The sequence below is a fragment of the Bacillus sp. PK6-025 genome (assembly GCF_056530265.1).
In genome coordinates, this window is the sequence record NZ_CP096509.1 from 274,180 (window position 1) to 331,850 (window position 57,671).

Consider the following 57,671-nt stretch of genomic DNA (forward strand, 5'->3'; position numbering starts at 1 on the left):
GGTCTTTTTCTGGGAATGGATGATAGTCAATACAAAGCAACTAAGGAATTTACCATCGAAACAAAGAAAAAAACGCAAGATGTAAAAAGTCTAAACACTTATGCAATGGGACATTCTCTTGCAAATAATAACCAAGTGCTAGTTCAGTTGATTGATGGTGAATTTGATGAAGTTTATGGAGTGAATGGAGCGCAAATCAGTGTTGACCATATTTTAAAAGCAGACTATAAACTTACTAATTATCTTAAAAGAAAATTCAGCACAATAAAAATCAGTGAAATTCCTAAAAATGATCTAAAAAAAGCCATCATCAAATACTACAACGACAAAGGCGTCACAGCCAACATCACCCAGCGCATTTCCAGTGACGATCCGCTCTACGGTGTCAGCGGGAAGGCTGATTTTATTACGTTCGGCGATGTGAAGATGACGAACACACACCCGGATATAAAAGGATTCCGAAGTGTCATTGATCATATTCCTGATGAAGATGTGAGCAAACTGAAAGGGTACTTTCAAAAATATGCTGCTGATTATCGAAAGGGCGGCATTCAGGGTTTTGCTATGGAAGCAATCGGCGTAGATATGGATTTTTTAAACGGAATAATGAATGAAGAGGGTACAGCTCAGCAAATAGCATATTGCTTGAAACATCCGGCCCGCCTCTTGAATATGGTGGGTGCACTTGATAAAAAGCTGCCAGAGTTTAAAGCATTTTTTGCGAAAGTCAAGGCCTACAGTGGCCCTGTTCTCAATCAGCTTGAAGCAAACGGTTATATTGATGAAGCGAAAAAAAAGACCATTCAAAAAGACGTTGCCGAAGTAGAGCGACTGACAGGAAGGCTTGACGTTTTATATGAAAAGATCAAATTTCTTGTCGACTGGAAGACTGTCATATTTACTCTAAATAATAGACAACTCTCTCAATCACTAATGAAAAATTTAATCGAATTTTATTCAACTTATAAAGCATTGGAAGAAGCCTTAGGCAAACTGGATCAAGACACAAAAGACCTTCTCAATCTTATTGGCGAAGGCCACAGCATCACCCCGCTTCTAAACGCCCTATCCAAAAAGAAAGGCATCAGCTACAAAGGAGGAGACATCTATTTTTCTAAGAAAGGCAAGGACGGAAAAGAGATAAAGGTCAATCTGTCATCTGCCATCAGGATTTACCAGGCGGGGATGGCTGCCATTTCAAAGATTGAGGCTGAAATTGAACGCTACCAACGTGTTTTCCACCATGAAATCCACGATCATTTCGCAATTAAAAAATCTGAGTTGACAAAAGCCATTCATGACATGGAAGCCAATCCTTCCCGCTACCAATTCGACATTCAGTTCAAGCTCGCCTCAGGCTTCGCCGGATCAAACGGAAAGCTGAATAAAATCGTCGTCCACGACTCGTACCACACGGCCCCGCTTCCTCAGTGCGACGGCGTCGTCAGCGAATTAAAAAAACAAACCTCCAGCAAAAAGAAATTTGTAAAAAGCATTCGCGCCAGCATTGAAAAATTGTTCGATGAAGATGAGCAAATTTCGGCGCTGTTTGATTTTAAGGCATAGGGGAGGGGGATTAAGATGGTAAAACCGTTATTGGAGGAAACTGAAACAGTTTCAGCGACATATATGTTTTTAAGCAGTATTTCAGCAAAGGATAAAGCGGCCCGGCTGAACGCGCCGCTGAAAAGCGTTTTAAAAGAACTGAAAGAATTTGATAAAGTGCTAAAAAGCGAAATCGAAGGGCAAAAAGGTATGATGATCACGAAAATTAAAGAAGAATTAGATCACAAAAGTGAAAACCGCAAAACCGTCATCACCCGGATGAAATCAGACAACGAGCAGTTTGCAAACAGTTATCATGACATGATTGAAACTTTGCGGAAGCAAAACGTAACACTTTACTATAAAAAGAATAAGCCCCTTGATCAATAAAAGATGACCCCTGACATCAGAGGTCATTTTTTTGTTCCAATGACTTGTGTTTGTACAACCCCGCGCCTGTGACTTGATCCGTGTTAGTGGGAAAGTAGATTGGTATCCGTCAATAGATCCGGAAGCTACAAGAGGATTCAACTAGAAATATAAATAATTTTTGTAAAAAACACACGTTTTTCAATTACAATGAGTGTAATTGCACGTGTGTTTTTATGTTGAAAAGGATAGGTGAACAAGATGCAGCGCATATTGCTTATTGAAGATGATCATTCGATCAGTGAAATGGTCGATCATTATTTAACAAAAGAAGGGTTTGAGGTCGTGCTTGCTTTTGACGGAGAAGAGGGCGTTCGCTTGTTTCAGCAGGGCAATTATGATGTGATTCTGCTCGACATCATGCTTCCTAAACTGAACGGGATGGATTTTCTGAAATTGATCCGTGAACAGAGCAAGGTCCCGGTTTTAATGATTTCTGCAAAAGACGGGGATGTCGATAAAGCGCTGGGGCTGGGTTTTGGTGCGGATGATTATATTGCCAAGCCGTTTTCGATGATCGAACTGACCGCAAGAATAAAAGCCGCCATTCGGCGCGCAACGCAGTATTCCGCCAGTGAGCCGGCAAATCAAAAACTAGTACGTATTCACGAGCTTACGATTGATATAGAAAATGTATCCGTACAAAAAAATGGTGAACCGCTTCAGCTGACATCAACGGAATGGAAGATGCTGACCTTGTTTGTGACAAACCCTAAAAAAGTATTCACAAAAGAACAAATCTATCGTTCGGTTTGGAATGAGGATTATTTTGGCGATCAAAATATTATTAACGTCCATATGAGGCGCTTGAGGGAAAAGATAGAGGATGATCCTTCCTCTCCGCAATATATTAAAACACTTTGGGGCATCGGTTATAAATTAGGAGAGTTTTAGCATGACAATGTTATGGATTGGCATGCTGATGATTTTGGCGTCTCTCAATATCGTTCAATATAAAATGAAAAAACAGCGGGACCAAAACTTGAAGTACATCACGGAAAAGCTCAGTATGATGCTAAATGAGCAGGCGGCTGATCAAATTTTATTAGGAACGGATGATAAAGTACTGCGGGATCTGCTCGTGCAAATGAACCTGTTTGTTGAGGAGCGTCAACGCATAACAGCCCGCTTTGCAAAAACGGAGCAGTCAATGAAACGAATGCTGACCAATATGTCCCATGATCTGAAAACCCCGCTGACTGTTGTGCTCGGATATATCGAGGCGATTCAAAATGACTCGGATATGGCGGAAGAAGAGCGTGAAAGGCTGCTGGAAAAACTTTATCAAAAAACAGGAGAAATCATTCAGCTGATGAATTCTTTCTTCGACTTGGCCAAACTCGAATCAGAAGATAAGCAAATACTGCTCACGAAAATACATATCAACGAAATATGCAGAAAAAACATTCTCCAACACTATGATGCCGTTCAGGCAAAAGGTTTTAAAGCTGTCATCGACATCCCGGATACCCCGGTTTATGCACACGGAAATGAAGAAGCGCTTGACCGGGTTCTGCAAAACCTTTTATCAAATGCGATTCAATATGGTGCAGATGGAAAGCTGATCGGATTGTCCCTTACATATGATGACACGCAGATTGTTATTACGGTTTGGGACCGTGGGAAAGGGATTGGCGAGTATGATCAGCAGCGGGTGTTCGAAAGGCTGTACACCCTTGAGGAATCGAGAAATAAAGCGTTCCAGGGAAGCGGGCTCGGCTTAACAATTACAAAAAGGCTCATTGAGAAAATGGGAGGGGGCATCTCTCTCCAAAGCAAGCCGTATGAACGGACAGCGTTTTCCATCACGCTAAAACGAATGACCTATTAGCAAACGTAAGAATTTCTTAAGAAACAAGAAATAAAAAAGACAGCGTCCATCGCTACAATAGACACATAGCAAAGACAGGAAAGGGGAAACAGAGTTGACTTACATCGTACAAACAAGCGGGCTTACCAAGACATTCAAAGGTCAAGAAGTTGTGTCAAATGTAAGCATGCATATACGAAAGGGAGAAATATACGGTTTTCTCGGCCCGAACGGAGCCGGGAAAACGACCGTCATGAAGATGCTGACGAGCCTCGTAAAACCGACAAGCGGGGAAATCAATATTCTCGGGCATAAGCTGACAAATCAATCATACGAGATTCTCGGCAAAATAGGCAGCATGATCGAATACCCGATTTTTTATGAAAATCTGACAGCCAATGAAAATTTAAATCTGCACTGTGAGTATATGGGATATCACAATAAAGCCAAGATTCAGGAAGTGCTGGACATGGTGAATTTAAAAAATATCGACAGCAAACCTGTCAAAACATTCTCGCTTGGTATGAAGCAGCGTCTTGGAATCGCGCGTGCCATTCTTACCAAACCCGACTTGCTCATCTTAGATGAACCGATTAATGGCCTTGATCCCATCGGGATTAAAGAAATCAGAAACTTATTTCAAGTATTGAGCAAAGAATATGGAATGACATTGCTCATCTCAAGCCATATCCTGAACGAAGTAGAGCAGATTGCAGATACAATCGGAGTGATTCGGGACGGCAGGCTTGTTGAAGAAGTATCGATGGAAAGCGTAAGAGGCCGGAACACAGAGTACATTGAACTCGTGACGCCGAATCCATTGCGGGCTTGCTTTGTGCTTGAACATGAGCTTCAGATTGCTAATTTTAAAATACTAAATGATAAAACGATCCGAATTTATGATGCCGAAGATTCTCAAACAGCCATTTCTAAAGCTCTGATTTTGAATGATATAGAAATTGAGTCCATGAATAAAAAGCATACTTCGCTTGAGGACTACTTCCTCAGTTTAATCAACGGCAATGCGGCCAGCGCACAAGGAGGCGGAGATGCTTGCTGAATTTATTGAAAATCGAAATGAAAAAGATGAAGCTTGGCTGGTATGTACGCGGAGCCGTCTTTGCCAATTTCATCATCCTCGGTTTTCTGTGGATGGTGACCTTCACAGAAGGCAAGGATACGTTCCAAACGATTGATGAAACATTTCTTGTGATCGGCACTTTCGTCAGAGCGGTTTTTATCATTTTCGGAGCCGTGCTGATTTCAAAATTAATCATTTCAGAGTTTAAAAACAAGACAATACTTGTGATGTTTACGTACCCGATCAACCGAAAAAAACTGCTGGCTGCTAAACTGCTGATCGCAGCCGGGCTGACTTTCATTACGATATTGATATCAAATGCATGCGTTGCCGCTGCTTTTTTTCTGCTGAATTCAATCTATGGGGTCATCCCCGGCGAATTAACAGCTTCTATGGTTTCTCAGCAGGCTCTGAAAATGATCGTTTTTGCTTTTGGCGCCGCAGGAACGAGTTTAGTGCCCATCTTTTTCGGAATGCGGAAGCACTCCGCTGCGGCAACGATCATTTCGTCTGTCGTGATCAGCATGTTGATCAGTTCCACAAGCCCGGACTTTTCCATTTCTTCAATTGTTTATATTCCTTTATCTCTGGCCGCTGTCGGTCTGATTTTTTCCTTTTTGGCAGTAAGGCGGATCGAAAAAATAGATGTATTTTAACGGAGTTGAAGTTCAATGCTGAATTTAATTAAATTGGAGTTTAAAAAAACGAAACTAGGGTGGTATTACAAAGGTGCAGTGATTGCAAATCTATGTATACTCGGTTTTTTGTGCCTGATCGGATCGGAGGAAAAAAATCTTACTCAAGACCAAATGGCGATGGCTGACGCGGGATCCACGCTGCTGCTTCTCGGAACTTTTGTAAGGTCTGTGTTTATTGTCTTTGCAGGCGTGCTAATTGCCAAACTGATCATCGGAGAGTATAAAAACAGAACCATCACGGTCATGTTTACATATCCGGTCAGCCGAAAAAAACTGATCGCCGCAAAACTGCTGCTCACCGGCGGATTGACCTTCTTGACAATGATCGTGTCCGAACTGATTCTTGCGTTTATTTTCTCGCAGCTCAATGATATCTATCAATTCAGCCCGGAAAAACTGACGCTGCAAGCCATTGGAAATGAGATTGGCAGTATGCTCATTTACGCTGCTTCTTCGACAGGGTTGAGTTTTATTCCACTATACTTTGGGATGCGCAAACAATCCGTTCCTGCCACTATTGTGACATCCTGCATTTTGATTGCGCTGATCGGTCAGCAAAGTCCTGGATTTTCAATTGCTTCTATTATTTATATTCCTGTTTCATTGGCTGTAATCGGGATTGTTATTGCGTTTTGGTCGATCCGAAAAATTGACCGGGAAGATGTATTATAATGGATCAATTATATAGTGAAGGTGCAAATTGACGGATTCCAGGCATTTACCTATACTTGAAGAACTGAAACAACAAGGAAAACGGGTGAACATGTCATGGAATTTGAAATTCGCTATATTTCTTTTTACGTCATTCAGGTCGACGGCAAGGATGAGCAGGCCAACAAGCAATATAAACATTTTCAGACGCTGGATACAGAGGAATTTGAAACCAGCGAACTGAAGGATTTCTTAGACGGGGAATTGAAAAAAATCGTGAAGCGGAAAGCCGAACGCCATCCGAAATCAGAGCAGGTGCCGACGAAAATCGGCCGCTTCATCACAGAGCCGGGGCATGAGCTTGATTCTAATCCGAACTACAATCTGTTTCACAAAACAAAACTGGCGGAGACAAAGGAAGAATTCAATGAGCTGAGCGAACAGTTCGTCCGCACATACCTCGACACGAGCGCCGTCAGGGGAGGCGTTTTTTTGGTGGCGACAGCCGTACCGCGCAAATACTTCGATGATACATTTGTCTTTGTCATGAAGTGCGACTTTGAACCGAAGGTCGCTTCGATCGCCGATGAATCATCGCTGATCCGCAAGGTCGAAATGGCGATCACGACGAAAAACATGAAATCGATCCAGTATCCGCACATGCCTGAAGAGGGCATGACAGAGGAAAGCGAAGTGAAAATCCACCAGGCCTCGCACGCCCGCTACTTTGAAGACTTCTTAAAATTCGTCGAGTACGGCGAGTCGATGCCGGAAATCATGAAGTCCCAAGTGATGAACATGGTGCAGGAGCATGTGTACGAAGCATTTGAAGACAAAAGCGAAGAACTCCAGCAGTTTGAACATGATCTCGAAATCTGGGAAGCGAGCGAAAAGCGGGAGATTCAGGAACGCCTCGACACCCATCAAGTCATCGAAGCCTCCGCCCAGATCGTTGAGCATATGCCTGAGGCAGAGCTGAAAATGAAGCTGGGAGCAACCGAGATTAAAGGACTGCTGGCTGAATTCGGAGATTCGATCCACCTTGCCAAGGTAAACGGGCGCTATGTCGCGCTGATAGAAGCCGAGACGATTTCCTTTGAAAAGGGCAGTTCTCCGGTGGAATTTTATAAACCTGAGGGACTGCATGAGGTGATTGAGCGGATACGGAATAAAAGTGACAGGGAAGATTAGAAATAAGGAATGGCATCCGTTTTTTCGGATGCCTTTTGATTTTTCATCCAAATTGATGAGGGTGCTATGTAAATTACTGTTTAATAAGGTTAATATAAACATAATCAAGCCGATATAGGGATTATAGAAAGAATTGAGGAGAGGTACCCAATGCGTCTCAATAGTCAATACATCCGTACACAGCTGATGATTCAGAATATGTTGAAAAGGAATGCGGCTGATACAACTGTAAAAAATGTCTCTTCCGATATCACTGCCTTTGCGAAGAAGGCCAGCAGTCAAGCGGGAAGACCATCGAAGGAAAGTTTGAGTAAGCTGAACTACTCAAAGGACAGTATTGTGAATCATGCCGAAGCTTTCAGGCGGGCATACGAAGCAGCAAATGATCAAACTGTGGAAGAAACGAAGATCAATGCCCAAAACCCCTATGAGTCAGAAAGTGATATCAGGAAAAAAATCTTAGATGAAAAATACAGCAAAATCAATGCAATGAACAAAACGAAACCTGATCCTTTAGGCTATATTAAGGATAAATACAAAAATTCCAATTCCCCTTATTTCAGAAATGACCTGTCGGCAGCAGAAAGACAAGCTGCATATGACAATGAAACTGAGTGGCTGTTCAAAGGAAAAGCGCAAAACTATAATATGCAGGATGCCGCGTTTCGAAATGTGAATTTTAATGGGGAAGTAGAGGCGGAGAATGAGAAAATATATCAGCGCAGCCAAGTCAACAAACAGCTTCAAGCGCTGCTGGATCAATATCATATTGCCATTCCTGCGGATACGGCGCTCACCTTTACAATTTCACCGATTGATTATCAAGTAAAAGTGAGCGGAACTGATGATGAGCAGCTCATCCATCAACTTGAACATATATTGCAATCAGGAGAAAACAGCAAACAGTTATTTCTGCATATCATGAAAAGCTTGAGCAGCGATTCAGCCCAATATTCCAAAGAAGCGCAGCAAAAATATCACACGGTTCGCGAGATATATGAGGTGACAGGCTATCACCTGAAGGACTTGGAAGTGGTTGATGGCCGATATGTAACACCTGACGGCCGTGATTTGTTAGATGTGTATAAAGAAGAGCTGGAGAAGGACCCTGTCCAAAAGAAAACGGCTCATTTCGCAATCGCTCATTATGGAGCAGAGCTGAACAGACTTGCAGAAGCCGGATATGATTCTGTTCCGGATTTTATCTTATCTATTGACTACAGCAACGGATCTTTGCGGGATACAGGGCAAAAGAAAAGCTATGGAACCGGGGATACGGCTTGGCTAAGAGAATTAAAGCGCCGAACGGGTGTTAATTATTAGTTAGGCAGGAACATATGGGTTTCCTCTATCAGGTTGATTTTCTTAATAATTGAATTTTGCGTTGCGGGTCACCCTGCCACCTGTTAAAATAAGGATAACTTTAAAGAACGGAGGGATTTCCCAAATGGCATACATCAGATTCCGATTGAACTTTGTCCTCGCTAACTAAATCGTGAACAAAGTCTCTGCCTGTGTGCAGGGTAATCGGGATCAGTCTGCCTGTTTTTAGAGGACCCTTTATGCAATAACAGAGGGAGAGGCGCGGATTCCAGCGCCTCTTTTTTTGCCTTTAAAAATAGCTTATCTGAAGCTTGCCTTCAGTTTATTTGTCATATTATCTTTTTCCGTTTACTTTCCAGCGCAGGCAGACGACCTGTGCTTTTTTTTATTAAAAACCTTCAGTAAAGGGGAAAATCGTATATGACAATTGTAAATGAACAAATTGAACAAATATTAAAACTTGCGGAAAAACACGGCCTTCGGCTGAAACGAAAGCATGCGGAAATCAACGAGTCCGGCATGGATTTTCAAGTCGTCTTTGCCGAAGATGAAGCAGGCAAGAGATGGGTCTTGAGAAAACCGCGGCGCGACGATGTGATTGAAAGAGCAGTGTATGAAGGGAAAGTGCTGAAGCTGCTGCAAAACCATCTTCCCGCCGCTGTGCCGGATTGGCGCATTCATACTCCCGAACTGATTGCATATCCGGAGCTTCCGGGGGTTCCTGCCGCGGTCATTGACATGGAGGTGAAGAATTACGTATGGAACATGGATCATGAGCCTCCGGCTGAAGCCTTTGTCAAGTCATTGGCGAAAACGCTCGCGCTATTGCACAGCATTGATCATAAAGCCGCAGAAGAAGCGGGCATGCATGTGATGAATCCGGATGGCGTCAGGCGGTCAAAAGCAGAGCAGATGGAACAGATCAAAAGAGAGCTCGGGGTTAGCGGCGAGCTCTGGGAAAGATGGCAAAAGTGGCTGTCCGACGACTCGTATTGGCCTGAACATACTGCGTTTATCCACGGCGACTTGCATCCCCCGCATATTTTAATTGACCAGCATCAGAGCATAACTGGGCTGTTGGATTGGACGGAAGCGAAAATCGCCGACCCGGCAAAAGATTTTCTATTATACGAGACGATTTTAGGAGAAGCCGAAACCGCCCGGCTCATCTCTTATTATGAAAAAGAAGGGGGCCGGGTCTGGCCGCGGATGAAAGAGCATATTACGGAATTGCAGGCCGCCTACGGCATCGAAATCGGCATGTTCGCCCTGCAGACAAAACAAGAAGAGCACTTGAAGATGGCGCTGGACGCGCTTGGGGTCAGACAATAAAAAAAGGGCTGTCGATTTCGATCGACGGCCCGTTTCACATCATAATTTTTTCAATTATAGCAAAAAAAACCTTTTTTTCTTCCTCTGACAATTTGCCGAAGAGCTTGTCGATCAAGGCCTGGCGGTTTTCCACCATTTGTGCGGCGATCCTCGTGCCTTCTTGCGACAGTTCGATCCAGACGGTGCGCCGGTCATCGTTATTTCTCGATCTGATCACAAAGCCCTCTTTCTCCAAATGGTTCAGAGCTGTTGTCGTTGCTGATGGAGACAGGGCGACCTCCTGTAAAATCTCCTTTATCGTACATGTTCCGTGTCTGTAAATGATACGCAAAATAAACCCTTTGCCGCTCGTGATACTTTTCGGAATCGTTTCTTCGTCCAATTTCTTTGAAGACCGCAAATATTTCGTGAAAGCATGATCCAATAGATTCGCTTCAATCCGATGGTGATTCATGAAGGTTTCCTCATTTCCGACATCGTGTAGTAGATCAGCAATTTTATGCTGGTCAAACAAACATAGGTCTATTTTATCATAAGCGAATGCTCCGCAAAAAACGATTTTATGAATTTTAACATGAGTCATTTAATTTCTTTTGTTATCAATTCATAAAGATAATAATTCTATTATGAAATAGTTTTACAATGGATATATTTTGTTTTAGAATGAATTTGTGCGTCACATAATCTCACCAGGTTTTGTGAGAAACAATGAAAATTTGGAGATGAAAATTTTGAGTACACTTCAGCAATTAATCAATCATCATATGGAAACGTCAGATGGGTTGGAAGCATTGTCCGGAGGAGATCGAACGTTTACGTTCAAAGCGTATCATCAACGGGTGAACCAGCTGGCTCATTATCTGCTGGAGGAGGGTGTTCAAAAAGGAGACCACATCGCGGTTTTATGTAAAAATAATCATCATTTTCCCGTCATTTTGCTGGCGTCTCTTAAAATCGGGGCGACAGTCGTGCCGTTAAGCTGGCAGCTGACATCGTATGAATTAAAAGGAATCTTGAACAACTGCCGGCCGAAGGTGATGTTTTATGACTTGGAATTTGCCGATATACTAACGCCGCTCCGCGAACAGCTTCAGTTCTGCCTGATGATTGAAGCGGGTGCGGGAATGAACACGACTGAACAGTTTGAGAGCCTATTTAAAAACAGGCCGCTGGAGGTGGAGGCCGACCAGGTGACCGAGCATGATTTGGCTTTAATGCTGTTCACCTCGGGCACGACCGGAAATCCGAAAGGCTGTATGGTCAACCACGGCAGTCTGGCCGCATACTTGACAGAGGTGAACGTGAAATCGAAACAGCTGAAAGGCATGCGCTTTTTAGCGAGCCATCCGCTTTATCATATGAGCTCGCTCAACCATGTTTTTCAGGCGGCTTTTGAAGGAATTGGGCTTCATTTCTTATGGGACCCCGAACCGTTTGAAATCCTGCAGGAGATCGAGAAGAAACGCATTCATATGATGATGGCGTTTCCTTCCGTCTACACTTACATGCTGGAGGAAATGAAAAGACATCCATTCGACCTGTCGTCTGTGAAAATGCTTGTCTCCGGCGGCACCAAGGTGCCGGCGCGGCTGATTAAGGAGTACAATGACATGGGAATCCTGATGGTGCAGGGGTATGGCAGCACAGAAGCATGGACGGTCAGCGTATGGCGGCCTGACATGGGCTGGGATAAAGTCAATTCAGCCGGCAAGCCGATTCCGCAAGTCAGCATAAAAATCGAAGACCCTGATACACATGAAGAGCTGCCAAGGGGCGAAGTCGGAGAAGTCGTCGTCAAAAGCCCGTATGTTTTTGAAGGGTATTACCAAAATCCTTCCGCCACGCAAAAGGTGCTGAAAGACGGCTGGTTTTATATGGGGGACTCCGGCAAACTTGATGAAGACGGATTTTTATATATTACCGGCCGGTATAAAGACGTCATTGTCTACGGAGGCGACAACATTTATCCTGACCAGGTGGAGGAGATCATCGATCAAGTGCCCGGAGTCGTCGAATCGGCCGTCATCGGCGTCCCGGATGAAATGTACGGGGAAGTTCCGAGGGCGTATGTGGTGAAAAACGAAAGCTCCGGCCTTAAGAAGGAGGACATTATCGCGTATTGCAAAGAGCGCCTGTCCGACTATAAAATTCCTGAAATCGTTTTTACCGACAGCCTTCCGAAAAACAGGCTCGGCAAAATCGTCAAAAAAGATTTGCGCGAACTGGCTGTTAAAGGACAGTGAGCGCAGTAACAGAAAGCTTATCCAGCATTGGATAAGCTTTTTTTGCTGCCGTTTTTTGTAACGTTTTCCAATGCTAAACCCACTACAACAGTAGGAGGTGTTGACAATTGAAATCGAAATGGAGTGCGATGGTGATATGGACCGGTCTTTTATTGTTGGCCGGATGCGGAGTGCACAAGGAGGCCGATCCCCCGCCCGTCAGATCCGCGCAAAAAACGGACGCCTCGTTATCTGAAGCTGAACAGCGGTTTGCGCTCGCATTGTTTCAAGACATGATAAAAGAGGAAGGAAGCCGGAAAAACATCTTCCTCTCGCCTTACAGTATTCACCAGGCACTTGTGATGACGGCAAACGGTGCCGCGGGAGACAGCAGAAAGGAACTACTCGGCACTTTAAACCTCAACCAGACGGATATGACATCGATCAACAGGATGTCACAATCTGTGAATCGTTCGCTAGAAACGCTGCCTCACGGCGAATTTTCATCGGCCAATTCGATATGGTCCAAAAGGGAGCTGAAAGAAAGCTTTCAAGACGCGATCAAAGGCCTTGGCGACGCCTATCAGCTTCATGATGATCCAAATCGGGCAGCAGAAGAAATCAACGGCTGGGTCAAAAAGAAAACGAAAGACCGCATTGATCAGATCGTTGACAAGGTCTCGTCGAATACGATTGCCTACATCATCAATGCCGTTTATTTTAGAGAAAGCTGGAAGCATCCATTTGATCCTCACATGACAGCGGAACAGCCATTTTATTCTGCGGACGGCTCCGCAAAAAAACACCCCATGATGACGCAGACAAACCGCTTTCCTTATCTGGAAAACAAACATTTTCAAGCCGTCAAGCTTCCTTTTCAAGACGAAGGTCTGTCATTGGCTGTTTTTCTGCCGAAAAAAGCGGCAAATCTTGAACAGCTTCTAGCTGGCATGACGTATGATCAATGGCGCGCCTTGCATAAGGGCTGGACGATGAAACAGGTGGAGCTCAAGCTGCCGCGCTTCTCATTTCAAACAGACTACATGTTAAATGAACCGCTTAAACGGCTTGGAATGAAAACCGTGTTTAGCAGCGCGGATTTTTCAAATATGTTTGCCGGAGAAGGCGCCGCTCAAATTGATAAAGTCAGACATAAAACATTTATCAAAGTAGATGAAGCGGGTACCGAAGCATCCGCGGCAACGGCGGTTGAGATCATCGAATCAGCTCCTGTCCCTGAAGTGACGATGACTGCAGACCACCCGTTTTATTTCGCGATTGTTGATGAAACATCCGGAATGAACCTTTTTGTGGGCAGTGTGGCAGAGCCGTCGGATGAGTAAACTTGGAAAAATTCTATTATTTTATAAAATATTCATTAAACTTCCAATTCAATTACCGATATAAGGAAGGGAGTTCCTTTATGGTGATGAATAAACGGGAGGCAATGACAAATGAAAAAAAGTTTGTTTCTTTTCGTGTTCAGTGTGTTTTTGATGGCGATTCCAGCATTTTCGGCTTCGGCAAATGTTTACGAAGATGAGTATGAACCCAACAATTCTTTCGCTGAGGCTTACGATTTAGGATTGTGGAAATACAAGACGATTTCGGCGACGATTCACAGCGAAAGCGATAAAGATTATTACAAATTTTACGCGACAAAGGGAGAACAGCTTGCCATTCACCTAAAGAACATCCCAGCAAATACAGACTATGATCTTTACTTATTTAAAGATTCTTACGGCTATCCTGCAGTAGGATCTTCTGAAAGAACGGGAAACCAAAATGAAATCATCCGCTTGGATGTTCCGGAGACAGGCCGGTACATTGCGGTCGTCACGTCTAAAGACGGTTCATATGACGGTTGGGGATTTTACAGACTTGAATTTATCGACAGAATGAAGAGCGGTGCTTATACGGCGAATTTGTCTCCATCATCCATCTCAAGCCCGGGACAGGGAGTCGTTTCTCCGGTTGCCGCCGTCAATCTTGCCAATGTCTCGGCCATTCCCGAAGGAGCGACTGTGAAAAGCGTTTCCGCCGAGGGAACCATTTCTCCGAGCCTCGGACACACCTACAGGGAAGTTCTGAACAAGGAAGAAGGCGTTTGGCACACATCGGTTTCCGGCGGCACACTGTTTCCGGATCTAAAGCCTGAACTTGCGCTTCCGGTCAAAACGACATGGAATGTGAGATACTATTCGCTCGCTTGGAGCAGTTCAACATGGAGATCGCCTCAGCTGAAGATCAATTATCAATATGATTCAACATACGGCTGGTAAACAGATCCAAATTCCGTCCGATATAAAAAGTAATCGAATGTAATTGGCATGAAAGGAGCTCCCATGAATATTAGAGACAGGGTAAAACTTTCGCTTTATTCCGAGCAGCTGATGAAGCCTGCCGCCGCGGAGATGCCGGCTAAGACTACAGGTTCCAAGAGAATGGCCGGCAGCCAAACAGACACCCTCTCCATCAGCAAACAGGCTGAAGCGGCTCAAAAAAATGCACCGTCATTACGATCACAAATGAACGGCGTTCAATTTGAGATCTATAATCTTTATGTGGACAGGCAGCGTTTGAACAGCCAGATCGATGAGACGCTGCGCGAGAGCGGAATTTCTCTTTCCGAGAGTGAACATCTGACATTGCATGTAGACGGAAATAACCGGATTATAGTTGAAGGCATCGAAGATGAACAAAAAAGAACCCGGATCGAAGCCGTTTTAAATAACAGTGATAAACGGTTTGGCGCCCGTCTGTTGAGCCATGCGGAATTGATCGGTGAACAAAATGGAACGCCGCTGGATAAAGAAGCTTATGAAAAATGGCATGTGAATGAGTTTTTGAAAACGATTGCCGGTCTGTCTTTGGCTGATGTCAGTTTGGATGAAAAAGGAGAGCTTGAAGGCGGAAATGAGAGGCTCATCAGAGTGATTGACTCTGCCAAAGACCCGAAAAGCGACTTGGAGAAGAGCTTTCAAAACATGCTGAAGAAGCTGAAGAATGTTCTGGCGAAAGGGCCGGACACCATTGCGGACAGATCGGCTTCTTTCGGATATGCCGGCGGAACGCTCATCGATCTCAATGTATCAAAAGGATTCTCCGCGGGCCAGCTGAACGAGTGGCTGGATGATCCGTTTCTTAAAGAAGTCTTGCTGAACAATTCTTAAAAGACCTGGCGAAGCAATTTTGCCGGGTTTTTTGTTTGTATAAAAAAAATTTCAAATTTCGCATTGACCCTCACGTTGCGGGATACTTTATAGTCGATATTGAAGGGAGGTCAGATAAATGAAAATGAAAGTAAAGGAAGTGGCCGACTTAGTCGGCATCAGTGTGCGCACACTGCATCATTATGATGAAATCGGATTATTAGCTCCGTCGGAGACGACCGAAGCCGGGTATCGGCTGTATTCAGATGACGATCTGGAAAAGCTGCAGCAAATCCTGTTTTTCAGAGAGCTTGACTTCCCTTTAAAAAAGATTAAAAGCATTCTTGAGAACCCTTCATTTGACAGGAATGAGGCGCTTCAGCTCCATCGCAAAGCGCTGCTGGAGAAAAGAAGCCGGCTTGACCAAATGATTGCGACAATCGATAAAACGATCCAATTCGCGAAAGGAGAAATCAACATGACAAACGAGGAAAAATTCGCGGGATTTGATTTCAGTCAAAACCCGTATGAGGAAGAAGCGCGGGAACGCTGGGGCGATGAAGCCGTCGACAGATCGAAGGCCTATATCGAATCCATGCCCGAAGGTGAACGGAAAAAGATGGAACAGCAATATGATGCCATTTACAGAAAAATCGCCGCCCTCAGAAAAGGCGCCTCAGACTCAGAGGAAGCACAGGCGGCTATAAAGGAATGGTACGACTTTCTGAACAATAACACCGGCCACAGCTATTCGCTCGAAGCTTTCAAAGGTCTGGGACAAATGTATGTCGCTGACGAGCGCTTTACGAAAAACATTGATCAATACGGCGCCGGCTTGGCAAAGTTCATGTGCGACGCCATGACGGTGTTTGCTGACAGGAATAAGGAATAATCGCTGGAAACCGCCTGATAAGGTCGTGAAATGACCTTTTAGGCGGTTTTTTTAATTTTAATGTGAGCTATTCCTTTTGGGCAATAGCCTGTGCTCACTTATTTGATTTGCAGGGTAAATGCTGTGTTTGATTTGTGTCGAATCTTCTAATATGTTATTATATCGTCAGTCGATATATCGTAAGGCGATGTAAAATAAGGAGGCGAATGATTTGAATACACACTTTACCGGGATGTTATTTGTTTTGAGCGGAATTTTTTTATTAAATTTAGCGATTTTATCAGGAATAAACGGTGTATGGTGGGGACTAGCTCTTGGCGGCAGCATCATTTTCAATCTAATAGGTGTTGTACTGCTCATGAGATATATAAATGAAAAACGCCATACTTAAAATGAGGTGCGAAAAGTGAAGAAAAAAACGGCGGAAAGCTATTTACCGCTTACGCAGGCTACGTATTACATATTATTGTCATTAACTCAACCATTACATGGCTACGGCATTATGCAAAGGGTTGAGAGCATGAGTGAGGGTGAGGTCAAACTAGGGCCTGGCACTCTTTATGGTGCATTAAGCAAACTCGAAAAGCAGGGGCTGATTAGAAAGGAAGGCGAATCCGGCGATAATCGGCGAAAGCAGTATATTTTAACGAATGAAGGATGGCAGGTGATTGAACTCGAATTTAAACGCCTATCCAAATTGGTGGCGATCAGTCAATCTATTTTTCAAAAAGAGGGAGATACAAGTCATGAGTAAAAAAAGAAAGCGTAAATTCCGTTTTTTTCTTGCTTGGCAAGACCGGAAGGAAGAGAACTGGCTGAATGAAATGGCAAAACAGGGGTGGATGTTAAAGTCCTTCTTTTTATTTATCTATATATTTGAAAAGACAAAACCAAGCAATACAGTATATCGGCTCGACTATAAGACAACATCAAACCTGGATCAGGAAGAATATATTCATATATACGAGGATGCAGGCTGGAAGCATGTGACACAGTTTTTAAATTGGCATTACTTTGCGGCTGATCCCAGTCAAGTTCAAACAAATGCGATTTATACAGACCGCGAATCTGAAGCAGAAAAATATAATGGCTTACTAAAAGTGCTGTATGCTGCATTTGCCAGTGTATTTCTCAGCTTGGGACTACCGCTTCTCGTCATAGTGTATATTAAAGGTTCGTAAAAAAACAAGAATTTAATGCTGATTGACACTTGCTAATTTTCAGAGTAATATATTTTTTACAAATCATGTACGGTTAAACGATATTGAGGAAGAGCAAGTACGTGTCAGAGCATGGGTTTAAGAGAGTCGGTGGCTGGTGTGAACCGATGCCCTTCTGACGCCGAATGGGCTTCTGAATCGCTTCGCTGAAACGGACAGTAGGCGAAGCCGGGATAGTTCTCTCCGTTATCAAGAGAAGCGTATCGAAAGGGCTGACTGTTCCCTTTCCGTATGTTCCAAGCGAATCGTTGATGCGATTAATAAAGGTGGTACCGCGAGACCCTCGTCCTTTTGTGACGGGGGTTTTTTGTATTTTTAAGGAGGTGGTGGCCATGGAGGAAGGCTGGCCGGAGTGGCCGCATCATATTAAACGGAAACGGAGGTGTGATGGTAAATGGTGATTGCAACGGACGATTTGGAAACGACATGTCCAAATTGCAATGGAAGCGGAAGAGAAGAGCCGGAGCCTTGTCCAAAATGTTCGGGAAAAGGTGTGATTTTGACGGCCCAGGGAAGCACATTGCTCCATTTTATAAAAAAACATATCCACGAATAAAAAGGACGGGTGTTGAAAGTTGAGTCGAGAAGAGAAGAGTACAGCTGAGCAGAGCGGCCATATTCAAAGCGGCGTTCGAAAAGCGGCCGGGGTCGTTTTTATGGTCTTTGGGACGATGTGTTTTGCTTCAAAATCCATTTTTGTCAAATGGGCTTATGAACAAGGTGCACAGCCGGAAGCGGTGCTGTTGTACCGGCAATTATTTGCGGCGCCGCTGTTTTGGCTGATTTTTGTTGTGTATCGTTCAAAGCTTCCGGCTAAACCAGAAAAAGCGGAGATTTTTAAAGCTTATGCGGCCGGATTGCTTTGTTTTTTTCTGTCGCCATTGCTTGATTTTATCGGCCTTCATGATGTTTCGGCAATCGTTGAACGGATGATTGTGATGAGCTATCCCATGTTCGTATTGATCATCACTGCCTTTGTAAATAAAAAAATGATCTCGGGTCAAACGTTTGCTGCCATCTTGCTTGTGAATGCCGGGCTGTTCTTGGCTGTCGGCGGATGGGATGTGCAAGCATTTGAAGCGAACCTGTCAGGAGCTTTTTTGATCTTATTGTCCGCTGTCGCCTATGCGGTTTATCTTGTTGTGGCGGGAGGCCTTGTCCGTCAAATCGGCGGGATTCGGATGAATGCCTATGGAATGTCGGCGGCAAGTCTTGCGATGGCCGGTTATGCGCTGTTTCGCGCAACAGGAAAACAGCCGGGAATCCTGCTTTCTTATCCTCCCGCAATGTATGTTTTTTTTATGATCATTGCAGCGGTGACGACGGTCATTCCTTTTTTATTCATGCTGGAAGGCATGAAGCGGATAGGAGCGGAGCGGGGAGCCGTCATTTCTATGATCGGCCCCGTTCTTACCATCTTCGGAGGTGTTTTGTTTTTAAACGAACGTTTAACATCCATTCAGTGGCTGGGGTGCTTCCTTGTGCTCCTGACCATCAGTCTGCTGGAATACCGGAAATAGAAAAAGGGATTCATATCCCTTTTTCTGTATGCACTTAAATACATAAAGATCGTTTACTCAGTGTCGCCTGTTTTCATGACCCATGAGACGAAGTAGTGCACGAAAGCCTGCCATAGCTTCATCTGTGCATCGGAGCGGCATCAAAAGCGGATACAAAACGTATACCAGCAGTGCTGTTGCACCGACCTCAGGAGATCCGTCTCCAAATCAATGCGGATGAAAAGTGTAATCCGACCGCCAATACGCAATCGATCAACAATGCACCCGCTCTAACCCAAAAACCAGCGTATTGCAAAATGTATAACACCCTCTGTCATAAATGGATGATAAAAACACAGAACTAACCATTTTATAGTCTTTTTTTCTATTTGTCCTCTTTTATAAAATTTTACTTTTCAGCTAAATCATACTGATTTTCATTATCGGATTTCCCCCTCCTGAAAGTTTTGATAAAATAAATAAGTTGTAGTATAAGATACGGAGGTTTAAACGTGGGAAAAGTAAAGAGAAATATGCCTTGCCCATGCGGCAGCGGGCTGAAATATAAAAAATGCTGCGGCAAAGCGGAGGGAGCGTTTCCGGCTGTCGCGGTGCAGGAATTGAAACAAATCCAGAAAGACGTCATGGAATTCGCTTTTACGGAACATAAAGACACAATCGATCAATTTCTTAATCAGTATTCTTTTCTGTCAGACTTGGAACAGTCTGCACAAAAGATATGTGTTTTTAATCTGGGCGTGTGGGGAGTATTTTCCCGGCCGTTGGCAGACGGAGGATTGACGATTTTCGAAGACTTTTTACAGAAAAAGGGTTCTTCGATTCTCAGATCGCAGACTAAGGAAGCCGTTCAATCGTGGAAAGACCTCTCCCCTGCGCTGCTGCGTGTGAAACATATAACAGATGGCGGCATTCGCTTTGAGGATGCTGTAACAAATGAAGAGCTCACTATAAGGATGAATGTGAAGCGGGAAGGGCCTTTTGTAGGCGAGTACGTGCTCGGCTTTCCGATCAAGATCGGAAGCCATACCGAGTTCTTCTTACAATTCACCATCTATCCTGCAAAAATGGCGGATGCTCTCAAAGACAGGTTAAACGATGCTTTAAGCCGTTTCACAAAAGAAGGCGGAACAAAAGAACAGCTGATGAGAGATGATTTTCATCATGTGTTAATGCAGCTTTGCCGTCAGGAAGAGAGTGCACCGTCTGAACAAGGGTCGGAAGACATCGAATGGGCCAATGAGATGGAAAAAGAAACAGCGCTTGTCTTTGAGAAAGGTATGCTTGACGAAGGACATTCTGAATCATTTGTCTCCTGGGCGGTCGGCCTTTGGAAATCGTATTGTGTTAAAAAAGCGCCGGTCATCAAGAAAACAGAAGCCTTTGCAGCTGCTTTGGAGTATTTTATCAATACGATCTCCAAATCGGAAAAATCGTTATCCCAGGCGAAGCTTGCAAAAAAATACGGTGTCAGCGCTTCGACCGTATCGAATCGTTTTAAAGATATTGAAGCCGTCCTGCAGGACGAACTGGATCATCATCTTGAGCTTATGCCTTCTTAAGGCAAAGGCCGCTAAACCTTTCGGGGAACCGGAAGGTTTTTTGTGTTTGATTCTGATTAAATCTTGAGAAAGGTATTTTAAGATATCGGTACCGATCAGATCAAACAAGGAGAGATTAAGATGAGTACAATTCTATTGGAAACAAGGCATCTTCAAAAAAAGTTTGGAAGGTCGCAAGCGGTCTCAGACGTCTCATTGTCAGTTAAAAAGAACAGTATTTACGGATTGCTTGGACCGAATGGAGCAGGAAAATCAACGACTTTAAAACTTTTAACCGGAATCTTAAACCCGACTGCCGGGGACATTTTGGTTGAGGGGCGGAAATGGAAAAGGTCTGTATTAAAAGACATCGGTTCTTTAATAGAATCCCCGCCTCTGTATGATAATTTAACAGCCTACGAGAATGCCAAGGTGCATGCCACATTATTGGGTCTTCCTGATGCGAGAATAACAGAGGTGCTTAAAACTGTTGATATGCATCATGCCAGAAAGAAAAAAGCGGGGCAGTTTTCTATGGGAATGAGGCAGAGGCTGGGGATCGCCATCGCTCTTTTAAATCGCCCTAAATTACTCATACTTGATGAGCCTACGAACGGTCTCGACCCGATCGGTATACAAGAGTTAAGGGAACTCATCAGGTCATTTCCAAAGCAAGGGATGACGGTCATCTTATCAAGCCACATTCTGTCGGAAGTCGAGCAGATCGCAGACCATATCGGGATTATCAGCGGAGGATACCTCGGATATCAGGGGAAAATCAATAAGGGGGACGATCTCGAGCGGCTTTTTATGGATGTTGTCAAATCAACGCGGGGGAAAGAAGGCGGAGAACAATGATCGGATATTATGCAAAAGCGGAAAACCTGAAGTTTAAAAGAACATTTTCGAGAAAGATGATCTTCATTGTGCCTTTGATTAATATTTGCTTCGCCTTTTTAATGAATCCGGGATTCTTTGTAGCAGGTACGTATAATTGGTGGTCTGTCATCTTGATGCCGGTCATGATCGCCTTGCTTTGTGCATTATCACACCAGAAAGAAATGAAAGCGTCGAATTATAACGGCATTTTTTCTTCTCCCGTACATTTACATATGATCTGGTCTGCAAAAATAAGCGTCATTGCGCTCTATTCTTTAGCGTCTCAAGCTGTTTTTTTAGGGTTCATGGTTGTGATGCAGTTTGTCATTCCTCAATTTTCGAGCATTCATTTGACAGTCATTGCCGCGAATCTGCTGCTTTGGCTTACGACACTGTGGGAGATCCCCATCTGTTTATGGATAGCGCGAAAATTTGGGTTTATATCTGCCGTTTTGTTCAATATGCTGGGCAGTATCGTGTTGGGCATCATGTCGGCATCAAGTCCTTTTTGGTGGCTGAATCCGTGGAGCTGGCCGATCAGGGTCATGTGTCCGACAATTGGCATCCATCCCAACGGTGTGCCTCTTGAAAATGGCGATCCTTTAACAAGCTGGGCAGTCGTTCCTCCGGCTGTTGTTCTATCTATTGTTTTATTTGCTATTTTGGCTCGTCTGACCAGGCGGTCTTTTTCCCCTGCCGTTGATCGCAAATCGATAAAACGGGAGGCGGTTTGATTTGTTGCTATTTTTCAGATGCCTTGCGGCTGATTTTCAAAAAACAAAGCGCACATCTTTTATTTGGCTTCACTTGACCATTCCGGTTATCTGTGCGGGTGTTTTTCTGCTTTATTTCTATAATAGAGATCATGATCCATATCAATTATACCGCACGTATTTTGAGGCAATTGCGATTGCCCTGCCGCTTCTGATTGGAATAGTGTGCGGAATGACGGCTTCATTAGAGGAGCGGGCAGGCCGTTTTCAAGTGCTGTTGGGCGGCACGGCGCCCAAATTAACGGCTTATTTAAGCAAAGTCACACTGCTTCTGTTCATGAACTTGTGTGCGGTATTCTTGGCTATTGGACTCTATGTATTGGGGCTCAAAGTTCTATTTCATGTGCCGAACCTGACAATCGCCCTTTTTTTAGAGGCTGGGGCATGGCTGGCAGCCGGAAGTGTCACACTTTATTTCATTTATTTTCTGATCAGCTGCATATTTGGAATGGGGGCTTCGATTTTAATAGGCGGGGCAGGTCTTTTGATGACAGCACTGATGAATACGGGATTGGGCGATGTCATTTGGAAATATAATCCCTGGGCATGGGGTATCAGGCTGACAGGGTATAAGGGGATTGACCGATTTGTCCAAATTGATCCGTCTCTGCGTTCTGTTCTAGACGGGGAAATCAAGCAGGGGGCTTTCATCATGGTGTTTGCTATAATAGCTGTATTCGCTCTAAGCATCGTTTGGTTTATCCGCTGGGAAGGAAGAAAAGCTTATGAATAATGAAAAAGGGTGGTCAGCAAGTGGCGAACATTTTGGCAGTAGATGATGAGAAAGATATTCTTGTACTCATACAAAATATTTTGCGCCGCGATCAGCATCAAGTTCATACATTGAGTCAAGTTAACGCCGAATCTCTCGACGTGTTTTCAGGGTATGATTTAATTTTGCTTGATGTGATGATGCCGGGGATGGACGGATTTGAATTATGCGAGAAAATCCGGCCGCTGGTAGATTGTCCGATCCTGTTTCTCACCGCTAAGACGGAGGAAGAGGCCATCGTTAAGGGCCTCCTGACTGGAGGAGACGACTATATTTCAAAACCCTTCGGCGTTCTTGAGCTCAGTGCGAGAGTAAATGCACACTTGAGAAGGGAAAAAAGAGAGAAACACGAAACTAAACGTGTGATTTCCGGTTTTTTATTTCACTTTGACAGCAAAGAAGTATTTATTCATGATCAAAAGCTGAATTTAACAAAAAATGAATTTAAAATATGTGAGCTGTTGGCTCAGCATAAAGGACGAACTTTTACACGAGAAGAAATTTATGATTATGTATACGGGCTGGAAGGCAATGCATTATACTCCACGATAACCGAATTTATCCGCACGATCCGAAAAAAATGCAAAGAACACGAAAGAGATCCGATCAAAACGGTATGGGGCGTAGGGTACAGATGGGAATAATCCGTAAAAAAAAGACGCTGCGCAGAGAACTGATCAAATATATGCTCACTTTGAGTTTCAGCCTGATCGCGATCACGGCTGTATATGTTTTGATCAATATGATCGGAATGAATGCAGGGCTGTTTTATCCTGCCAATTACAATGAAATCGAAGCTGAAAAGCTTAAGCCCAAGCTTCAATCGGCTGAACGGATAACGGAAGACATGATACCTGATACGATGCTGTATGCCATATTGGATAAAAAGTCGAAACAAAAGACAGCGGGAAACATGAAAGAAACGAATCTTTCCATTGTACGGAAAAAAATTGAGAGCAGGCCGTATGTCACCTTAAGTCAAAAAGGCTATATGATCATCGAACGCAAAGACGAGTATTGTGTGTTGGAGTATCCTTTGCGCGCTGAGTTTCGGTCTCCCCTGCTGAGACGGTTTCTCCCGAACTATGAGCTGACAAGCTTATGCATCATCATTCTGCTTCTAATTACGGTCGTTTTTGCGGTAACAACCCGATTTGCAAACAGGTTAAAAGATCATTTTCAAACATTAAACACCATCGCTGAGCAAATTAAAAAACAAAATTTAAATTTCACTCCGGAGTTTTCGAATATTAAGGAATTTGATCATGTGATCAGTTCCCTGATAGACATGAGGAATGCCCTTCAAGCCTCCCTCCGCGCGCAGTGGCACTTAGAGAAAACGAAAAAAGAACAGATCGGCGCATTGGCTCATGACATTAAAATTCCAATGACCATTATTAAAGGTAATGCGGAATTGCTGAGCTTATCACCGCAAAATCAAGAGCAGTCGGAATATATCAGATACATACTTGATGCGGGACAAAAAATCGGCCAGTACATTGACCAATTAATCCATTTGTCAAAAACGGAGGAAGCATTAAATATCGATTATAGAGAAAGTGCTGTGAAACCGTTAGTCGAAAGTGTTCTCAATGACACTGAAGCATACATAGGGAACAAATCGGTTGACATTGTGCTGAAGGAACAGAACCTTGAAGATAAAAAAGCACTGTTGGACAAACAGCTGCTTCATCGAGCGTTGATGAACATCATGACGAACGCTGCAGATCATACACCAGAAGGCGGGAGAATCGATTTTGAAGCTGTGTGTACGGATGATCAATTGATTTTCACAATCACTGACAGCGGAAAAGGATTTTCTCAAGAAGGCCTGCAGAAAGCTGCCGAGCTTTTCTATATGGAAGATAAAAGCCGGACATCGAATGGGCATTACGGTATGGGACTTACCTTTGCGCTTCGTGTTGTCAAGCTTCATCAAGGCGATTTATCGATTAAAAACGGTGAAGCGGGGGGCGGACAGGTGCAAGTAACCATCCCCCTCTGAGACCAGATCATCATCATTCAATGTCCCATTATGTCATCATCCCAAACCTTCCGACATCAGCCGGAAGGTTTTTTCGGTTCTCCCAGTTCCTGTTTCAAATATTGGTAAAGCTTTGCGTCCGCTTGTTTCAGCGGGAAAGACGCGGTTTTGCAAAGGATGCCGAAGGTTACGCTGATCGGGTCATCGCCGATAAACCGGACAATCGTTCCGGGAGGAGGAGGGGAGACGATGCTTTTCGGAATCAGGGCAACGCCGAGGCCAGCGGCAACATAATTTTTCAAAGCGGTCATGCTTCCAATCTCCATCGTGTTCATTTGGCTTCCCGGCAGCTCTTGAAACGCGATTTCGACTTTCTTCCGGTAGGTGCAATTGTTGGCTGTGATCAGTAGACGGTGCTCCCTAAGATCTTTCAGATGGATGTGTTCATTGTTTCCGGCGGGGTGTCCTTCAGGAAGCAGCACTACGAGCTCTTCAGCATATAGCGGTTCAAAATAAAGATCAGTTCCCATTGCCGGAGTCGAACAGACGGCAAGGTCCAGGCTGCCTTGAACCAGCCTTTCCCCCAATGTCGATGAGTTGGCGATATCTACGGAAACCCGGATCTTCGGATAATCCGCTAAAAACCTCCCCAACATCCGCGGCAAATCACAGCTCGCGATTGGTTCGACCGCTCCCAGACGGATATTTCCCGCTTCGCCAAGCAATAAGTCGGCCATATGATGTTGAAGGTGATCCATATTTTTGACAATATGGCTGCTTTCTTCAAAAAAAAGCCTGCCGGCTTCAGTCAGTCGGAATGTTTTCCCCCGCTCGAGCAATCGGATGCCGAGGTCTTCTTCGAGTTTTTTGATTTGCATTGTGACTGTGGACTGCGCATAATTCAGTTCTTCAGCCGCGCGGTTAAAGCTTCCGCAAGCCACGATTTTATGAAACGTCTTTAACGTTTTGAAATCCATCCCATCACCTCAAGTTCAATAAAATTGAATGAATCCTTCAAATGATTCAATTATACAAAATGATATAACCGTTATACACTATTAAACAATACAAAGGAGGAATAAATATATGCCATTTGTCAGGATGGATCTTTTAAAAGGAAGATCAAAAGAAGAGCTTCGCCGGATCAGCAGAACGGTTCACAAGGCGATGACGGAGACGATCGATGTTCCGGAAGATGATTATTTTCAGGTCATCACCCAGCACGATGAGGAAGAATTCTTTTTCGATCCCGGCTATATGAATATCGAACGGACGAAGGATTTGATCTATATTCACATCACAATGAAAGAGAGACCGGTCGAAAAAAAGCTGGCGCTGTATCAACGCATTGCAGAATGTTTACAAAAAAACGCCGGCATCCGCCAAGAGGACGTCATGATCATTGCGGCCGAAAACGTGAAAGAGAACTGGTCGTTTGGGAATGGAACAGCACAGCTTGCATCAGTTGAAAAGGGAGTGATGAAAAATGGAAATGAAAAATAAAACAGCCCTTGTCACAGGAGGCGGCACTGGGATCGGCAGAGCGGCATCGCTCGCTTTGGCAAACCGCGGCGCAGCGGTTATTGTCAACTATTCGCGTTCCGAAGCGGAGGCTGAAGAGACGGTTGGGATGATTGAAAATCAAGGCGGCCGCGCGCTCGCGATTAAAGCCGATGTTTCTAAGGTCAATGAAGTTCAAGGCATGTTTGATCGGGCGGCCCGTGAGTTCGGCACCGTCGATCTGCTCGTCAACAATGCAAGCATCACCAGGCATATCGAGCTTGATGACTTGGATGGAGCTTCTGAAGAAGTCTGGGATGAACTGTATGCGGTAAATGTCAAAGGGATGTTTTATTGCGCGAGAGCGGCGGCATCTTTAATGAAGCAAAATAAGCAAGGCGCCATCGTAAATGTTGGCAGCATCGCCGGACTGACGGGCTCAGGTTCTTCGCTCCCCTATGCCGTATCAAAAGCGGCGGTCCACGGACTGACGAAATCATTGGCGCATGCGCTCGCTCCGGATATCAGGGTCAGCTGTGTGGCACCTGGCGCTGTATCGACGAGATGGTGGGAGGGGAATGAAGAGAAAATGAAGCGGCTCAGCCAAAAGCTCCCGCTTGAACGGATCGCAAAGCCGGAAGATATCGCCTTGCTCATTTGCGCGCTGCTCGAACAAGAAACGGTTACTGGTCAAATCTTAACGGCGGACTGCGGCCAAACATTATAGCGGTTATAAGTCTATTATCCTATTTCTATATGAAACCATTTACCTTATGATTAGTCATATCGAAATAGAAAAAAGAGGGAAGAACGTATGAGGCGTTTACAATCGTTAGAAGCCATTGAAAAAGTGAAAAGCGGGGATTATCATGTTTTGCGTGATGCCGAATGGCTCAAGTATCTTGTTTTAACTGAAGAACAAAATGTCAATCTGGAGCGGATATCTTCGCTGGAGAACATGCCTCAGAATCCCGTGTTTCTTTATGTGGAACAGACGCTCTCCATCTTGGAGAAAGCGGACATTCCTGAGCGGGAAAAAGAAATCATTGAAGAGGTTCTCATATGGAGTGAAACGGCTAAGTGCGGCCAGCCTCATAAAAGAAAGGAATGGCGTGAGAAAGGCTTTCAGCTTGCGATCCATAATATCGGGTCGGCGCAGATTTATGCTGATCGAAGACAGGCGTATATGCCGGAGCGGCAGGATATTGACGAACTCATCTATATTTTGATTTTGACGCATGGACTCATCGGGCAGTATATCCGCGGGGAATCAAGGTATCGCCAATTCACTCCTCTTATCGATTGGATTGAAGCATCGGAACTTCAGCACATCGACATCAGGCGGGTTCTGTACGTTCTGAACAAATGTATCATTGAAGGGGTTTCGCCGGCACTTTGGGAATCGATTGAACAAGACGTGAACCGGATAATCGGCCAAATCTGCACAGGAGAAAGAAACAAAGATTGGCCGTTCTCGGAAAGGATCAGAAAACTGCGGGGACAGGCGCTCGATTCCGGCGAAGACAGCAGCCGGTACGAGCGGTTTCTGAGGGAACTTGCCGCGGAAGATGTGCTGAGACGCTTCTTTCAGCGGGTCGATTTATGGTATGTGGAATCCGCCTTGTCATCGTTCAGTTTTGAAGAGTTTGTCAAAATCTTTTTGCTAGTGCTTCGTTCTGTCAATCCTTTATCAGTCAAGCATATCAGCTTTGAGCCGCTGATGAAGGACATGTACCGTGATTACCAGGGTGTGCGTCATACGAATGTTTATAAAAAACGGATTATCGAAGCGTGCTTAAAAGAGATGTCGATCAGCGATTTGCTTTTCGGCGGGGTGCCTGTAAATGAACACGTTTCGCTTGCTGTTCAGCCGTTTGATCAGGCTTCCGAGATTGTCGGCGTCACGTTTTCGTTTTCGCAGGCCGGACTGAAGCTGATTGAATTTTGCCAGGAAGCGGAGAAATCGCCTTTATATGAACGGGCGATCGTGCTGCTTTATGATTTTTTTGAGTTTCGCAAGGATTCGTTTGACCGGCTGCAAAATGAAGCGGCTTATCTGTCTGACATGAACGGTGCGGAAGATTATAAAAAGAAGATTGCCGATTATGCTGTTGGAGAAAGAATGCTCGACATCGGAGCCGGAGGCGGCGTGATGCTTGATTTGCTGACGGACCAGCATCCTGAAGCAGAGGTCATCGGCATCGACCTTTCCGTCAATGTCATTGAGGAGCTCCAAAAAAGAAAAGTGCGCGAACATAAGCCGTGGCATGTGAAACAGGCTGATGCGTTGGATCTTCCTGAGTACTTCGAACAGAAAAGCGTCGACACGATTGTATTTTCATCGATATTGCACGAATTGTTCTCATACATTCCGTATGAAGGAAAACGATTTAATCACCTCGTCATTGTCCAAGCGTTAAAAAGTTCCTTTGATATTCTGAAGCGGGGAGGCAGAATCATCATCAGGGACGGAATCATGACCGAAAACAAAGAGGAAACGCGGCGGATTCGCTTTAAAGACCCGGATGGAATGGATTTCTTGAAACGGTATATCCATGATTTTAAAGGGAGAAAGGTGCAAATTCTTGAGGCTGAAAAGGATGCGGCCGTACTGTTTGTGAATGACGCGATGGAATTCCTCTATACATATACTTGGGGAGAAGAAGCCTATTCGCATGAAGTGAAGGAGCAGTTCGGCTATTTTACGCCGTCTGAATTCCGGCGCTGTATTGAGAAAGAGTTGGGGGAACGCGCGAACATTCTTGTGTTCGAACACTATGTACAGGAAGGGTATGAAGAACACCTTAACCCTAAAATCGAGCTGACAGACCGGCTCGGCCGACGCGTGCCGCTGCCGGACAGCACTTGTTTTATTGTAATTGAAAAAAAGCACCACTAGGGTGCTTTTTTTAGTTGTTGCTTTTAAGGAAGCTTGAGAAGTATTGTTCGGTCTTGTAATTATCAGCATCCATTTTCCATTTGTCATTTTTTGATTTTTCAAGCTTAACTTCAACTGTTTTCTCACTTGAAGTCGCCTGTGCTTTTTTGATTTCTTCACTCATGATGTCAATCGCAGGATTGATCAATTCATCTCTGGACATGAAGTTTTTGCCGCTGTCTTTCACATAGTCTTCCAGTCTTTTCTTCACTTTCTTTTGGACATCCGTATTATCGATTGGTGTAACGGTTGCCTCAACAGTTGCTTCATCGCCTGAAATTGATTTTGTAACTGCTTTGACTTGAGATTTTTCTTGATAAGCGTTTTGGATGGCGCTGATCAGTTTATTCAATTTCTTTTTATCGACATCTTCTTCATCATAATATCCTAAAGAGCGAACGATTGATTTTTGAGCGCCTTCAAGGTAATCGGTAACGACTTCACGTTTATTTTCGTCGACCAGTTTATCAAAGTTATCATTATCTTTGCCGAAAATCGTTACATCTGTGTAAGCCAGCAAAGCTTTTGCCGGATCTTCAAGTTTTTTGGCTGTTTTCAGCAAATCGTCGCTGCCGCCGTCGATCTCGAATTTGACAGGATCGGCTTTGTTTTCACCGTACATGTCAGGTGTGTATTCAAGCTGAAACTTTTTGCCCTTTTCAACGATGTAATAGATATTTCCGTCGACTTCCTTGTCAGAATTCAGCGTGGAAGAACGAAGTCTCTTGTTTCTTTCATCATATACGCTGACGTCCGACATTTTTGAGTCGCCTTCGTAAAGGCTGAATTGGCTTTTATCAACCATCAATGGTTCTTTTCCTGTATTTTTAACGGAAACATTGATCTTTAGTATAAGTTCATTTTCGTGCAGGTTTGTTGATGAATCATCTGGAAGCGTATATTCGGAGCTTAGTATTTTAACTTCTGCATTATCTGCTTTTTTCGTATCTTCTTTCTCTCCGCTCGCACTTTTGCTGCCTCCGCAGGCTGTTGACACGACTGCTACAATCATCAAAAGCATCATTAGAAAAAACTTTTTACTTCGCATGGTCTGTCTCCTTTTTTATTATTATTTTTTCAATGTTATGTAAATGAAAAGAATGAGGTGGTTAGGGTAAAAAGGCCCTTCATCGGGACAAATCTTACTCAAGTCCCGGTCATTTCATTTATCTAACAGTGAAAATTTGATTATAATTCTTCCTTTTTCCTTAGTTTCTTTAAAAAAACAGAAACAACATCACTCATTTTAAGGTTTGAAGAATCAATAATAAATAGGTGTTAAATACTAATTTTGGTCAATGTTTTGCAAGATTAGGCATGTTTTCAAACTTTGGGTAGTATGAATAGACTAAAACTAATGACTTACAAAACGGTGCATTTAATTGAGATTGATCCATTTTCCACCTTAGCCATGACAAGGCAGAACAGGTGAAAAATATAAGTGTTTTGTTTAGAATCCGCCACTTTGTTGATGAATTTTGAAATTGGACTATGGTGGATAAAAAGTCCTGTTTTCGGGTTTTCTTAACCTGAGCTTAAAATTTAGTAGATCAATCGTCTCAGAAACGCCGGTTTTGATGGTTTAGCTTCTCTATGGTCAGGGAGACGGAGACATGTATGAGGAATGCAGCCGGGGGCTCCGGCTGCATGTTGTGGACCGGATGTTTACTTAATACCGATGATCATGGCGATAACAATTGCGGCGGCGCCGATGAAAATCCAGCCTGCGACCAGCTTCCAGACAAACTTGACCCAGCGTTCGTAAGTGACGCCTGCGATTGACAGCGAAGCCATCAGTACACCGGAGGTCGGAATGATGGAGTTGGTGATTCCGTCTCCGTATTGATACGCGAATACGGCAATCTGGCGTTCGAATCCCAATAAATCGGCCAGCGGCGCCATAAGCGGCATCGTTGTGGCTGCCTGTCCGCTTCCGGATGGAATAAATGTGTTGATCACGATTTGCACGGCGAACATGCCAATGGCGCTGATTTCGTTCGGAAGTGAGCTGATGGCTGAAGCAAGGCTATTGATGATCGTATCGATAATCTGTCCGTTTTCCAATACGATGACAATGGCACGGGCGAAGCCGACAATCAGCGCTCCGTATACAACCTGTTTCATACCATCGACAAATGAATGGAATGTGTCGTTGATGCCGAGTCCTCCCGCAAGGCCGGCGGCAAAGCCGATGATGAGAAAGCCGGCCGACAGCTCGCTTAAAAACCACCCCCATTGAAATACACCGAACATATTGATGCCGAAGCCCAATGCTGTAATCAGCAGGACGAGGCCGTGTCTTCCGGTGAAGGAAAGATCAGCGTGTCCTGCGGCTGTCTCTTCATTTATCTCTGTTTCGCTTCCATACATCAAACCGGTATTTGGGTTCGCTTTGACTTTTTCAGCGTACCGCATGACATAAAAAATGGAGAAACCGAGCATGGCGGCATAAACGGCCAATCTATAACCGAGGGCGCTAAACACCGGGACTTCCGCAATTGTCTGTGCGATTCCGACTGTGAACGGGTTCAACATGCCGCCGGTGAACCCTGCAGCCGCGCCAAGGGAAATCATCGCCAGCCCGGTCATTGAATCATAGCCAAGCGCTCTTGCAACAGCGATGCCGATCGGAATAAAAATAATCGTCTCTTCAGATAAACCGATCGTTGCGCCTCCGATGGAAAAGACGAACATGGTGACGGGAATCAGGAGGAAACCGCGTTTCTTCAAGCGCTGCACGAGCACATGAACACCTGCACGAATCATCCCGGTCTGATGGATGATGCCGAAAGCTCCGCCTATTAAAAAGATGTAAAAAATAATATCCGCCGATTGAATCATGCCTTCCGGTATGGCTTTAAACATCTCGAAAAAACCGACCGGACCGGCGTCAGTCTGTGTGTAGCTCCCTTGTACGATAACCGTTCGGCCGTCTTCTTCAACCCGCTCAAATTCTCCTGATGGAATGAAGTATGAAGCCAGTGCAGCTAAAATGATAATGAAAAAAATCAAAGCATAAGTATGAGGGAAGTGCAGTTTTATTTTCTGGGGGGTGCCATTGCTCATTCCGTTCGTCTCCTTTATAATGTATTAATATTCATAGAATTATATATTTAATCATTTTGAGGATATGAGATTTACTTTGTCAACCCTGGAAAAGAACTTCCGGTAATGGAGAAGGGAGAACCGTTATGAAAAAACAAATTGAGAAAGAGATCGAACATATTCGTGAAGAGCTGCTGCATATCAGCCAGTATATAGGCAATCACCCTGAACTGGGGCATGAAGAATTCAAAGCTTCAAAGATTCTGTCCGAGGAGCTGAAAAAACACGGTTTTCAGGTGGAATTAGGAACATGCGGCCTTGCGACGGCGTTTACGGCCGAATTTGACAGCGGCCGTCCCGGCCCTGCCATCGGGTTTATGGCTGAATATGATGCATTACCTGACCTTGGCCATGCCTGCGGGCACAATTTGATCGGCACGATGGCGGTCGGCGCCGCAATCGGCGTCAGCAAAGTCATCGCATCATGCGGAGGGAAAGTGTATGTTTACGGAACGCCTGCGGAAGAAACGAAAGGCGGAAAAGTAACCATGGCTGAACAAGGGGTTTTTGATCACTTGGACGCCGCTATGATGGTTCATCCGTATTGCAGGCATGAAAAAAGCGGAACATCGCTGGCGATGGATGCGATTCAATTCGAATTCTTCGGAAAGGCCTCGCATGCGGCGGGAGCGCCTCACGAAGGAATCAATGCGCTCGATGCCGTCATTCAGACATTCAACGGCATTAATGCGCTCAGACAGCATATTCTCCCTGATGCCCGGATTCACGGGATTATCCCAGAGGGAGGGAAAGCGGCAAATGTTGTGCCGGATTATGCGGTTGCCCAGTTTTATGTCAGAGGAACGGAACGTGCTTATGTCAATGAATTGCTTGATAAAGTAAAAAATTGTGCAAAAGCAGCCGCACTTGCGACTGGAGCCCGACTTGAGAGCTCTTTTTACGAGCTGTCTTACGATGATTTGAAAACAAATGAAACGCTGTCAGACGCCTTTACACAAAACATGATCGAGTTGGGCGTCGATCCCGATTCGATTCATGAAAAAGCGGACGGAGGAGGTTCAGTTGATATGGGGAATGTCAGCCAGATCGCACCTTCCATTCATCCTTATGTACAAATTTGCGATGAACCGTACGCGTGCCACACACCCGAGTTTCGGGAGGCAGCCATGAGCAGCCAAGGGTTCGAAGGCTTAATGCTCGGCGCAAAATCTATGGCATTCACGGCCTATGATGTGCTCACCAATGAAGAGCTGTTGAGAAAAATAAAGGAAGAATTCAGCTTTTTAAAACAATAGAAGGTCTGAAGAGGGAAACGAGGTTTCCCTTTTTTTAATGCCAAAAAACGCAGAAGAAAATCTAACATATGAATAGACAACGTATAAATGCATTTTAAACTGGTATGAAAGAGAGGAGGAAAGAGAAAATACATATATAATTAGCGGACTTCGCAGCAGGGAGAGATCAAAACATGACGAAAAAACGAATGTTATTTATTGTGTTAGGCTTATTGCTTTTGATCAATGCCGGGTGCTCCGGTTCAAACGAATCTCGAAATGAAACAAAGGCCCGGGCGAAGACGGAAACTGCTTCTGTTAAGACTGCCCAAGGAAATGACCGTCTGCCCAACATAAGAATTTTGGCTACAGGGGGGACAATTGCCGGAGCGAATCAGTCCAAAACGTCGACGACCAATTATAAAGCGGGTGCAGTCGGGATTGATACGCTCATCGAAGCCGTTCCGGAAATGAAGGATATCGCGAATATCAGCGGAGAACAAGTGGCAAACATCGGAAGTCAGAATATGACTAATAAAACGCTCCTGAAATTGAGCAAGCGCACTGCGAAGCTTTTAGCTTCAGATGATGTCGATGGAATTGTCGTCACTCACGGAACGGACACCTTGGAAGAAACGGCTTATTTTTTAAATCTCGTCCTCAAAAGCGATAAACCCGTCGTTGTGGTCGGATCTATGCGGCCTTCCACAGCGATTGGAGCCGACGGGCCTGCCAACTTGTACAATGCTGTAAAGGTCGCTGCGAGCAAGGAAGCTTACGGGAAAGGAACCATGGTGGTGCTGAATGACCGGATTGCTGCGGCAAGATATGTGACGAAAACCCATACGACAGCTCCTGACACTTTCAAGTCGGAAGAAATGGGTTACCTCGGCAATATTGCCGACGGCATCTATTTTCATAATGACATCACAAAAAAGCATACGAAAGATACCGATTTTAATATTTCCAAGATCAATCAGCTTCCTCAAGTCGACATCATATACGGGTATCAAAACGACGGGCGCTATCTGTTTGACGCTGCAATCAAGGCGGGAGCGAAAGGCATTATCTATGCGGGAAGCGGAAACGGTTCAGTCTCTGACGAGGCGAAAAAAGGGGCAGTCGCAGCGGTGAAAAAAGGGGCGGCAGTCGTGCGTTCTACACGCACCGGCAGCGGGGTTGTCACGCCCAATCCTGATCTTGAAAAGGAAAACATATTGGCTTCCAACTCTTTGAACCCGCAGAAAGCCCGGATTTTGCTGATGCTGGCGCTGACCAAAACAGATGATCCGAAAAAGATCCAGTCCTATTTTGATGAATATTGACGAGAATCCGCCGGGGAGCCCGGCGGATTTTTTAAAGATCGAGCGCTAAGCGAACCATATCGATGCAGCGCATGCCGTTTTCGTATATCGGTTTCTCATAATGCCTCAAGAAAAAGTCGCGGTCGATGCCGGTGATTCTAAATCCGCATTTTTGATAGAGCGCAAGCTGGCCGATGCTTGAATTCCCGGTTCCGATTTCAATGGTCTTAAATCCTTGTGATTTTGCCGTTTCAATCGCATGCATAACCAATTGTCTGCCGATTCCTTTTCCCTGCAGATCTTCTTTGACGGCGATATTGACGAGCTCTGCTGTTTCTGGTCTCGTCGGCAGCAGCACATAGACACCTACAATCCGGCGGTCGATTTCTGCTGTATAGCATTGTCCCCGTTTGAGATAATCGATAACCAGTTTTTCGGAAGGGTCTGCCGTCAACAGTAAATCAAGCGGCGGCTCATGTTCTGGGTGTAACCTTCGAATATTCATTTCACTCATCTCCTTTTTGATCTAAACTGAAAACATTGAAATCCTCAAAAGGCTCATGCACAATAGTAAACACAAGCGAACAGTAAAGTGAGGTACTGATATGAATATATCTGACTATATGAAGCATGACGCAGTTGCTTTATCTAAGCTTATCAAACATGGGGAAGTAACGGTGAACGAATTAATCGATGCTGCTTTTTCCCGCCTTGAAGAAGTCAATCCAGAACTGAATGCGGTCGTTCGGACGAGAAAAGAACAAGTCAAACATGAATGCAGACAGCTCGATATCAGACAGCAGCCGTTTGCCGGGGTGCCGATCCTTTTAAAGGACATTTCCCAAGCGTTGAAAGGGGAGCCTCTTACAGCCGGCGCCAAGCTACTTTCATCTTATCAACCAAAGCGCGATTCGAATTTCGTTGCTAAATTGCGCGGCGCCGGCTTTTTATTTCTCGGCCAAACGAATACGCCCGAATACGGATTGAAAAATATTTCTGAGCCTGAATTATACGGGCCGTCGCGAAATCCCTGGAACACCGATTATTCACCCGGCGGTTCAAGCGGCGGTTCCGCTGCAGCGGTGGCGGCCGGAATCGTTCCCCTTGCAGGAGCTAGTGACGGGGGAGGCTCCATTAGGATCCCCGCTTCATTTACCGGGCTATTCGGTTTGAAGCCGACCCGGGGCAGAACGCCTGTAGGACCGGGCGTCGGGCGGCAATGGCAGGGAGCATCGATCGATTTTGCGCTGTCCCGTACGGTCAGGGACAGCGCTGCGCTCCTTGATATCCTGCAAACCGTTCAGCCTGAAGCCGCTTTTCAAACGCCTTTATTTCCGGGCCATTATGAAGAGGATATGAAAAAAGGGCTGGAGCGCCCGTTAAATATCGCATTTTCTGTAGAATCACCCGTCGGAACGCCTGTCAGTGATGAAGCCAAACAAGCCGTCCACCGCACCGTTAAATGGCTGGAAGCGCAGGGACACCGCGTCGAAGAGCAGGCGAACGGCGTTGATGGACTCCGGTTAATGGAGAACTACTACTTAATGAACAGCGGTGAAATTTCCGCGATGATTCTAGGAATGGAAAAAACGCTTGGAAGAGCGATCACTGTTCAGGATGTTGAAATTGTCACATGGGTGCTTAATGAAGCAGGCAAAAAAGTGTCGGCAGCCGAATTTACGGCAAGCCTTGCTTCCTGGGATCAAGCAGCTGCACAAATGGCGGCGTTTCATGAGACCTATGATCTGTATGTGACCCCTGCAACGGCTTACCCCGCTCCAAAGGTCGGCGAGCTTACTCATACCGAAAAAGAAGCCGAAGCGCTCCTGAAAGTGAGTGAGCTGGAAAAAAATGAGCAGCAGTCGTTGATTTATCAAATGTTTTTGAAAAGCTTGACATATACACCATTCACACAGCTTGCCAACTTAACCGGACAGCCTGCGATGAGCGTCCCGGTCCACCTCACAAAGGAAGGTTTACCGCTCGGCGTTCAAGTGACGGCACCGAAAGGAAAGGAACATTGGCTGCTTCGCACCGCACATTTATTAGAGCAATCAGACTTATGGATCGGAATGAAAGGCAATCCGATGTTCGGCAGTCTGTAACAGAATAAAAGAAGACCGGCTGTTAATCAGGCCGGTCTTCTTTTGGATCATACAGTTTTTCGAGCTCGTCAACCAATGTTCCGACATACGCAACTGCCTGGCGTATCGGTTGATCCGTCGACATGTCAACACCCGCGTGTTTCAACAGGTCCAGCGGTTTCATTGTACCGCCTGTTTTTAAAACGTTCAGCCATCTCTCGACGGCAGGGCGGCCTTCTTCTTTAATTTGCTGCGAGACGATCGTCGATGCTGTCAGCCCGGCTGAATAGGTGTAAGGGTATAACCCCATGTAGTAGTGCGGCTGACGCATCCATGTTAAACCTGCCCCTTCATCAAGCTTCACTCCGCTGCCCCAGAATTCGGACAGCACGGCGGTGGTTTGTTCAGACAGTACGGAAGCGGTAAGTGCGCACCCTTGTTCGGCGAGTTCGTAGACTCTCCGCTGATATTCCCCTTCAAGCAGATGGGTGACGAAATTGTGGTAATACGTGCCCATCAATTGGTTGATGACCCAGCGCTTCATTTTCGGGTCATTTGTTTTGGAAAACAAATGCTGGGCGAGAAGCATTTCGTTCATTGTAGAAGGCGCTTCGATGAAATATAGAGACGGTCTGACATTCATGATGCGCTGCTTGCGGTTTGCCAAGTAGAAATGACCGGCATGACCGAGTTCATGGGCAAGGGTAAAGGCGTCCCGCATCGTATCCGTCCATGTCATCAAAATGAAGGGATGCACTCCGTACGGACTTGAACAAAACGCACCCGTGGATTTGCCGATGTTGTCAGCGAGATCAACCCACCGCTCAGTCAATGCGGTTTCCATGACTTCCGCGTACTCGGGTCCCATCACTTGTAAAGCGTCCAAGATCATCCGGCCGGCCTGTTCGTAAGTCGTCTTTGGACTGAAGTCGTGATCAAGCGGAGCCTGCAAATCGCAGAAGCGCATGTCGTCGAGGTCTAATACGCGTTTTTTCAAGGCGGCATACTTGCGCATATGAGGTGCAAGTTCGTTTTTAATCACATCAAGCTGGTTGTGGTACATTTCGAGCGTGACGCTTTGCGGCTGAAGAAGCATATCGGTGGCGGATTGATATCCGCGAAGCCTTGACATGCCGACCTGTTTTTTGACTTCTGTTTCATAGACGGCGGCGATGGTATTTTTGTATGTTTGCAGGGTATTTGTAAAGGAGGCAAAGGCGGTTCTGCGAATATGCGTATCAGGAGAGAACATGTATTTTCCTTCATATAACGCGAACGAATTGGCCAACTCATTGCCGTTCCGGTCCTGAATCGGTGAAAATTGCATATCTGCAAGCTTCGCCATCCCGAAAATTTTGTACGGTGCATCATGCACTTCGCCTAAAACGGCTAACGCTTCCTCTGTTTCGGGAGCAAGCTTATACGGCTTGCGCTCCATTATCTCGGACAGCATTTTGCTGAAAGGCTCCAGTCCTTTCTCATTTTTTATGTACGTCTCCACTTGATTTTCGGGGAATTCGAGAATTTCCGATTGGATAAATGAAAGCCCGGCGTTTAGTTTTGCTTGAAGTGCGGCCATCCTTGAAGCGTCGGCTTGGTTGACGGGGTTTGTCAAATCTTCGGACTTTCTGAGGTGAGTATAGGCGGCGGCCCGGACTAGGCGCTCTAGCAGTTTCTCCTGCAGCATTAAACAATCGAGCAACACGTCAGCTCCTTCGTGAAGCCTTCCTTTAAATGAGCCGATGGATACGAGATCTTCCTCAATTTTCACAAGTGCGTCTTCCCAAGCTTCATAAGAAGAAAATAAATCAGTAAGATTCCAAGTCAGTTCCTGCGGCACCTCAGAGCGCTTCGGTCTTTTTTCTGCCACTTTTTCCAATGTACAGCCTCCCCTTGAAAATATTTCGTGTTTCTAATTAATTATATAAAAGACGGCAGCAGAATGAAATAAAAAACGACGGTTTCTAATGAAACCGTCGTAAATCATCCATTATTGAGCATTGCGGTTTCGTCCGCCCATACTTCTCATGACAAGACTGACGATGAAAATCAAAATGATCGCACCGATCAGAGCCGGAATGATATTAAATCCGCCGATCATCGGACCCCAGCGTCCCAAAATCATGGAGCCGAGCCATGAACCGATAAATCCCGCGATAATATTTCCAATGATTCCTCCGGGTACATCACGTCTGATAATGAGGCCGGCCAGCCAGCCTAAAATTCCGCCGATGATCAATGACCAAATAAATCCAAACATTGAACAAAACCTCCTTGTTTTTTAGACATTTTCAGCCTTATACCTATCTTTTGGAATTCGTGAATAAATATACAAATTTTCTCTAAATGAAACCATTCGGGCGAACAAACGTATGGAATACGGACACCTGGAACAGGCATAAGACGCTTAGATCAAGAGAGGAGAGTAAAATGAGACAGCCTATAAAGGAATTAAAAGGCTTTCGGGCATTTGCCCTGGAAAAAATGAAGGAGTGGAACGTTCCCGGAGCCGCTGTTGCAGTCATTAAGGAAGACGAGATCATCATGGCGGAAGGGTTTGGATTCAGGGATAAAGAACGGAAATTAAAAGTGAACCCGGAAACGGTATTTGCGATCGGTTCCGCTTCCAAGGCATTTACAACGGCGGCGATGGCGGTTTTGGCTGATGAAGGGAAAATGGAATGGGACAAGCCGGTAAGGGAATACCTCCCGGAGTTTAAGATGTATGATCCGGTGGCAACCGAACGGATGACTCCCCGTGATCTGGCGTGCCATCGTTCGGGCCTCCCAAGACACGAAATGATGTGGTACAATTCCTCCTTTTCAAGGGAAGAGCTTTTCAGACGGCTCCGCTACCTTGAGCCGAATCTGGATTTTCGATCAAAATGGCAGTATCAGAACCTGATGTACATGACGGCCGGTTATCTTGCAGGAAGAATAGCGGGAACGACATGGGAGGAGTTTGTTCATGAGCGGATTTTCAAACCCTTGCATATGACATCCAGCAGCTTCTCGGTCGAAGTTATGCAAAAGCTTTCCGATTTTGCCTTTCCATATCAAGAGAAAAACGGAACAGTTGAAAAAATTCCTTTTCGCAATATCGATGTGATCGGGCCGGCTGGATCGATCAATTCCAATGCCTTGGATATGGCAAATTGGGTGCTGCTTCAGCTTGGCAGCGACAAATTCAGCGGTGTTCTATCAGAGGGAAGCCTTCATGAGCTGCATACGCCTTGCATTTCCTGCGACTCCATTCTTAAAGCGAAGGAACTCCCTGTCTGCAGCTATGGGCTCGGCTGGTTTGTTGAACCGTACCGTGGCCGTCATATGATTCATCATGGCGGAAATATTGACGGTTTTTCATCGCTTGTTGCTTTCATGCCTTATGAAAAAATCGGGATTGCCATTTTGACAAATATGAACGGCAGCTTTCTCCCAAATGTTCTGGCGTACAATATTTTTGACCGCTTGCTTGGATTGGAAGAGATTGATTGGAACGGCCGGCTGAAAGGCGAAGCGGAAAAAATAATGAAAGCGGCTTTAGGCGTGGATCGAACCGCGGATCTTACCAAAATTGAAGGAACGAAGCCTTCTCATGACCTGAAGGACTACACAGGTGTATACGAGCACCCCGGCTACGGTGAAATCAAAATAGAGTGTAAAGACGGTATGTTACAGGCGCTCTTCAATTCGTTTGTGATGCCTTTGAAGCATTATCATTACAATATATTCGAGATGAAAATGCCGCTCACGGAGATGGCGATGCTCTCATCTTTCAGCGCTGATATACACGGACATATCAGCCGCCTTTCCGTACCGTTTGAAATGGCGGAAGGCGCTGGAGAAATCGAATTTGTCAGGAAGCCGGATCAGCGGTTGTACGATCCTGAATTTCTTGCTTCTTTAACGGGCGAATATGCATTGGAAGACGGAACAGATGTCGTTGTGTCTTTCAGAAACAACCGGACGCTCTGGGTTTCATTGCCCGGTCAGCCTGATTACGAACTTGAGCCTTACCGTGAGTTGACATTTCAAATCAAAAACCTGCCGGGTTTCAGCGTCCGGTTCGAAGCCGGCGATTCCGGACAGGTAACAGGTTTGCGCTTCATCCAGCCGAATGGAGAATTTCCTGCTGTCCGGAAATAGCAGCAGAAGACATATTTCGATTTATTTCCCGAGAAATATACCAAATGTGAGCCGCCTAGTCACTCCTGGACGGCTTCCAGCAATAAATCCGCCAGATGAACAGCTCTCACTTGGTTTGTAAGCCCAGCTCGTTCAATGCCGAGCTTCATTTGCAGCAGACATCCGGGATTAGCTGTAACGATCGTAGCGGCCCGGGTCGCTGCTGCTGCTTCCATTTTTGTATCGAGAATTTTCATCGACATTTCGGATTCGACAATGTTATAAATACCGGCTGATCCACAGCAGCTTTCGGCATTTTTCATTTCCTTGAATTCAATGCCGTTGATGCTGCGAATAAGGTATCTCGGCTCAGCGGAGGTGTTCATGACATTTCGCAAATGGCACGAATCTTGGTAGGTGACGATTTGCTGCGGCAGTTCAAGGGATCGCTGATCAAAGTTCAGCTCCAACAGGACGGAAGAAAAGTCTTTCAGTTTCCCTGTAAAAACCGCTGCCCGTTTCCGCCATTCAGAGTCATCTTTCAGGAGATGATCATATTCCTTTAAAAATGCTCCGCATCCCCCTGCATTTGTCACGATAAAGTCCGCGTTTGAATCCTCGAATGCCTGAATATTTCGTTTTGCGAGCAGGATGGCCTCAGACTTTTCGCCGCTGTGTCCGTGGAGGGCGCCGCAGCAGGTCTGCTGTTCGGGAATGATGATCTCGCAGCCGGCCAGCCGCAGCAGCTCGATGGTTGCCATATTCGTATCTAAAAACAACGTATCCATGAGGCAGCCCGAGAAAAAGGCGGCCCGTTTTTTTCTCTCTCCGATCGCAGGGAGCAGGTGCGGCCGTTTTTTCAGCTGTTTCATATCGGGAACTTTCGGCAAAACAGCCTCCATTTTCGCGAGATGGTCCGGCAAAAGACGAAGTAAGCCCGATTTGCGAATCACATTTTGCATGCCGGAACGCTGATACACGCCGAGTATTCCAGTCAGCGCCCTGATTCTGTTTTGGTGGGGGAAAAGCCCTTTGAATACCGCGCGGCGAAGCACTTTAACCGGAAGGGTGTGTTTTTTGTTCTGCTGAATAATATCCCTCGCTTCTTCAAGCAAGCGCCCGTAGTTTACGCCTGAAGGACATACAGGTTCACACGCCCGGCAGCCGAGGCAAAGCTCCAGTGACCGTTCGACATCCTCATCAGGCTCAATCGCCCCATCGACGACCGCTTTCATGAGCGCGATGCGTCCGCGCGGTGAATGGCTTTCCTGAAAACCGGATTCGATATAGGTGGGGCATGACGGCAGACAAAAGCCGCAGCGCATGCAATTCAGCAGCTCTTCCTCGTCCATTCTTTGTTTAAACTGCTGTTCAATGACCTTTCTTTCGTTAGCTGTCGTCATTTTGTCACCACCACCCGCTTGCGGGAGTCTTTCGCAAATATCTTCCCGGGATTCATGATGCTGTTAGGATCCAGCGCCTGTTTTACCGCCTTCATGGCGGCGATTCCCGCTTTGCCCAGCTTCAGTTCCAGATAAGGAGCTTTCATTTCGCCGACCCCATGTTCTCCGGTGATTGTTCCTCCCAGCTCAACCGCTTTTTTAAAGATGTCTTCAAAAGCCTGTTCGACCCGTTTCATTTCTTCACTGTTTCTGACATCTGTCGTACAGGTCGGATGAAGGTTGCCGTCGCCTGCGTGCCCGAATGTACAAATCGATATTTTGTGCTTTTCGGCGATCGTATTAATTGCTTTTACCATTTCGGCAATTTCAGAGCGCGGTACCGTGGCATCCTCCAGAATGGTCGTCGGCTTTAAACGGGCTAAAGCGGAAAGTGCGGTGCGGCGGGCCTCCCGAAGATTTTCCGCTTCAGCTTCTGTTTGCGCGGTTTGAACGGACACAGCATTTCCTTTTGTGCAAATCTCTTCAATCAGGGCAATGTCACGGCGGACTGCTTCCTCGGTGCCGTCCTGTTCGATCAGGAGAACCGCTTTGGCATGGACGGGAAGGCCGATTTTCGCGAAGTCTTCGATCACCTGAATCGTGGGCTGATCGAGAAATTCGAGCGTCGTCGGAATGATTTTGTGTGCGATGATATTTGAAACCGTTTGGGCTGCAGAGTCGATATCTTGATAGAGGGCGAGGACGGTTTTTTTTGTTTCGGGTGCCGGGATGAGTTTCAATGTTGCTTCAGTAATGATGCCGAGCGTTCCTTCAGAACCGACGAAAAGACGCGTCAAATCATAGCCGGCAACGTCTTTGGCGAGTTTGCCGCCAGTGCGGATGATATCCCCGTTTGCGAGAACGACTTCAAGCGCCATGACATAATCGCGTGTCACTCCGTATTTCAGCCCGCGGAGGCCGCCCGAGTTTTCATTGATGTTGCCGCCGATTGTCGAGATCTTCATCGAGCTCGGATCGGGCGGATAAAATAATCCCTTTTCTTCAGCGGCGTGAATTAAATCAAGCGTGATCACGCCGGGCTGAACGGTTATCGTTAAGTTTTCTTCATCGATTTCTAAAATTCGATTCATATGCTTAAACAGGAGGACAATTCCTCCTTCAGTCGGGCATGTGCCGGCGCAAAGGTTTGTACCTGAACCTCTCGGCACAATCGGAATGCGGTGCGTGTTGCAGATTTTCACGATTTGCGATACTTCTTCTGTGCTGCGCGGGGCTATGACCGCGTCAGGCATCGATTGAAACTGGGGTGTCGCATCATAAGAATAGACGAGCCGTCCGGCGTTCGAATCGTCATAATTGACAGAGCCGACAATTTCAATCAACTGGGATTTCACTTGTGAGGAAATCATGTATGATCACATCCTTTACCAATTATTATACAAAAACAAACGCTTTCAAAAAATCATTCTTTTAAACTTCAAAAAAAAAGAACCCGTTTTCAAAGAAAACGCGGTTCTTTGCAGGAGGCATCAGGTTGCAAGGCTGATTGCCTGATTCAGCACTTTTGCTCCGTCCATCATTCCATAAGCCATTTGATCAATGACGGCCACGGGCGTATGATAAGGCTCGGTACGCTCTGTCATTTGCCCTTTTAAATACCGGACCTGCGGACCAATCAGTATCACATCAATTTCATCCAGATGACTTGGCAAATCTGCCTCCGCATATGCATTAATTTCGGCCTTCAATGAACGGTTTTTCGCTTCTTCCCTCATTTTTTTGACCAGTATACTCGTAGACATTCCGGCTGAACATACAAGTGCGATCTTCATTTTTCCCTTCCTTTCTGAAGCTCTTGATATAAATGAATCAATTCTTTCGCCAAATCTTTTACAGTCATGGCTGTCATTAAATGGTCCTGCGCATGGATTAATAATAGATTGGGTGAAAGGCCTTCGCCTTGTGCTTCTTTTTGCAGAAGGCGGGTTTGCGCCTGATGAGCTTGGCTCAGCTCCGATTCTGCTTCTTGTATTTTTTGATATCCGGTTTCCCATTCGTGTTGTTTCACAAGCTGCAATGCTTCCATTGCAGAAGAACGCGCATTTCCGGCGTGAAGAATGATTTCAAATGAGACCTGTTCCAATTGTAGTGTATCTGCCATAACATTCACTCCTTACTTATTCGTTTTCTGTCTGGTGCAAGGCGGAACGTTCTGCTGCTTTTATAAACGGGAGGTAGAGCAGGGTGGCCAGCACCAGGTTGAAGATTTGCAATAAGACTCCCCGGACTGATCCTCCGGTGACGAGATACCCGCTGACAATCGGCGGCGTTGTCCACGGAAGGATCGCGACAGTTTTCGGGACGAGACCGGAAGCCAAAGCGACATATGACGTAATCGTTAAAATTAATGGAATCAAGATAAACGGAATGAACATGATCGGGTTTAATACAATAGGAAGTCCGAACAGAACGGGCTCATTGATGTTAAAAAGGCCGGGTGCGAGAGACACCTTCCCGATCGTTTTGTAGTGCTTCGATTTCACGGCAATTAAAATGCCGGCAAGCAGAGCCAATGTCGTTCCCGATCCCCCCATAAATACGTAAGAATCGAAGAAAGGCTTTGTCACAATATAAGGCACTTCAAAAGCGCTCATTCCTTGCGAGAATAAGTGTTGATTTTCCTGAATGAGCGGGAGGTAGACGGATTCCATGATCGGCCCGAGGATATTTGTTCCATGCAATCCAAAGAACCAGAGCAAATGATTCAAGAAAGTGAAAATCAAGGCTGACCCAACCGTGTTGGAAAGACCTTGAAGCGGCTCTTGAATCGTGCTGAAAACAAGCTCATGGATGCTTTGTCCCGAATAATGAACAATCAGAGCATTACATAGCCCGGCAGTGGATAAGATGACGGCAGCCGGCAATAGAGCATTCAAGGATTTTGTGACGCCGTCAGGCACTCCTTCAGGCATTTTTATTTTCCATTTCTCATTTTGTGAAAACAGCCGGAAGACTTCCGTCGACAGCAAAGCCACGATTAAGCCGACGAACAGGCCTTGTGCTCCCAGCCAAGTCATTGAAAAGCCAAAGTCTTCAGTGGTCGGCGTAAGCACGGCGAATGCGCCAATCCCGATTAATGCGGCAGACAGGCCATCTGTGTGATAGGACTCGGCCAGCTTAAAGCTGACAGCCGCAACGGCTAAAAGGCTCAACAGAGCAAAAGAGCCATTCCATATCGCCCCGCCGACAGCAGTCCATCCCTCTCCGAACAGGCCGGTCATAAAGTTTTGAAACGCCGGTATTGGAAAATTATTAACCAGGATGGCGAGGGAACCGATGATAATAAGAGGCATAATGGCGATGAATCCGTCGCGTATTGCAATCAGGTGTCTTTGGGAACCGATCTTTCCGGCGATCGGCATGATGTTTGCTTCGATGAATGCCATCATTTTATTTTGTTTCATGTTCACAGACCTCCTCAAAAAATTGCGGGAGGTAACGTTTATGCGCCTCGAGCATTTCATCCAGTACCTTTTGAGCTTTGTGATCAGAGGAGACCAACGGATTGGTGATCATGGCTGAATATGCCGTATTGTAGTCGCCGGTGACCGCAGCTTCAATCACTAATTGTTCAAATTTTTTCATCAGGCAGATCGGCCCGCAAATGGCAGCAGGCAGTTTTCCGACGGTCAGAGGAATCGGTCCGCTTTTTGTAATGACACTGTTGACTTCGATCACCGCATCATCGGGAAGGTCTGGTATGCTTCCTTTATTCAGTGTGTTCACGGTCTGAATATCCATTGAATGATGATAAAGCGAGTTCATTAATGAGCAGGCTGATTCACTATAGTAAGCCCCGCCGCGGCCTTCCAGTTCTTTAGGCTTCTCATGGATCTCGGCGTCTTTGTATTTCTCAAACAGCTGCCGCTCCACTTCCATGACGGTTTCCGCTCGTGTTCCGTTGTTATTGTACGCTTCGATATCTTTTGCGAGCGCATCTTCATGTTGATAATAGTACTGATGGTACGGGCTCGGAAGCATACGTAAAGACCGCAGAAATTGGCGATTCCACGGCAACGCCGCAATATTGGAGGGCGAGTAGCCGAGGTGATCATTCAACAGATGCTCAATCGTCTCTTCCGTCCGGTCGATGCCGTCGATCCATACCCTTTTTCCGAAAACAAAATGGTTGAGGCCTGCGAATTCAATCATGACGCGGTTCACATCCACGCCGAATATTTCTGCAATGCTATTTTTCATGTTGTAAGGAATATTGCATACCCCGACGACCTTTTGATGAGGTCCGTGCTTCAGCAAAGCTTCCGTTACGATGCCGGCCGGATTGGTAAAGTTGATCAGCCATGCTTCGGGACAAATCTTTTGGATATCGCGAGCGATATCCAGCATGACAGGAATTGTGCGGAAAGCTTTAAACATACCGCCGGCTCCGTTTGTTTCCTGCCCGATTAGGCCGTGGCTGAGCGGAATTTTTTCGTCTAAAGCTCTCGCCTTCAGTCCGCCGACTCTGATTTGAACCGTGACGAAATCGGCACCTTGCAACGCTTCTGCCCGATCTATTGTATGGCTCAGTTCGATGGGAACCCCCGCATGCCTGATCATTCGCTTCGCGAGTTCTGAGACGATGCGAAGTTTTTCTTTGCCCTCCTCGATATCAACAAGTGCAATCTCATTCACCGGAAATTGATGTTGCCGTTTGATGATGCCTTCAATAATTTCCGGTGTGTAGCTGGACCCTCCGCCTATAACAACTACTTTCAGTGCCATAATCCCCCTCCTTCATTCTCTTTATATGAAAGCGCTTCACACAATTGAAACTTAACATGTCATAACAAATTTGTCCATACATATTTGTTATGACAAATTGTTTTTTTTAGGAACCTTTTGTGTTATTCTATAATTACGAACACACCCCAAAGGAGAACATGTATGGCGAAACAACCACAGCTCCACAGTCAAATTAAACAAGATATTGTAGATAAGATTGAAAGCGGTTATTATCCGCCTGGCAGCCTGCTGCCGACGGAGTCCGAGTTTTGCAAACTGTATGATGTCAGCCGGACGACGCTGCGGACCGCGCTGAATCATTTGCTTATGGAAGGGGCCATTTACCGAAAGCAGGGAAAAGGGACATTTGTCGCCAAAGGAAAAGTAAAGCAGATCTTGAGCTCCAGCAGCCTCCGTTATGCAGAGCAATTGAAGGCTCAAGGCTTTAAACCGAAAATCAAAGTTGTTGATTTGCAAAAAATAAAGCCGTCTGAAAAAATCCAAACCCTCCTCGGAATCGACGCTGAACAAATGGTCTATCAAATCAAAAGAATCCGCTATGCGGACGATGAAGAAATCCAGTTTGAAACAGCCTATATCAGAACGGATCTCGTCCCCGAAGTAACGGAAGAAATGGCGAATATTTCACTTTACCAGTGCATCAGCAGGCAAGGAAACAACATAAAAAGAACAGAGGAACAAATCAAAATTGTGATTTCTGATGAGGAGATTGCACAACATTTAAATATTACACAAGGCACACCTTGCTTCCAGATATCGACGCAAACATTTTTGGCGTCGGAAGAAGTCGTCGAGTATTCTATGGCCTATTTTCGCGGTGACCGTGTTGAGTTCTTCATTGAACGTGATTATGAACAAAGGGGGAATGAAAGGTGAAATCTCTAATCATAAATGCGGATGATTTTGGATTTTCAAGGGGAGTCAACCTTGGAATCATTGAAGCTTTCCAGCACGGGGTGCTCACATCGACTACGCTCATGGTCAATATGCAAGAAGCGGAGCATGCCGTCGAACTGGCACGGCAAAATCGTGAACTCGGAGTCGGCGTCCACTTGATATTGACGGCCGGGCGCCCGATTCTCGGCGGACTGCATACGATAACGGATGAAGAAGGGAATTTTCGCAAGCTTTTGTACTACCAGGGTTTCTTCGACATTGACCTTGATGAAGTATACCGAGAGTGGAAAGCGCAAATAGAGAAAGCTTTGTCTTTCGGTTTAAATCCGACACATATCGACAGCCATCATCATATTCATACATACGGAAATCTCCCTGAGGTGTTTGTAAAGCTTGCGAAAGAGTATGACCTGCCATGCAGAAAGGTCAATCATGATCATCCTTCACTGTGGAAGGGTGTAAGGTCGAACGATGCTTTTGAGCTGAAAGTCGATCGATTGAAGGATCTTTCGAGCATCCTTCGTGATTATCAAGACGCAGCAGTGATTGAAGTGATGTGCCATCCGGCTTACGTCGATAAATGTCTGCTTGAAAAATCGTCTTTCCATTATCCTCGGGTATATGAACTTTCACTGCTGACGGAACCTTCTCTTAAATCGGCTTTGCAACAATGTCCGGATATTCGTCTTACGTCTTACGCTAGTCTATGAAGAGGCTAGAGGCGCCGCTTCTATTCCTTAAATGGAGTAGAAAGCGGCGGTTGTGTAGTCAATGTCTTCAAGTTGACAGTTCAGAAAATTCTGATTAATATAGATTTGTCATAACAAATTCAGCAACCCTTCGCCATTAAAAAGTCTTCTTTTATACGCAAATGTATAGACATCTATACGTGTTTCACCCTCAGCACAACCAGCTTTACCAAACGAACACACCCGAAATTTTAATGAAATCATGATGTCAATCTCATTTATGTAAGCGTTTTCCCTTGTTGGCTTCTGTGCAGCTGCAGCTATTAGATGACAAGGAAAATATAAAACAAACAAAAAAGGCGGTGAGGAATAGGAGATTTCTAGTTTCATAGTTTGTCAAAAAAATTGGATGAAAAGGAGATGAACATCGTGTTGGTCAACAAAAGCAAAAAGTTTTTCGTTTTTTCTTTCATTTTTGTCATGTTGCTGAGCTTGTCATTTGTAAATGGGGAAGTTGCAAAGGCCGATTCCGGAAAAAACTATAAAATCATCGGCTACTATCCATCATGGGGTGCTTACGGAAGGAATTTTCAAGTTTGGGATATGGACGTTTCAAAAGTCAGCCACATTAATTATGCTTTTGCTGATATTTGCTGGGAAGGGAGGCACGGGAACCCCGATCCGACAGGCCCCAATCCCCAAACATGGTCATGTCAGGATGAAAACGGAGTGATCGACGCGCCAAATGGAACAATCGTAATGGGCGATCCCTGGATTGACGCACAAAAGTCAAATCCCGGGGATGTCTGGGATGAACCGATCCGCGGCAACTTTAAACAATTGCTGAAGCTGAAAAAGAGCCACCCTCATTTGAAAACGTTCATATCGGTCGGCGGATGGACTTGGTCTAACCGCTTTTCAGATGTCGCGGCAGATCCTGTGGCAAGGGGGAATTTCGCCGCTTCGGCCGTTGAATTTTTAAGGAAATACGGGTTTGACGGGGTCGATCTTGACTGGGAATACCCGGTCAGCGGAGGATTGCCGGGGAATAGTACACGGCCGGAAGATAAAAGAAATTACACGCTGCTCCTGCAAGAGGTGCGTAAAAAACTTGATGCTGCAGAAGCAAAGGACGGCAAGGAATACTTGCTGACGATCGCATCCGGCGCAAGTCCGGAGTATGTGAGCAACACTGAGCTTGATAAAATTGCTCAAACCGTGGATTGGATTAACATCATGACCTATGACTTTAATGGCGGATGGCAAAGCATAAGCGCCCATAATGCGCCGCTGTTCTATGATCCAAAAGCAAAAGAAGCAGGCGTTCCAAATGCTGAGACCTACAACATTGAAAACACTGTGAAGCGCTATAAGGAAGCCGGTGTTAAGGGGGACAAATTAGTGCTTGGAACACCGTTCTACGGAAGGGGCTGGAGCGGTTGTGAGTCCGGCGGCCACGGAGAATATCAGAAGTGCGGACCGGCGAAAGAAGGGACATGGGAAAATGGAGTATTCGACTTTTCAGATCTTGAAAAGAATTATGTAAATCAAAACGGCTATAAAAGGTATTGGAACGATCAAGCGAAAGTGCCGTTTTTGTATAACGCGGAAAATGGCAATTTCATCACTTATGATGATGAACAATCATTCGGCCACAAAACGGATTTTATTAAAGCAAACGGATTAAGCGGAGCGATGTTCTGGGATTTCAGCGGCGATTCCAATCGGACGCTTCTCAATAAATTGGCAGCCGATTTAGATTTTGCACCGGACGGAGGCAATCCGGAGCCGCCTTCATCGGCACCTGTGAATGTGCGTGTAACCGGAAAAACTGCTACAAGTGTCAGCCTGGCGTGGGATGCGCCGAGCAGCGGAGCAAACATTACGGAATATGTCGTGTCATTTGAAAGCCGGTCGATATCTGTAAAAGAAACATCAGCGGAAATCGGCAACTTGAAGCCGGGTACGGCCTACTCATTTACAGTTTCAGCAAAGGATGCCGATGGAGAGCTCCATACCGGACCAACAGTAAAGGTCACGACGAATTCTGACCAGGCATGTTCATATGACGAATGGAAAGAGACGAACGCATACACGGGCGGAGAGCGGGTTGCATTTAACGGAAAAGTGTATGAAGCGAAATGGTGGACGAAAGGCGACCGGCCGGATCAATCCGGTGAATGGGGCGTATGGCGGCTGGTCGGAGGCTGCGAATAACAGAAAGTCAAATGGATAGAAAACGATAAAGAGAGATTTGGGAAAAAGCTTCTCACGTCTCTCTTTATGGACAAAGGAGTCTGAATAAACATGAAGATAGCCGCTTCATCTATTTTATCCTGTGTGCTGCTCCTTGCGCTTTTTATCCCGAACCGGCACATTTCTGCAGAGACTTCAAATGAACAACCGGACTGCCGTCCGGAAGGGCTTTGGGACTCAGGCGTTGAACATGTGCCGTACTGCGATGTATACGACCGGGACGGCCGTGAAAAGCTTGCCAATCAGTTAGACCGGAGAATCATCGGGTACTTTACAAGCTGGCGTACTGGAAAAGGCAATCAAGATCGTTATTTAGTAAATGATATCCCCTGGAAGTACTTGAGCCACATTAATTATGCGTTTGCCCACATCGGGGAAGATCATCGGATTTCAGTCGGAGATGAGACGGATGAGAACAACCCGTCCATCGGGATGACCTGGCCGGAGCATTCCGATGTAAAAATGGATCAAACCTTGCCGTATAAGGGGCATTTTAACCTTATCCATCAATATAAAGAGAAATACCCGAATGTAAAAGTTTTGGCGGCTGTCGGCGGTTGGGCCGAAACCGGCGGTTATGTTGACAGGGACGGGAAGCGGATTCCAAGCGGCGGCTTTTATTCGATGACAACGAATGGAGACGGATCTGTAAACCACAAGGGTATTCACACCTTTGCGGAGTCGGTCGTTGCGTTTCTCAGAAAATACGAGATCGATGGAATCGATATTGATTATGAGTACCCTACATCAATGCAGGATGCAGGAAATCCTGCAGATTGGAACATCGCCAATCCGCGGCGCAACGGGTTAAATAAAAGCTTTGAGGCATTGATGAAAATATTAAGAGAAAAGCTTGATCAAGCGTCCGCTGAAGATGGAAAGTACTACATGCTGACCATTGCAGCGCCATCATCGGCATATTTACTGAGAGGGATGGAAACGTTTAAGCCGCTTCGATATGTCGATTATGTCAATATTATGTCCTATGATCTTCATGGAGCCTGGAATGAGTTTGTCGGACCGAACGCTTCTTTATTCGATAACGGCGAAGATGCCGAACTCAAGCATTCCAACATATATACTACGCCGGAATATGAAGGGATCGGATATTTAAATACGGACTGGGCTTACCATTATTTTAGAGGAGCTATGGAATCGGGGCGAATCAATATCGGTGTTCCTTATTATACGAGAGGCTGGAAGAATGTGAACGGCGGAGTAAACGGGCTGTGGGGAACATCCAAAAGCGCAGATTGTCCTCAGGGACTCAGGCAATGCGGTGACGGAGCAACCGGAATCGATAATATTTGGCACGATAAAGATGAGCAGGGGAATGAAATTGGAGCAGGGGCAAACCCGATGTGGCACGCCAAAAACCTTGAAAAGGGCATTGCCGGTTCTTATCTGGAAAGGTATGGATTGAGCAAGGCTGATTTGACAGGCGCTTATCAAAGGCATTATGACGCGGGGCTGGCAGCGCCTTGGCTTTGGAATTCAGAAAAGAAAGTGTTTCTATCGACAGAGGATGAGGAATCGATCAAAACGAAGGCGGATTATGTCGTTGATAAAGGAATCGGGGGTGTCATGTTTTGGGATTTGAGCGGTGATTATGACTGGTATCCCGAACGAAACGGCAATAAAGGAGAATACGATATTGGCAATACTTTAACGAGCACGCTGTATCACAAATTCTCGGATACAACACCATACGATAACCGGCTCAGCACATCGCCTTTTCCTGATGAATCATTGGATGTAGACATAGAGCTGACGAACTTTCCATTAGGAGATCAAAATTACCCGATCCACCCGGTAATGAAGCTGATCAATAACAGCGATGTCACGATTACGGGAGGTTCTGTTATCGAATTTGATGTGCCGACATCCACTTCCCCTCGGTTTGGAAGCTGGAGCGGCGATCAAGTTGAAGTGATTGCTAAAGGGCATACGGGACCGAACATTGGCGGACTGACGGGAGATTTCCACCGCATCGGAGTGACTCTATCAAGCTGGAAAACGATTAAACCTGGTGAGGCGGCGGAGTTTCAGCTTGTTTATTATTTGCCGATCAGCGGCCCTTCAAATTTCACGATATCAATAGATGGAAAAAAGTACAGGCTTAATGTGAAGTAAGTGTGCAGCCGTTAGATATAACAGCCCGTTCCAAAAGGAAGCGGGCTGTCTTCGTGTGTTATTGGGCGCTGTTTTTCCAGTTGCTCAAATTGTCAAACACTTCTTTTGTAATCCGGGTGCCTCTGTTGTACGAAGAGCCGCCGTATACTCCATTTGTGTGGACGGCAAGCGAGCATGGACCGCTGCAGTTCGTTCTTGAACTGCTTTGTTCGAATACCGGTGAACCGCTCTGGCCTCCGTACGTGTCCATTGCATACTGCAATTTATACGTTTCGGAGATGGCAATCGGTCCTGAATGCTGCCATTGTGTGCCTGTTGTTTTATCGCCTGGATAACCGCTGATAGTAACAGTTGTCCCGACAAGTGATGAAGTGGTGTACGAGTATCCGAAGTATCCGACAGTATTGCCGATTGGTTCGCTTAGTTCGATTGCACCGTAATCGTAATTGGTGTTACCGCTTCTCCATCCTGACGGAATAAAGTAGCGCGTCGATTTAACAGAGCCGTAAGGGTAGCTTGTCCCGTTCCGTCCCGGCGAAACAGTAGCTGTCCCGGCAAATGAACCGCTTGATGTGTCATAGATGCAATGTCCGGCTGTTGCGACGGTTTTCGGACCGATCATCCATCCGGTGCACGAACCGATGCTGCTTGAAATATGAACGATCGCTCTGTACGGATATGCGCTTGTGTTGGTCACCCTTGTCCGATCATCAGAACCAATCACCGATTTAATGCTGTAAGGAGCTTTGGCGGAGGACTCTTTTGCCGTTTTTTCCTTTGTTTCATTCACTTTGCCGGTGCCTGTAAATGCCTTTGAATACGAGCCGTATTGATCGCTTTTCATGTTTGGATCATAGGTAACCGATGTTTCCGCTTTGTATGAAGGATCGCTTGAAACAGGAGAATGAGGCGATGGTGCGGCTTGGGCCGGGTGGATACCTAAAGAATAAATAGAAATACCAATGAGACCTGTGATCAAACCTCGTTTAACACTCTTTTTACTAACCAAATCGTATCACTTCCTTATTTTGTTGTAAGTTCAAGTTAGATATTAACAAAATAATTCTGAATTTTCCATATGTTCAAAAAAGATCATACTAGAGGCATGTATTAACATTTTGTTTGATCATATTGATACCGGGTAATGTACATGAAGAAAAGAAATTGAGGGGGGTTTAAGTTGTACAGTGATTTAAAAGGAAAAACAGCAATTGTGACCGGTTCTTCAAAAGGTATAGGCAAGGCGGTTGCAGAACGGTTTGGAAAAGAAAAGATGAATGTGGTTGTCAATTATCACAGCGATCCCGGAGGCGCACGGGAAGCCGTCGACAATATTCAAGCAGCGGGCGGAAACGCCCTTGCGGTAGAAGCTGACGTGTCTTCTGAAGAGGATATAAAAAAGCTGATTAAATCAGCAGTTGAACATTTCGGCTCACTTGATGTCATGGTCAATAATTCAGGATTTAACGGCGCAGAAGCCCTCCCGCACGAACTTGAACTTGGTGAATGGCAGAAAGTGATCGACGTTAATTTAACCGGTACGTTTCTCGGCGCACGGGAAGCCTTAAGATATATGGCGGACCGCCACATGAAAGGGAGCATACTCAATATATCAAGCGTTCATCAGCAAATTCCGAGGCCGAAAAATGTTCATTACTCCGCTTCAAAAGGCGGAATGAAGCTTTTGACAGAAACGCTTGCCCTTGATTATGCGGACAAAGGAATCCGCGTCAATTCGATCGCGCCGGGAACGATCGCAACCGAAAGCAATGAAGACTTGGAGGGAAGCCACAAGTCGGCACAGCTGAAAAAGATACCGATGAACGAATTTGGCGAGCCTGAACAAGTGGCTTCCGCAGCGGCATGGCTTGTGTCGAAAGAAGCCGCCTATGTAACGGGCGCGACTTTGTTCGTTGACGGCGGCATGACGCTTTACCCGTCACAGCTGGAATAGCAAGTGCATTTTTCAGCTCCCGTTCTGCCTTTTTCGAATGGCGGAATGGGGGGTTTTTTATTGCGTCACCTTTTATATCCTGTTTTTGTATATAATAGTTAAAAAGATGAGTTTAATAGCTTTAATGCTATTACAACTTAACTAACAAGGAGATTATAATGCAAAACAATGTCGTTCACATTGCCTTCGGCGAATCTGCCGGCGGCAGTATTAACATGATGCTCAAACAGTCGGGAGGAACCCAGGAAAAGAGTCTGATCGTCATTCCTGAATTATTTTCCATCGGGCCGCTTCAAAACCTGGAAATTAAAGAAGGCAGGGTCAATCGTTATGAATGGTTGAAAACATATCTCAATGACCGATTTCACGAGCTTGGAGAGATATACAGCCGTTTTGAAGATGCGGTTTCTGCATTAAGCCGTATTCAGGAGCAAGCCTCCGTCTTTATGTGGACGGGCGATCATGCACACGAACAAACGGGCCTGAGATTTGTACATCATATCCTTCGGCAAATGAACCTGGCTGTTTTCCATCTGAATACGTCGAAGTACTTTCCCTATACCCGAAGTTCTGGTGAATTGAATGATGAAAAACTGAGATTCATTTATGAACAAGGGGATCAGTCGGCTTTGACAGCCGCTGAAAGACGGGGCCTTGCGGAGGAATGGACAGCGCTGTCTCAGCAGACAAGCGTGTTGCGAGTATGGGAAGACGGCAGAATTAAAAGCGTGAAAGAAGACTTTTATGATTCGTTCATCATCGGCAAGCTCGCACAGCTTCAAAAAAACCGTTCAACCAATACCTTTATCAACTGTCCCCGCCTGATCGGCGAAGTCATTGGCCATCTGAAGGAGAACATCGGAGATGAATTCATCGAGTACCGCATTTTAGAGCTGATCCGCAAAGGCATTTTTGAGATGGAAGGCGTACCAAAAGGAATGAGATATTTTAGCATAAGGTTAAAATCGCCATTTAAGTTCACCATTTAAATCCAATTATCTCAATTTTCATGAAACGATTAATGGTATATTTCGTATACATAAGGAGACGAAAATGAAAGAGAGGTAGACAGGATTTGGTTCGTGAACAGTTAAAACAAAAAGCGCAGTCCATCAGTAAGGTTCCCTCACATTATCAGCTCATGATCGAAGATTACGGAGAAAAGGACGAAAAAGAGAGGCCGGTTTTTTTCGTCTGGAAGGATATTGAAGAGCCGGATCAGGACATATCGGTAGAGTTAGATCATCACGGCCGCTTAATCAGTTTGACAAAAGAGTATGAACCGGCGGTCGAGGAATCTCTTCCAGAGGAAAGGCTGCTGAAAATCGCCCTTCAGTTTACAGAACAGCATTACCCGAGTGCGTCTCATGAATTTGTTTACCATGAAAAGAAGGAAACAGAACAATTCGTCCGTTTTACGTATGTTCAGACTGTCCTTGATCTTCCGCTGCCGCAAACAGGCTTTTACGTCAAGGTCGCCAAGAACGGAGAGGTGATGGAGTTTCGCTATAACGGTGGAACAAGCTCTTTCTCCATTCCAAAGCAGATCGCTGATAAGGAATCGGTGACAGCCGATTATCTTAAACATATTCAATTCGAATTGGCGGTCGAAAAAGTCCGCAGTGAGCTTTATGAAGGGGGAGATGATCGCCCGCATCTCATTTACGAAGCAGACTTGCCGTTTTTCAGCTATCCTGCCGATATCACGGGAAAATGCCATATGAAGCCTGCGGCGGATGAAGAGGAAGAGGAGGAAACATTGCCGCTCCCTTTGCTGCCTGAGGCTGACCGTCATGCTGATATCGATGACATGATCGGCTATACTCCTTCGATGCGGAAAATCCGTGAAACCGATATGGGAGAGTCAATTGGAACGGTATGGCGCCTGGGAAACGAACCTGAGCCGAGAGACCGGAGTATAGCCGGCTATTTCGAAACATGGAACAAAAATACGTTGAAAATCATGAAAGATAAAAAGTCAGGGAAGCTCAAAGGGGTAGCTTCTTTCATCAAATCAGAAGGACACCTTTCCTTGAGCGTGGAAGACTGCTTGAAACGGGCGCTGCAATTTTTGTACAAGCTTTATCCCGGCGCAGATCAGCTTTTTCGAATGCATCCGGCGGAAAATGACGGGGACAGGCAAAACGCTTTTTTTCAATTTGATCTTCAATACAAAGAGGTGCCGTTAAGGCTTGGCTCTGCCAATATCAGTATCAGTCGGACAACCGGC

At 45.5% G+C, this 57,671-nt stretch carries 54 protein-coding genes and 1 other annotated feature (2 of these 55 only partly in view); of the genes, 40 read left to right on the plus strand and 14 right to left on the minus strand.

Annotation, left to right across the window (positions count from 1 at the left end):
• The 10 genes from M1D67_RS01545 to M1D67_RS01590 all read left to right on the plus strand — a co-directional run.
• A protein-coding gene (locus tag M1D67_RS01545) for a DUF6792 domain-containing protein (protein ID WP_479831553.1) crosses the window boundary here: on the plus strand, window positions 1-1,566 show its 3' portion. The gene continues 354 nt to the left of window position 1, outside the view; the window shows 1,566 of its 1,920 coding nt (coding positions 355-1,920); its start codon lies off the left edge, out of view; it ends in the stop codon at window positions 1,564-1,566.
• Window positions 1,567-1,581: 15 nt separating this feature from the next.
• Complete coding sequence (locus M1D67_RS01550; RefSeq protein WP_020450003.1) at window positions 1,582-1,935, plus strand: hypothetical protein; 354 nt, start codon at window positions 1,582-1,584, stop codon at window positions 1,933-1,935.
• Between the two features lie 252 nt (window positions 1,936-2,187).
• A complete protein-coding gene (locus M1D67_RS01555) occupies window positions 2,188-2,868 on the plus strand; it encodes a response regulator transcription factor (protein ID WP_095323705.1) in 681 nt (226 codons plus the stop codon).
• Between the two features lies 1 nt (window position 2,869).
• The gene (locus M1D67_RS01560; protein WP_023857761.1) at window positions 2,870-3,805 is read left to right on the plus strand and encodes a HAMP domain-containing histidine kinase; all 936 of its coding nucleotides are present in this window, start codon (window positions 2,870-2,872) and stop codon (window positions 3,803-3,805) included.
• A gap of 94 nt (window positions 3,806-3,899) precedes the next feature.
• Window positions 3,900-4,844, plus strand: a complete 945-nt coding sequence (locus M1D67_RS01565; protein ID WP_479831554.1) for an ABC transporter ATP-binding protein — start codon at window positions 3,900-3,902, stop codon at window positions 4,842-4,844.
• Complete coding sequence (locus tag M1D67_RS01570; RefSeq protein WP_025810824.1) at window positions 4,838-5,521, plus strand: ABC transporter permease; 684 nt, start codon at window positions 4,838-4,840, stop codon at window positions 5,519-5,521. Before M1D67_RS01565 ends, M1D67_RS01570 begins: the two co-directional genes overlap by 7 nt.
• Before the next feature lie 15 nt (window positions 5,522-5,536).
• Window positions 5,537-6,235 carry an ABC transporter permease gene (locus M1D67_RS01575; protein ID WP_023857763.1) on the plus strand — a complete coding sequence of 233 codons (699 nt, stop codon included), beginning with the start codon at window positions 5,537-5,539 and terminating at the stop codon, window positions 6,233-6,235.
• A gap of 96 nt (window positions 6,236-6,331) precedes the next feature.
• The gene (locus tag M1D67_RS01580) at window positions 6,332-7,405 is read left to right on the plus strand and encodes a DUF3900 domain-containing protein (RefSeq protein ID WP_020450009.1); all 1,074 of its coding nucleotides are present in this window, start codon (window positions 6,332-6,334) and stop codon (window positions 7,403-7,405) included.
• A gap of 150 nt (window positions 7,406-7,555) precedes the next feature.
• Window positions 7,556-8,728 carry a DUF4885 domain-containing protein gene (locus M1D67_RS01585; RefSeq protein WP_035337348.1) on the plus strand — a complete coding sequence of 391 codons (1,173 nt, stop codon included), beginning with the start codon at window positions 7,556-7,558 and terminating at the stop codon, window positions 8,726-8,728.
• Between the two features lie 420 nt (window positions 8,729-9,148).
• Window positions 9,149-10,060: a macrolide 2'-phosphotransferase gene (locus M1D67_RS01590; protein WP_023857765.1), complete on the plus strand. Its 912-nt coding sequence runs from the start codon at window positions 9,149-9,151 to the stop codon at window positions 10,058-10,060.
• Between the two features lie 34 nt (window positions 10,061-10,094).
• Here M1D67_RS01590 and M1D67_RS01595 read toward each other — a convergent pair whose 3' ends face one another.
• Window positions 10,095-10,514 (minus strand): MarR family winged helix-turn-helix transcriptional regulator, encoded by a 420-nt coding sequence (locus M1D67_RS01595; RefSeq protein ID WP_020450012.1) that lies wholly within the window; start codon window positions 10,512-10,514, stop codon window positions 10,095-10,097.
• Window positions 10,515-10,791: 277 nt separating this feature from the next.
• On the opposite strand from M1D67_RS01595, the gene M1D67_RS01600 reads away from it, so the two are divergent.
• From M1D67_RS01600 to M1D67_RS01675, 16 genes are all read left to right on the plus strand, one after another.
• Window positions 10,792-12,303 carry a class I adenylate-forming enzyme family protein gene (locus M1D67_RS01600; protein WP_023857767.1) on the plus strand — a complete coding sequence of 504 codons (1,512 nt, stop codon included), beginning with the start codon at window positions 10,792-10,794 and terminating at the stop codon, window positions 12,301-12,303.
• Between the two features lie 107 nt (window positions 12,304-12,410).
• Complete coding sequence (locus tag M1D67_RS01605) at window positions 12,411-13,625, plus strand: serpin family protein (RefSeq protein ID WP_023857768.1); 1,215 nt, start codon at window positions 12,411-12,413, stop codon at window positions 13,623-13,625.
• A 111-nt stretch (window positions 13,626-13,736) separates the two neighbouring features.
• Window positions 13,737-14,564 carry a PPC domain-containing protein gene (locus M1D67_RS01610; RefSeq protein ID WP_023857769.1) on the plus strand — a complete coding sequence of 276 codons (828 nt, stop codon included), beginning with the start codon at window positions 13,737-13,739 and terminating at the stop codon, window positions 14,562-14,564.
• A 63-nt stretch (window positions 14,565-14,627) separates the two neighbouring features.
• A complete protein-coding gene (locus tag M1D67_RS01615; RefSeq protein WP_020450016.1) occupies window positions 14,628-15,455 on the plus strand; it encodes a DUF4885 family protein in 828 nt (275 codons plus the stop codon).
• A gap of 118 nt (window positions 15,456-15,573) precedes the next feature.
• Window positions 15,574-16,326, plus strand: a complete 753-nt coding sequence (locus tag M1D67_RS01620; RefSeq protein WP_020450017.1) for a MerR family transcriptional regulator — start codon at window positions 15,574-15,576, stop codon at window positions 16,324-16,326.
• A gap of 211 nt (window positions 16,327-16,537) precedes the next feature.
• Window positions 16,538-16,717, plus strand: coding sequence for a hypothetical protein (locus tag M1D67_RS01625; RefSeq protein WP_023857771.1), 180 nt, complete (start codon window positions 16,538-16,540; stop codon window positions 16,715-16,717).
• A gap of 15 nt (window positions 16,718-16,732) precedes the next feature.
• Window positions 16,733-17,080: a PadR family transcriptional regulator gene (locus M1D67_RS01630; protein ID WP_020450018.1), complete on the plus strand. Its 348-nt coding sequence runs from the start codon at window positions 16,733-16,735 to the stop codon at window positions 17,078-17,080.
• A complete protein-coding gene (locus tag M1D67_RS01635) occupies window positions 17,073-17,507 on the plus strand; it encodes a DUF2812 domain-containing protein (RefSeq protein ID WP_479831555.1) in 435 nt (144 codons plus the stop codon). The genes M1D67_RS01630 and M1D67_RS01635 overlap by 8 nt, the downstream gene beginning before the upstream one ends.
• 74 nt (window positions 17,508-17,581) lie before the next feature.
• Window positions 17,582-17,840: a binding site (T-box leader), on the plus strand.
• A gap of 100 nt (window positions 17,841-17,940) precedes the next feature.
• Window positions 17,941-18,102, plus strand: coding sequence for a tryptophan RNA-binding attenuator protein inhibitory protein (locus M1D67_RS01640; RefSeq protein ID WP_035337337.1), 162 nt, complete (start codon window positions 17,941-17,943; stop codon window positions 18,100-18,102).
• Window positions 18,103-18,121: 19 nt separating this feature from the next.
• Window positions 18,122-19,066 carry a DMT family transporter gene (locus tag M1D67_RS01645; protein ID WP_023857775.1) on the plus strand — a complete coding sequence of 315 codons (945 nt, stop codon included), beginning with the start codon at window positions 18,122-18,124 and terminating at the stop codon, window positions 19,064-19,066.
• 491 nt (window positions 19,067-19,557) lie between these two features.
• The gene (locus M1D67_RS01650) at window positions 19,558-20,625 is read left to right on the plus strand and encodes a YecA family protein (RefSeq protein ID WP_020450023.1); all 1,068 of its coding nucleotides are present in this window, start codon (window positions 19,558-19,560) and stop codon (window positions 20,623-20,625) included.
• Window positions 20,626-20,745: 120 nt separating this feature from the next.
• A complete protein-coding gene (locus M1D67_RS01655; RefSeq protein WP_479831556.1) occupies window positions 20,746-21,462 on the plus strand; it encodes a lantibiotic protection ABC transporter ATP-binding protein in 717 nt (238 codons plus the stop codon).
• Window positions 21,459-22,217, plus strand: coding sequence for a lantibiotic immunity ABC transporter MutE/EpiE family permease subunit (locus M1D67_RS01660; protein WP_039073152.1), 759 nt, complete (start codon window positions 21,459-21,461; stop codon window positions 22,215-22,217). The genes M1D67_RS01655 and M1D67_RS01660 overlap by 4 nt, the downstream gene beginning before the upstream one ends.
• A 1-nt stretch (window position 22,218) precedes the next feature.
• A complete protein-coding gene (locus tag M1D67_RS01665) occupies window positions 22,219-22,989 on the plus strand; it encodes a lantibiotic immunity ABC transporter MutG family permease subunit (protein ID WP_479831557.1) in 771 nt (256 codons plus the stop codon).
• Window positions 22,990-23,009: 20 nt separating this feature from the next.
• On the plus strand, window positions 23,010-23,672 hold the full coding sequence (locus tag M1D67_RS01670; protein ID WP_020450027.1) for a response regulator transcription factor: 663 nt from the start codon (window positions 23,010-23,012) through the stop codon (window positions 23,670-23,672).
• Complete coding sequence (locus M1D67_RS01675; protein WP_075213797.1) at window positions 23,663-25,033, plus strand: sensor histidine kinase; 1,371 nt, start codon at window positions 23,663-23,665, stop codon at window positions 25,031-25,033. The genes M1D67_RS01670 and M1D67_RS01675 overlap by 10 nt, the downstream gene beginning before the upstream one ends.
• 56 nt (window positions 25,034-25,089) lie before the next feature.
• Here M1D67_RS01675 and M1D67_RS01680 read toward each other — a convergent pair whose 3' ends face one another.
• Window positions 25,090-25,989, minus strand: a complete 900-nt coding sequence (locus tag M1D67_RS01680) for a LysR family transcriptional regulator (protein WP_020450029.1) — start codon at window positions 25,987-25,989, stop codon at window positions 25,090-25,092.
• A 109-nt stretch (window positions 25,990-26,098) separates the two neighbouring features.
• On the opposite strand from M1D67_RS01680, the gene M1D67_RS01685 reads away from it, so the two are divergent.
• The 3 genes from M1D67_RS01685 (at window position 26,099) to M1D67_RS01695 (ending at window position 29,411) form a co-directional block, all read left to right on the plus strand.
• A complete protein-coding gene (locus M1D67_RS01685; RefSeq protein ID WP_130569400.1) occupies window positions 26,099-26,515 on the plus strand; it encodes a tautomerase family protein in 417 nt (138 codons plus the stop codon).
• Complete coding sequence (locus M1D67_RS01690; RefSeq protein ID WP_020450031.1) at window positions 26,499-27,239, plus strand: SDR family NAD(P)-dependent oxidoreductase; 741 nt, start codon at window positions 26,499-26,501, stop codon at window positions 27,237-27,239. The genes M1D67_RS01685 and M1D67_RS01690 overlap by 17 nt, the downstream gene beginning before the upstream one ends.
• Window positions 27,240-27,326: 87 nt before the next feature.
• Window positions 27,327-29,411: a class I SAM-dependent methyltransferase gene (locus M1D67_RS01695; protein WP_479831558.1), complete on the plus strand. Its 2,085-nt coding sequence runs from the start codon at window positions 27,327-27,329 to the stop codon at window positions 29,409-29,411.
• Between the two features lie 10 nt (window positions 29,412-29,421).
• Here M1D67_RS01695 and M1D67_RS01700 read toward each other — a convergent pair whose 3' ends face one another.
• Both M1D67_RS01700 and M1D67_RS01705 read right to left on the minus strand, forming a co-directional pair.
• A complete protein-coding gene (locus M1D67_RS01700) occupies window positions 29,422-30,498 on the minus strand; it encodes a DUF4352 domain-containing protein (RefSeq protein ID WP_020450033.1) in 1,077 nt (358 codons plus the stop codon).
• A 617-nt stretch (window positions 30,499-31,115) separates the two neighbouring features.
• Window positions 31,116-32,516 (minus strand): YfcC family protein, encoded by a 1,401-nt coding sequence (locus M1D67_RS01705; RefSeq protein WP_020450034.1) that lies wholly within the window; start codon window positions 32,514-32,516, stop codon window positions 31,116-31,118.
• 125 nt (window positions 32,517-32,641) lie between these two features.
• Between M1D67_RS01705 and M1D67_RS01710 the strand changes: the two genes are divergently transcribed.
• Window positions 32,642-33,811: a M20 family metallopeptidase gene (locus M1D67_RS01710; protein ID WP_020450035.1), complete on the plus strand. Its 1,170-nt coding sequence runs from the start codon at window positions 32,642-32,644 to the stop codon at window positions 33,809-33,811.
• Between the two features lie 173 nt (window positions 33,812-33,984).
• Window positions 33,985-35,115 (plus strand): type II asparaginase, encoded by a 1,131-nt coding sequence (locus M1D67_RS01715; RefSeq protein WP_195258645.1) that lies wholly within the window; start codon window positions 33,985-33,987, stop codon window positions 35,113-35,115.
• Between the two features lie 31 nt (window positions 35,116-35,146).
• Here M1D67_RS01715 and M1D67_RS01720 read toward each other — a convergent pair whose 3' ends face one another.
• A complete protein-coding gene (locus tag M1D67_RS01720; RefSeq protein ID WP_020450037.1) occupies window positions 35,147-35,599 on the minus strand; it encodes a GNAT family N-acetyltransferase in 453 nt (150 codons plus the stop codon).
• A gap of 100 nt (window positions 35,600-35,699) precedes the next feature.
• On the opposite strand from M1D67_RS01720, the gene M1D67_RS01725 reads away from it, so the two are divergent.
• Window positions 35,700-37,199: an amidase gene (locus M1D67_RS01725; protein WP_479831559.1), complete on the plus strand. Its 1,500-nt coding sequence runs from the start codon at window positions 35,700-35,702 to the stop codon at window positions 37,197-37,199.
• Between the two features lie 22 nt (window positions 37,200-37,221).
• Here the strand turns inward: M1D67_RS01725 and pepF are convergent, their stop codons facing one another.
• Window positions 37,222-39,057, minus strand: a complete 1,836-nt coding sequence (gene pepF, locus M1D67_RS01730; RefSeq protein WP_145654080.1) for an oligoendopeptidase F — start codon at window positions 39,055-39,057, stop codon at window positions 37,222-37,224.
• A 111-nt stretch (window positions 39,058-39,168) separates the two neighbouring features.
• Window positions 39,169-39,438 (minus strand): GlsB/YeaQ/YmgE family stress response membrane protein, encoded by a 270-nt coding sequence (locus M1D67_RS01735; RefSeq protein WP_017474015.1) that lies wholly within the window; start codon window positions 39,436-39,438, stop codon window positions 39,169-39,171.
• A 170-nt stretch (window positions 39,439-39,608) separates the two neighbouring features.
• Between M1D67_RS01735 and M1D67_RS01740 the strand changes: the two genes are divergently transcribed.
• The gene (locus M1D67_RS01740; protein WP_216921568.1) at window positions 39,609-41,324 is read left to right on the plus strand and encodes a serine hydrolase; all 1,716 of its coding nucleotides are present in this window, start codon (window positions 39,609-39,611) and stop codon (window positions 41,322-41,324) included.
• A gap of 59 nt (window positions 41,325-41,383) precedes the next feature.
• On the opposite strand, the gene M1D67_RS01745 is transcribed toward M1D67_RS01740, so the two are convergent.
• From M1D67_RS01745 to M1D67_RS01770, 6 genes are all read right to left on the minus strand, one after another.
• Window positions 41,384-42,706 carry a (Fe-S)-binding protein gene (locus M1D67_RS01745; protein ID WP_023857784.1) on the minus strand — a complete coding sequence of 441 codons (1,323 nt, stop codon included), beginning with the start codon at window positions 42,704-42,706 and terminating at the stop codon, window positions 41,384-41,386.
• On the minus strand, window positions 42,703-44,115 hold the full coding sequence (gene glcD / locus M1D67_RS01750; RefSeq protein ID WP_023857785.1) for a glycolate oxidase subunit GlcD: 1,413 nt from the start codon (window positions 44,113-44,115) through the stop codon (window positions 42,703-42,705). The genes M1D67_RS01745 and glcD overlap by 4 nt, the downstream gene beginning before the upstream one ends.
• Before the next feature lie 120 nt (window positions 44,116-44,235).
• The gene (locus M1D67_RS01755; protein WP_309539690.1) at window positions 44,236-44,538 is read right to left on the minus strand and encodes a PTS sugar transporter subunit IIB; all 303 of its coding nucleotides are present in this window, start codon (window positions 44,536-44,538) and stop codon (window positions 44,236-44,238) included.
• Window positions 44,535-44,867, minus strand: a complete 333-nt coding sequence (locus M1D67_RS01760; protein WP_020450044.1) for a PTS lactose/cellobiose transporter subunit IIA — start codon at window positions 44,865-44,867, stop codon at window positions 44,535-44,537. The genes M1D67_RS01755 and M1D67_RS01760 overlap by 4 nt, the downstream gene beginning before the upstream one ends.
• A 16-nt stretch (window positions 44,868-44,883) precedes the next feature.
• Window positions 44,884-46,170 carry a PTS cellobiose transporter subunit IIC gene (celB, locus tag M1D67_RS01765; protein WP_020450045.1) on the minus strand — a complete coding sequence of 429 codons (1,287 nt, stop codon included), beginning with the start codon at window positions 46,168-46,170 and terminating at the stop codon, window positions 44,884-44,886.
• A complete protein-coding gene (locus M1D67_RS01770; RefSeq protein WP_026580483.1) occupies window positions 46,157-47,491 on the minus strand; it encodes a 6-phospho-beta-glucosidase in 1,335 nt (444 codons plus the stop codon). The genes celB and M1D67_RS01770 overlap by 14 nt, the downstream gene beginning before the upstream one ends.
• A gap of 162 nt (window positions 47,492-47,653) precedes the next feature.
• Between M1D67_RS01770 and M1D67_RS01775 the strand changes: the two genes are divergently transcribed.
• The 4 genes from M1D67_RS01775 to M1D67_RS01790 all read left to right on the plus strand — a co-directional run bounded on the left by M1D67_RS01775 (window position 47,654) and on the right by M1D67_RS01790 (window position 53,487).
• Window positions 47,654-48,388: a GntR family transcriptional regulator gene (locus M1D67_RS01775; protein ID WP_020450047.1), complete on the plus strand. Its 735-nt coding sequence runs from the start codon at window positions 47,654-47,656 to the stop codon at window positions 48,386-48,388.
• Window positions 48,385-49,119, plus strand: coding sequence for a chitin disaccharide deacetylase (gene chbG, locus M1D67_RS01780; protein ID WP_145929803.1), 735 nt, complete (start codon window positions 48,385-48,387; stop codon window positions 49,117-49,119). The genes M1D67_RS01775 and chbG overlap by 4 nt, the downstream gene beginning before the upstream one ends.
• Window positions 49,120-49,518: 399 nt before the next feature.
• Entirely contained in the window at window positions 49,519-51,315 is a 1,797-nt protein-coding gene (locus M1D67_RS01785; RefSeq protein WP_416377343.1) for a glycosyl hydrolase family 18 protein, read from the plus strand.
• A gap of 90 nt (window positions 51,316-51,405) precedes the next feature.
• Complete coding sequence (locus tag M1D67_RS01790; RefSeq protein ID WP_145929805.1) at window positions 51,406-53,487, plus strand: glycosyl hydrolase family 18 protein; 2,082 nt, start codon at window positions 51,406-51,408, stop codon at window positions 53,485-53,487.
• A 58-nt stretch (window positions 53,488-53,545) separates the two neighbouring features.
• Here M1D67_RS01790 and M1D67_RS01795 read toward each other — a convergent pair whose 3' ends face one another.
• Window positions 53,546-54,496, minus strand: a complete 951-nt coding sequence (locus M1D67_RS01795; protein WP_023857791.1) for a trypsin-like serine peptidase — start codon at window positions 54,494-54,496, stop codon at window positions 53,546-53,548.
• Window positions 54,497-54,667: 171 nt separating this feature from the next.
• On the opposite strand from M1D67_RS01795, the gene M1D67_RS01800 reads away from it, so the two are divergent.
• From M1D67_RS01800 to M1D67_RS01810, 3 genes are all read left to right on the plus strand, one after another.
• A complete protein-coding gene (locus M1D67_RS01800; RefSeq protein ID WP_020450052.1) occupies window positions 54,668-55,441 on the plus strand; it encodes a glucose 1-dehydrogenase in 774 nt (257 codons plus the stop codon).
• Between the two features lie 158 nt (window positions 55,442-55,599).
• Window positions 55,600-56,430: a DUF1835 domain-containing protein gene (locus M1D67_RS01805; RefSeq protein WP_025810799.1), complete on the plus strand. Its 831-nt coding sequence runs from the start codon at window positions 55,600-55,602 to the stop codon at window positions 56,428-56,430.
• 86 nt (window positions 56,431-56,516) lie between these two features.
• Window positions 56,517-57,671: the 5' portion of a YcdB/YcdC domain-containing protein gene (locus M1D67_RS01810; RefSeq protein WP_025810798.1), read on the plus strand. It continues 243 nt past the right edge of the window; the window shows 1,155 of its 1,398 coding nt (coding positions 1-1,155); it begins with the start codon at window positions 56,517-56,519; its stop codon lies off the right edge, out of view.

Excerpts from the sequence above, each read along its gene's own strand:
- M1D67_RS01550 (WP_020450003.1), top strand. The coding sequence starts at position 1,582 with ATGGTAAAACCGTTATTGGAGGAAACTGAAACAGTTTCAGCGACATAT.
- M1D67_RS01560 (WP_023857761.1), top strand. The coding sequence starts at position 2,870 with ATGACAATGTTATGGATTGGCATGCTGATGATTTTGGCGTCTCTCAAT.
- M1D67_RS01575 (WP_023857763.1), top strand. The coding sequence starts at position 5,537 with ATGCTGAATTTAATTAAATTGGAGTTTAAAAAAACGAAACTAGGGTGG.
- M1D67_RS01580 (WP_020450009.1), top strand. The coding sequence starts at position 6,332 with ATGGAATTTGAAATTCGCTATATTTCTTTTTACGTCATTCAGGTCGAC.
- M1D67_RS01585 (WP_035337348.1), top strand. The coding sequence starts at position 7,556 with ATGCGTCTCAATAGTCAATACATCCGTACACAGCTGATGATTCAGAAT.
- M1D67_RS01590 (WP_023857765.1), top strand. The coding sequence starts at position 9,149 with ATGACAATTGTAAATGAACAAATTGAACAAATATTAAAACTTGCGGAA.
- M1D67_RS01595 (WP_020450012.1), bottom strand. The coding sequence starts at position 10,514 with ATGAATCACCATCGGATTGAAGCGAATCTATTGGATCATGCTTTCACG.
- M1D67_RS01610 (WP_023857769.1), top strand. The coding sequence starts at position 13,737 with ATGAAAAAAAGTTTGTTTCTTTTCGTGTTCAGTGTGTTTTTGATGGCG.
- M1D67_RS01615 (WP_020450016.1), top strand. The coding sequence starts at position 14,628 with ATGAATATTAGAGACAGGGTAAAACTTTCGCTTTATTCCGAGCAGCTG.
- M1D67_RS01620 (WP_020450017.1), top strand. The coding sequence starts at position 15,574 with ATGAAAATGAAAGTAAAGGAAGTGGCCGACTTAGTCGGCATCAGTGTG.
- M1D67_RS01635 (WP_479831555.1), top strand. The coding sequence starts at position 17,073 with ATGAGTAAAAAAAGAAAGCGTAAATTCCGTTTTTTTCTTGCTTGGCAA.
- M1D67_RS01640 (WP_035337337.1), top strand. The coding sequence starts at position 17,941 with ATGGTGATTGCAACGGACGATTTGGAAACGACATGTCCAAATTGCAAT.
- M1D67_RS01655 (WP_479831556.1), top strand. The coding sequence starts at position 20,746 with ATGAGTACAATTCTATTGGAAACAAGGCATCTTCAAAAAAAGTTTGGA.
- M1D67_RS01660 (WP_039073152.1), top strand. The coding sequence starts at position 21,459 with ATGATCGGATATTATGCAAAAGCGGAAAACCTGAAGTTTAAAAGAACA.
- M1D67_RS01675 (WP_075213797.1), top strand. The coding sequence starts at position 23,663 with ATGGGAATAATCCGTAAAAAAAAGACGCTGCGCAGAGAACTGATCAAA.
- M1D67_RS01680 (WP_020450029.1), bottom strand. The coding sequence starts at position 25,989 with ATGGATTTCAAAACGTTAAAGACGTTTCATAAAATCGTGGCTTGCGGA.
- M1D67_RS01685 (WP_130569400.1), top strand. The coding sequence starts at position 26,099 with ATGCCATTTGTCAGGATGGATCTTTTAAAAGGAAGATCAAAAGAAGAG.
- M1D67_RS01690 (WP_020450031.1), top strand. The coding sequence starts at position 26,499 with ATGGAAATGAAAAATAAAACAGCCCTTGTCACAGGAGGCGGCACTGGG.
- M1D67_RS01695 (WP_479831558.1), top strand. The coding sequence starts at position 27,327 with ATGAGGCGTTTACAATCGTTAGAAGCCATTGAAAAAGTGAAAAGCGGG.
- M1D67_RS01700 (WP_020450033.1), bottom strand. The coding sequence starts at position 30,498 with ATGCGAAGTAAAAAGTTTTTTCTAATGATGCTTTTGATGATTGTAGCA.
- M1D67_RS01705 (WP_020450034.1), bottom strand. The coding sequence starts at position 32,516 with ATGAGCAATGGCACCCCCCAGAAAATAAAACTGCACTTCCCTCATACT.
- M1D67_RS01710 (WP_020450035.1), top strand. The coding sequence starts at position 32,642 with ATGAAAAAACAAATTGAGAAAGAGATCGAACATATTCGTGAAGAGCTG.
- M1D67_RS01715 (WP_195258645.1), top strand. The coding sequence starts at position 33,985 with ATGACGAAAAAACGAATGTTATTTATTGTGTTAGGCTTATTGCTTTTG.
- M1D67_RS01720 (WP_020450037.1), bottom strand. The coding sequence starts at position 35,599 with ATGAATATTCGAAGGTTACACCCAGAACATGAGCCGCCGCTTGATTTA.
- M1D67_RS01725 (WP_479831559.1), top strand. The coding sequence starts at position 35,700 with ATGAATATATCTGACTATATGAAGCATGACGCAGTTGCTTTATCTAAG.
- M1D67_RS01735 (WP_017474015.1), bottom strand. The coding sequence starts at position 39,438 with ATGTTTGGATTTATTTGGTCATTGATCATCGGCGGAATTTTAGGCTGG.
- M1D67_RS01740 (WP_216921568.1), top strand. The coding sequence starts at position 39,609 with ATGAGACAGCCTATAAAGGAATTAAAAGGCTTTCGGGCATTTGCCCTG.
- M1D67_RS01745 (WP_023857784.1), bottom strand. The coding sequence starts at position 42,706 with ATGACGACAGCTAACGAAAGAAAGGTCATTGAACAGCAGTTTAAACAA.
- glcD (WP_023857785.1), bottom strand. The coding sequence starts at position 44,115 with ATGATTTCCTCACAAGTGAAATCCCAGTTGATTGAAATTGTCGGCTCT.
- M1D67_RS01755 (WP_309539690.1), bottom strand. The coding sequence starts at position 44,538 with ATGAAGATCGCACTTGTATGTTCAGCCGGAATGTCTACGAGTATACTG.
- M1D67_RS01760 (WP_020450044.1), bottom strand. The coding sequence starts at position 44,867 with ATGGCAGATACACTACAATTGGAACAGGTCTCATTTGAAATCATTCTT.
- celB (WP_020450045.1), bottom strand. The coding sequence starts at position 46,170 with ATGAAACAAAATAAAATGATGGCATTCATCGAAGCAAACATCATGCCG.
- M1D67_RS01770 (WP_026580483.1), bottom strand. The coding sequence starts at position 47,491 with ATGGCACTGAAAGTAGTTGTTATAGGCGGAGGGTCCAGCTACACACCG.
- M1D67_RS01775 (WP_020450047.1), top strand. The coding sequence starts at position 47,654 with ATGGCGAAACAACCACAGCTCCACAGTCAAATTAAACAAGATATTGTA.
- M1D67_RS01785 (WP_416377343.1), top strand. The coding sequence starts at position 49,519 with ATGAACATCGTGTTGGTCAACAAAAGCAAAAAGTTTTTCGTTTTTTCT.
- M1D67_RS01790 (WP_145929805.1), top strand. The coding sequence starts at position 51,406 with ATGAAGATAGCCGCTTCATCTATTTTATCCTGTGTGCTGCTCCTTGCG.
- M1D67_RS01805 (WP_025810799.1), top strand. The coding sequence starts at position 55,600 with ATGCAAAACAATGTCGTTCACATTGCCTTCGGCGAATCTGCCGGCGGC.